55 protein-coding genes and 2 riboswitches (2 of these 57 cut by a window edge) are annotated in these 57,671 nt (G+C 41.3%); of the genes, 5 read left to right on the forward strand and 50 right to left on the reverse strand.

Going from position 1 to position 57,671, the window contains the following annotated elements:
* The 23 genes from putP to QFZ28_RS20230 all read right to left on the reverse strand — a co-directional run.
* On the reverse strand, nucleotides 1–1,313 hold the 5' portion of the coding sequence (gene putP, locus QFZ28_RS20120; protein WP_307196294.1) for a sodium/proline symporter PutP. Its footprint begins 151 nt before the window's first position; the window shows 1,313 of its 1,464 coding nt (coding positions 1–1,313); its start codon is at nucleotides 1,311–1,313; its stop codon lies beyond the left edge, outside the window.
* 123 nt (nucleotides 1,314–1,436) lie between these two features.
* Nucleotides 1,437–3,005, reverse strand: coding sequence for an L-glutamate gamma-semialdehyde dehydrogenase (gene pruA, locus QFZ28_RS20125; protein ID WP_307196295.1), 1,569 nt, complete (start codon nucleotides 3,003–3,005; stop codon nucleotides 1,437–1,439).
* 28 nt (nucleotides 3,006–3,033) lie between these two features.
* On the reverse strand, nucleotides 3,034–3,948 hold the full coding sequence (locus QFZ28_RS20130; RefSeq protein WP_307196296.1) for a proline dehydrogenase: 915 nt from the start codon (nucleotides 3,946–3,948) through the stop codon (nucleotides 3,034–3,036).
* A 463-nt stretch (nucleotides 3,949–4,411) separates the two neighbouring features.
* Nucleotides 4,412–5,299 (reverse strand): GHMP family kinase ATP-binding protein, encoded by an 888-nt coding sequence (locus QFZ28_RS20135; protein ID WP_307196297.1) that lies wholly within the window; start codon nucleotides 5,297–5,299, stop codon nucleotides 4,412–4,414.
* Nucleotides 5,300–5,311: 12 nt separating this feature from the next.
* Nucleotides 5,312–5,503: a hypothetical protein gene (locus tag QFZ28_RS20140; protein ID WP_307196298.1), complete on the reverse strand. Its 192-nt coding sequence runs from the start codon at nucleotides 5,501–5,503 to the stop codon at nucleotides 5,312–5,314.
* Nucleotides 5,503–6,060, reverse strand: a complete 558-nt coding sequence (cobO, locus tag QFZ28_RS20145; RefSeq protein WP_307196299.1) for a cob(I)yrinic acid a,c-diamide adenosyltransferase — start codon at nucleotides 6,058–6,060, stop codon at nucleotides 5,503–5,505. The genes QFZ28_RS20140 and cobO overlap by 1 nt, the downstream gene beginning before the upstream one ends.
* Before the next feature lie 15 nt (nucleotides 6,061–6,075).
* Nucleotides 6,076–6,645, reverse strand: a complete 570-nt coding sequence (locus tag QFZ28_RS20150; protein WP_307196300.1) for a nitroreductase family protein — start codon at nucleotides 6,643–6,645, stop codon at nucleotides 6,076–6,078.
* A gap of 1 nt (nucleotide 6,646) precedes the next feature.
* Nucleotides 6,647–7,432: a uroporphyrinogen-III C-methyltransferase gene (gene cobA, locus QFZ28_RS20155; protein WP_307196301.1), complete on the reverse strand. Its 786-nt coding sequence runs from the start codon at nucleotides 7,430–7,432 to the stop codon at nucleotides 6,647–6,649.
* Nucleotides 7,433–7,434: 2 nt separating this feature from the next.
* Entirely contained in the window at nucleotides 7,435–8,490 is a 1,056-nt protein-coding gene (gene cobT / locus QFZ28_RS20160; RefSeq protein ID WP_307196302.1) for a nicotinate-nucleotide--dimethylbenzimidazole phosphoribosyltransferase, read from the reverse strand.
* Nucleotides 8,487–10,004 carry a cobyric acid synthase gene (locus QFZ28_RS20165; RefSeq protein WP_307196303.1) on the reverse strand — a complete coding sequence of 506 codons (1,518 nt, stop codon included), beginning with the start codon at nucleotides 10,002–10,004 and terminating at the stop codon, nucleotides 8,487–8,489. Before QFZ28_RS20165 ends, cobT begins: the two co-directional genes overlap by 4 nt.
* Entirely contained in the window at nucleotides 9,997–11,367 is a 1,371-nt protein-coding gene (locus QFZ28_RS20170; protein ID WP_307196304.1) for a cobyrinate a,c-diamide synthase, read from the reverse strand. Before QFZ28_RS20170 ends, QFZ28_RS20165 begins: the two co-directional genes overlap by 8 nt.
* A gap of 18 nt (nucleotides 11,368–11,385) precedes the next feature.
* A complete protein-coding gene (locus tag QFZ28_RS20175) occupies nucleotides 11,386–12,507 on the reverse strand; it encodes a cobalt-precorrin 5A hydrolase (protein WP_307197082.1) in 1,122 nt (373 codons plus the stop codon).
* Nucleotides 12,507–13,280, reverse strand: a complete 774-nt coding sequence (gene cobM, locus QFZ28_RS20180; RefSeq protein ID WP_307196305.1) for a precorrin-4 C(11)-methyltransferase — start codon at nucleotides 13,278–13,280, stop codon at nucleotides 12,507–12,509. Before cobM ends, QFZ28_RS20175 begins: the two co-directional genes overlap by 1 nt.
* Entirely contained in the window at nucleotides 13,277–13,978 is a 702-nt protein-coding gene (gene cobI / locus QFZ28_RS20185) for a precorrin-2 C(20)-methyltransferase (protein WP_307196306.1), read from the reverse strand. Before cobI ends, cobM begins: the two co-directional genes overlap by 4 nt.
* A gap of 2 nt (nucleotides 13,979–13,980) precedes the next feature.
* A complete protein-coding gene (cbiE, locus tag QFZ28_RS20190; RefSeq protein ID WP_307196307.1) occupies nucleotides 13,981–15,186 on the reverse strand; it encodes a precorrin-6y C5,15-methyltransferase (decarboxylating) subunit CbiE in 1,206 nt (401 codons plus the stop codon).
* The gene (locus tag QFZ28_RS20195) at nucleotides 15,173–16,276 is read right to left on the reverse strand and encodes a cobalt-precorrin-5B (C(1))-methyltransferase (RefSeq protein WP_307196308.1); all 1,104 of its coding nucleotides are present in this window, start codon (nucleotides 16,274–16,276) and stop codon (nucleotides 15,173–15,175) included. Before QFZ28_RS20195 ends, cbiE begins: the two co-directional genes overlap by 14 nt.
* A gap of 4 nt (nucleotides 16,277–16,280) precedes the next feature.
* Nucleotides 16,281–16,928, reverse strand: coding sequence for a precorrin-8X methylmutase (locus QFZ28_RS20200; protein WP_307196309.1), 648 nt, complete (start codon nucleotides 16,926–16,928; stop codon nucleotides 16,281–16,283).
* A gap of 22 nt (nucleotides 16,929–16,950) precedes the next feature.
* Entirely contained in the window at nucleotides 16,951–17,739 is a 789-nt protein-coding gene (gene cobK, locus QFZ28_RS20205) for a precorrin-6A reductase (protein ID WP_307196310.1), read from the reverse strand.
* On the reverse strand, nucleotides 17,736–18,662 hold the full coding sequence (locus QFZ28_RS20210; RefSeq protein ID WP_307196311.1) for a sirohydrochlorin chelatase: 927 nt from the start codon (nucleotides 18,660–18,662) through the stop codon (nucleotides 17,736–17,738). The genes cobK and QFZ28_RS20210 overlap by 4 nt, the downstream gene beginning before the upstream one ends.
* A 40-nt stretch (nucleotides 18,663–18,702) precedes the next feature.
* Nucleotides 18,703–20,328: a precorrin-3B C(17)-methyltransferase gene (gene cobJ, locus QFZ28_RS20215; RefSeq protein ID WP_307196312.1), complete on the reverse strand. Its 1,626-nt coding sequence runs from the start codon at nucleotides 20,326–20,328 to the stop codon at nucleotides 18,703–18,705.
* 1 nt (nucleotide 20,329) lies between these two features.
* Entirely contained in the window at nucleotides 20,330–21,043 is a 714-nt protein-coding gene (locus tag QFZ28_RS20220) for a HoxN/HupN/NixA family nickel/cobalt transporter (RefSeq protein WP_307196313.1), read from the reverse strand.
* A 2-nt stretch (nucleotides 21,044–21,045) separates the two neighbouring features.
* Complete coding sequence (locus tag QFZ28_RS20225; protein ID WP_307196314.1) at nucleotides 21,046–21,429, reverse strand: (2Fe-2S) ferredoxin domain-containing protein; 384 nt, start codon at nucleotides 21,427–21,429, stop codon at nucleotides 21,046–21,048.
* A gap of 128 nt (nucleotides 21,430–21,557) precedes the next feature.
* Nucleotides 21,558–21,744, reverse strand: a riboswitch (cobalamin riboswitch).
* 198 nt (nucleotides 21,745–21,942) lie between these two features.
* A riboswitch (cobalamin riboswitch) is annotated at nucleotides 21,943–22,139 on the reverse strand.
* A 111-nt stretch (nucleotides 22,140–22,250) separates the two neighbouring features.
* Nucleotides 22,251–23,057 (reverse strand): helix-turn-helix domain-containing protein, encoded by an 807-nt coding sequence (locus QFZ28_RS20230; RefSeq protein WP_307196315.1) that lies wholly within the window; start codon nucleotides 23,055–23,057, stop codon nucleotides 22,251–22,253.
* Between the two features lie 129 nt (nucleotides 23,058–23,186).
* On the opposite strand from QFZ28_RS20230, the gene QFZ28_RS20235 reads away from it, so the two are divergent.
* The 4 genes from QFZ28_RS20235 (at nucleotide 23,187) to QFZ28_RS20250 (ending at nucleotide 26,779) form a co-directional block, all read left to right on the forward strand.
* Complete coding sequence (locus QFZ28_RS20235) at nucleotides 23,187–24,347, forward strand: Gfo/Idh/MocA family protein (protein WP_307196316.1); 1,161 nt, start codon at nucleotides 23,187–23,189, stop codon at nucleotides 24,345–24,347.
* A gap of 24 nt (nucleotides 24,348–24,371) precedes the next feature.
* Entirely contained in the window at nucleotides 24,372–25,109 is a 738-nt protein-coding gene (locus tag QFZ28_RS20240; protein WP_307196317.1) for a ThuA domain-containing protein, read from the forward strand.
* A 48-nt stretch (nucleotides 25,110–25,157) separates the two neighbouring features.
* Nucleotides 25,158–26,249 (forward strand): Gfo/Idh/MocA family protein, encoded by a 1,092-nt coding sequence (locus QFZ28_RS20245; protein WP_307196318.1) that lies wholly within the window; start codon nucleotides 25,158–25,160, stop codon nucleotides 26,247–26,249.
* A gap of 395 nt (nucleotides 26,250–26,644) precedes the next feature.
* Nucleotides 26,645–26,779, forward strand: a complete 135-nt coding sequence (locus tag QFZ28_RS20250) for a hypothetical protein (protein ID WP_307196319.1) — start codon at nucleotides 26,645–26,647, stop codon at nucleotides 26,777–26,779.
* Nucleotides 26,780–26,857: 78 nt separating this feature from the next.
* On the opposite strand, the gene QFZ28_RS20255 is transcribed toward QFZ28_RS20250, so the two are convergent.
* The 4 genes from QFZ28_RS20255 to QFZ28_RS20270 form a co-directional block, all read right to left on the reverse strand.
* On the reverse strand, nucleotides 26,858–27,226 hold the full coding sequence (locus tag QFZ28_RS20255) for a hypothetical protein (RefSeq protein ID WP_307196320.1): 369 nt from the start codon (nucleotides 27,224–27,226) through the stop codon (nucleotides 26,858–26,860).
* Nucleotides 27,227–27,412: 186 nt separating this feature from the next.
* On the reverse strand, nucleotides 27,413–28,198 hold the full coding sequence (locus QFZ28_RS20260; RefSeq protein ID WP_307197083.1) for a CAP domain-containing protein: 786 nt from the start codon (nucleotides 28,196–28,198) through the stop codon (nucleotides 27,413–27,415).
* Between the two features lie 803 nt (nucleotides 28,199–29,001).
* A complete protein-coding gene (locus QFZ28_RS20265; RefSeq protein ID WP_307196321.1) occupies nucleotides 29,002–30,786 on the reverse strand; it encodes an ABC transporter ATP-binding protein in 1,785 nt (594 codons plus the stop codon).
* Nucleotides 30,787–30,792: 6 nt separating this feature from the next.
* Nucleotides 30,793–32,535 carry an ABC transporter ATP-binding protein gene (locus QFZ28_RS20270; protein ID WP_307196322.1) on the reverse strand — a complete coding sequence of 581 codons (1,743 nt, stop codon included), beginning with the start codon at nucleotides 32,533–32,535 and terminating at the stop codon, nucleotides 30,793–30,795.
* A 267-nt stretch (nucleotides 32,536–32,802) separates the two neighbouring features.
* Here QFZ28_RS20270 and QFZ28_RS20275 point away from each other — a divergent pair, with 267 nt between their 5' ends.
* Nucleotides 32,803–33,189, forward strand: a complete 387-nt coding sequence (locus QFZ28_RS20275) for a DUF1398 family protein (protein WP_307196323.1) — start codon at nucleotides 32,803–32,805, stop codon at nucleotides 33,187–33,189.
* A gap of 200 nt (nucleotides 33,190–33,389) precedes the next feature.
* Here QFZ28_RS20275 and QFZ28_RS20280 read toward each other — a convergent pair whose 3' ends face one another.
* From QFZ28_RS20280 to QFZ28_RS20390, 23 genes are all read right to left on the reverse strand, one after another.
* Nucleotides 33,390–34,265 carry a fumarylacetoacetate hydrolase family protein gene (locus QFZ28_RS20280; RefSeq protein WP_307196324.1) on the reverse strand — a complete coding sequence of 292 codons (876 nt, stop codon included), beginning with the start codon at nucleotides 34,263–34,265 and terminating at the stop codon, nucleotides 33,390–33,392.
* Nucleotides 34,266–34,475: 210 nt separating this feature from the next.
* On the reverse strand, nucleotides 34,476–35,456 hold the full coding sequence (locus QFZ28_RS20285; RefSeq protein ID WP_307196325.1) for an electron transfer flavoprotein subunit alpha/FixB family protein: 981 nt from the start codon (nucleotides 35,454–35,456) through the stop codon (nucleotides 34,476–34,478).
* Between the two features lie 13 nt (nucleotides 35,457–35,469).
* Entirely contained in the window at nucleotides 35,470–36,264 is a 795-nt protein-coding gene (locus QFZ28_RS20290; protein ID WP_307196326.1) for an electron transfer flavoprotein subunit beta/FixA family protein, read from the reverse strand.
* Between the two features lie 186 nt (nucleotides 36,265–36,450).
* Nucleotides 36,451–37,302: an aspartate/glutamate racemase family protein gene (locus QFZ28_RS20295; protein WP_307196327.1), complete on the reverse strand. Its 852-nt coding sequence runs from the start codon at nucleotides 37,300–37,302 to the stop codon at nucleotides 36,451–36,453.
* Between the two features lie 347 nt (nucleotides 37,303–37,649).
* Entirely contained in the window at nucleotides 37,650–39,026 is a 1,377-nt protein-coding gene (locus QFZ28_RS20300) for an FAD-dependent oxidoreductase (RefSeq protein WP_307196328.1), read from the reverse strand.
* A 6-nt stretch (nucleotides 39,027–39,032) separates the two neighbouring features.
* Entirely contained in the window at nucleotides 39,033–39,479 is a 447-nt protein-coding gene (locus QFZ28_RS20305) for a GlcG/HbpS family heme-binding protein (protein ID WP_306072802.1), read from the reverse strand.
* A gap of 31 nt (nucleotides 39,480–39,510) precedes the next feature.
* The gene (locus QFZ28_RS20310) at nucleotides 39,511–40,239 is read right to left on the reverse strand and encodes an SDR family NAD(P)-dependent oxidoreductase (RefSeq protein WP_307196329.1); all 729 of its coding nucleotides are present in this window, start codon (nucleotides 40,237–40,239) and stop codon (nucleotides 39,511–39,513) included.
* A 17-nt stretch (nucleotides 40,240–40,256) separates the two neighbouring features.
* Nucleotides 40,257–41,678 carry an FAD-binding protein gene (locus QFZ28_RS20315; RefSeq protein WP_307196330.1) on the reverse strand — a complete coding sequence of 474 codons (1,422 nt, stop codon included), beginning with the start codon at nucleotides 41,676–41,678 and terminating at the stop codon, nucleotides 40,257–40,259.
* A gap of 13 nt (nucleotides 41,679–41,691) precedes the next feature.
* Complete coding sequence (locus tag QFZ28_RS20320; protein WP_307196331.1) at nucleotides 41,692–42,561, reverse strand: isocitrate lyase/PEP mutase family protein; 870 nt, start codon at nucleotides 42,559–42,561, stop codon at nucleotides 41,692–41,694.
* On the reverse strand, nucleotides 42,558–43,394 hold the full coding sequence (locus tag QFZ28_RS20325; RefSeq protein ID WP_307196332.1) for an FAD synthetase family protein: 837 nt from the start codon (nucleotides 43,392–43,394) through the stop codon (nucleotides 42,558–42,560). Before QFZ28_RS20325 ends, QFZ28_RS20320 begins: the two co-directional genes overlap by 4 nt.
* A 51-nt stretch (nucleotides 43,395–43,445) precedes the next feature.
* Nucleotides 43,446–44,642, reverse strand: a complete 1,197-nt coding sequence (locus QFZ28_RS20330) for an acyl-CoA dehydrogenase family protein (RefSeq protein ID WP_307196333.1) — start codon at nucleotides 44,640–44,642, stop codon at nucleotides 43,446–43,448.
* 188 nt (nucleotides 44,643–44,830) lie between these two features.
* A complete protein-coding gene (gene tcuA, locus QFZ28_RS20335) occupies nucleotides 44,831–46,381 on the reverse strand; it encodes an FAD-dependent tricarballylate dehydrogenase TcuA (protein WP_307197084.1) in 1,551 nt (516 codons plus the stop codon).
* Nucleotides 46,382–46,404: 23 nt separating this feature from the next.
* Nucleotides 46,405–47,358 carry a VOC family protein gene (locus QFZ28_RS20340; RefSeq protein WP_307196334.1) on the reverse strand — a complete coding sequence of 318 codons (954 nt, stop codon included), beginning with the start codon at nucleotides 47,356–47,358 and terminating at the stop codon, nucleotides 46,405–46,407.
* A 22-nt stretch (nucleotides 47,359–47,380) separates the two neighbouring features.
* The gene (locus QFZ28_RS20345; protein ID WP_307196335.1) at nucleotides 47,381–48,220 is read right to left on the reverse strand and encodes an alpha/beta fold hydrolase; all 840 of its coding nucleotides are present in this window, start codon (nucleotides 48,218–48,220) and stop codon (nucleotides 47,381–47,383) included.
* Between the two features lie 305 nt (nucleotides 48,221–48,525).
* Nucleotides 48,526–49,848 carry an MFS transporter gene (locus QFZ28_RS20350; protein WP_307196336.1) on the reverse strand — a complete coding sequence of 441 codons (1,323 nt, stop codon included), beginning with the start codon at nucleotides 49,846–49,848 and terminating at the stop codon, nucleotides 48,526–48,528.
* Nucleotides 49,849–50,044: 196 nt separating this feature from the next.
* The gene (locus QFZ28_RS20355) at nucleotides 50,045–51,898 is read right to left on the reverse strand and encodes a V4R domain-containing protein (protein WP_307196337.1); all 1,854 of its coding nucleotides are present in this window, start codon (nucleotides 51,896–51,898) and stop codon (nucleotides 50,045–50,047) included.
* 120 nt (nucleotides 51,899–52,018) lie between these two features.
* Nucleotides 52,019–52,795, reverse strand: a complete 777-nt coding sequence (locus QFZ28_RS20360) for a 2-keto-4-pentenoate hydratase (protein ID WP_307196338.1) — start codon at nucleotides 52,793–52,795, stop codon at nucleotides 52,019–52,021.
* A gap of 31 nt (nucleotides 52,796–52,826) precedes the next feature.
* Nucleotides 52,827–53,300: a flavin reductase family protein gene (locus tag QFZ28_RS20365; RefSeq protein ID WP_307196339.1), complete on the reverse strand. Its 474-nt coding sequence runs from the start codon at nucleotides 53,298–53,300 to the stop codon at nucleotides 52,827–52,829.
* Between the two features lie 42 nt (nucleotides 53,301–53,342).
* Entirely contained in the window at nucleotides 53,343–54,296 is a 954-nt protein-coding gene (locus QFZ28_RS20370) for a VOC family protein (RefSeq protein ID WP_307196340.1), read from the reverse strand.
* Between the two features lie 65 nt (nucleotides 54,297–54,361).
* The gene (locus tag QFZ28_RS20375; RefSeq protein ID WP_307196341.1) at nucleotides 54,362–55,555 is read right to left on the reverse strand and encodes an acyl-CoA dehydrogenase family protein; all 1,194 of its coding nucleotides are present in this window, start codon (nucleotides 55,553–55,555) and stop codon (nucleotides 54,362–54,364) included.
* Nucleotides 55,556–55,591: 36 nt separating this feature from the next.
* A complete protein-coding gene (locus QFZ28_RS20380; RefSeq protein ID WP_307196342.1) occupies nucleotides 55,592–56,248 on the reverse strand; it encodes a GntR family transcriptional regulator in 657 nt (218 codons plus the stop codon).
* A gap of 133 nt (nucleotides 56,249–56,381) precedes the next feature.
* Nucleotides 56,382–57,230: an alpha/beta fold hydrolase gene (locus tag QFZ28_RS20385; RefSeq protein ID WP_307196343.1), complete on the reverse strand. Its 849-nt coding sequence runs from the start codon at nucleotides 57,228–57,230 to the stop codon at nucleotides 56,382–56,384.
* A 217-nt stretch (nucleotides 57,231–57,447) separates the two neighbouring features.
* Nucleotides 57,448–57,671 carry the 3' portion of an anaerobic sulfatase maturase gene (locus tag QFZ28_RS20390; RefSeq protein WP_307196344.1) on the reverse strand. Its footprint extends 1,033 nt past the window's final position, so only the last 224 of its 1,257 coding nucleotides appear in the window; its start codon lies off the right edge, out of view; the stop codon is at nucleotides 57,448–57,450.

Here is a 57,671-nt window from a genome sequence, read left to right on the forward strand (position 1 = left end):
CAAATAATAACGGTAACAGCCCCGCCAATAATTCCTGCGAGCGCACCCCATCTATTCATCCGCTTCCAATAAAGACTCAGGAGAATTACTGGCCCAAAAGCAGCTCCAAAACCTGCCCAGGCATATCCGACCAGTGATAAAATCGTCCCATTTTTATCAAATGCAATGACAACAGAGATAACTGAAACAACAAGAACCGAAAGCCTGCTTATCAACATTAGTTCCTTATCTGTAGCTTTTTTTCTAAAAAATGTCTTATAAACATCTTCCGTCAACGAGCTTGCCGTAACAAGCAGCTGAGAAGAAATGGTACTCATAACCGCAGCCAATAAGGCAGCAAGCAAAAATCCAGTAATAATCGGATGAAATAAAACCTCACTTAGCTTAATAAAAATTGTCTCTGGATCCGATAAGCTAAGTCCCTGTTTGGAATAAAAGGCCAAGCCGATAAATCCAGTAAACATTGCGCCGCCAACGGAAAAAATCATCCAACCCATTCCAATCCGTCTTGCTTTTTTTATTTCTTTAACAGATGAAATAGCCATAAAGCGGACAATAATATGCGGCTGTCCAAAGTAGCCTAATCCCCAAGCCATTAAGGAAATAATCCCTAACAAAGTGGTTCCTTTAAAAATATCAAATAGATTAGGATTAATTCCCTTAATTTCACTAAAAGCCGGTCCTAGTCCACCCACTTCCATGATGGTCACAGCGGGAACAAGAATAAGAGCGGTAACCATTATCAAACCTTGGACAAAATCAGTCCAACTTACCGCTAGAAATCCTCCGAATAATGTATAACCAATTACAACAGCCGCGATAATCCAAAGTCCTACCTGGTAATTAAGATTAAACGTTGTTTCAAAAAGAACCCCTCCCGATACCATTCCGGAAGAAACGTAGAAAGTAAAGAAAACAATAATGACAAGTCCTGAAGTTAAACGAAGCATGGACGATTGATCGCCAAAGCGATTTTCCAAGAAAGCGGGAATGGTCATCGAATTGTTGGCGTTTTCTGTATAGATTCTTAATCTTGGTGCTACATAAAGCCAGTTAAAATAGGCACCAATGGTTAACCCTATGGCAATCCATGATGCACTTAGTCCTTGAGAAAACATTGCACCTGGAAGACCCATAAGGAGCCATCCGCTCATATCAGATGCCCCTGCACTTAGTGCAGTAACTGCTGCTCCAAGCCCTCTTCCACCAATCATATAATCTGATAGATTGGATGTCCGCTTGTAAGCAAAGTATCCAATTAGCAACATACCAGCCATATAAATACCAATAGAAAAAAGTATTTGTGTATTCAAACCTCATCCCCCGTTCTGTTCTCTGGCTAAAAAAATAGTAAAAAAGCGCTTACAACAATTATTATTTTTATTTTAAAGCTCTAGGAAATCCCCCGTGAAGGGATTTCCTAGCTTTTCTTTTTATTATAATTTTCTAGATTTCAGCTTAGCTTGAGTAAACAACAGTAAATAGTCGTATCCGCCCGCTTTTGAATCAGTACCAGACATATTAAATCCTCCAAATGGATGGACACCAACTAAAGCACCTGTACACTTTTTATTAATATAAAGGTTTCCACAATGCATATTTTCAAGCGCATAGTCAATTCGCTCTGTGTCCTTTGAATGATAGGCACCTGTCAATCCATAGTCAGTATCATTATAAATCTCAATTGCTTCCTTCCAGTCAGAGGCTTTAGCAAGGGCCAGAACCGGACCAAAGATTTCCTCCTGCATGATGCGTGCTTTCGGTTCAACATCAGCAAATACAGTTGGTTCAATATAGAAGCCGTTCCCATTTGCTTTCGATCCACCAGTCAGTAATCTGCCTTCTGTTTTGCCAATTTCAATATAGCTCATGATTTTATCCACTGACTTTTGGTCGATAACTGGACCAATGGCATGGTTCTCCTCTGGAATGCCAACCGTTAGATTCTTGGTTAACTCTGTCACTTTTTCAACCACTTCGTCATAAACAGATTCGACGATAATGGCTCTAGAGCCGGCAGAACATTTTTGCCCTTGGAAACCAAAAGCGGAAGCAACGATTGCTGCTGCTGCTGCATCCAAGTCAGCTGTTTCATCGACAACTACACCATCTTTACCGCCCATCTCCGCAATAACACGCTTTAACCACAATTGTCCTCGCTGTACTTTTGAGGCTCTTTCGTAAATTCGGCAACCTACTGCACGTGATCCTGTAAAAGAAATAAAACGAGTTTTAGGATGCTCTACTAAATATTCACCAACGTCGATTCCATCTCCAGGGATAAAGTTTAGCACTCCTGAAGGAAGGCCGACCTCTTCCATCAATTCTACAAACTTTGCTGCAATGACTGGTGTAGCGTCAGCTGGCTTCAAAATAACCGTATTCCCTGAAACAATCGCTGCTACTGTTGTCCCTGCCATAATCGCTAATGGGAAGTTGAACGGAGAAATGACAATCCCTACACCAAGAGGTATATAGGAAATTTGATTGTCTTCTCCCTCAATTTTTGTAAGCGGCTGATGAACACTTGTTTCACTAAGGCGAATCATTTCTCTTGCATAAAATTCAAGAAAATCAATGGCTTCTGCTGTATCTGCATCTGCTTCTGCCCAGTTCTTTCCTGATTCATACACTAGGTAAGAAGAAAACTCATGCTTTCGCTGTCTCATTAAATCTGCAGCTTTGAACAAATACTCTGCACGCTCAGCAGGTGCAACCTTTTTCCAAGTTTCAAAAGTTTTCAAAGCTTCTTGCATTGCTTTTTCTGCTAATTCTTTGTTTCCTTTACTAACAAAACCCACTACTTCATCTACATTTCCTGGGTTAATGGAAATCGTTTGGTCCTCAGTGTATAGTTTTTCACTGCCAATCACCAATGGGTACTTCTTTCCAAGCTCTTTTTTGACTTTCGCAAGTGCCGAATACATGGCTTGCTTATTTTCTTCAATCGAAAAATTCGTGAAAGGTTCATTTTTGAAAGAGGCTATTTTTGTTGCAGTTGTCATATTATTACTCTCCTTTTATGTAAAATTGTTATTTTAGTAGATTTTTTAACACGAACCAGACATTAGCTGGTCTTTCGGCTAACCGTCTCATAAAATAGCCAAACCAGTCGACTCCGTACGGAACATATACACGTACTTTAAATCCTTCTTTTACAAGCTTGTCTTGAATATCCTCACAAATGCCGTATAACATCTGGAATTCAAATTGCTCTTTTGGTATTTGATACTCACTAACAACTGATTTCGTATATTCAACCATCGTTTCATCATGGGTTGCAACGGCTGTATAATTCCCGTTCAGGAGATGCTGCTTAATAATTTTTTTGAAATTATCATCTACATCTTTTTTCTCAGGAAATGCTACAGATGGAGACTCTTTGTAAGCTCCTTTTACGAGACGCAGATTGGCTTTTTGAAGGTTCAAGTCAGCAATATCCTGCTCCGTTCTATAAAGATATGCTTGAATAACCACACCTACATTGTCATATTCCTGGCGTAACTCTCTGAAAATATCTAACGTGATTTGGCAATGCTCGTAATCTTCCATATCGATTCTGACAAAATTTTGATGAAGTTTGGCACGGTCAAGAATTTTGCGCATATTTCTCATACATACTTCCCGGCTAATATCCAGTCCTAGTGAGGTCATTTTTAGAGAAAGATTTGACTTTACCCCGGCTTCCGCAATAGCATCAAGAGTTTGGATACACATTGCTGTTGACTCTTGGGCTTCTTCCTCGGTATAAACAAATTCCCCAAGATGATCTAGGGTTACAACTTTCCCTTCACTATTTAACTTTCTTACAGCCTCAATAGCTGTCTTAATCGTTTCTCCTGCTACAAATCGTCCGGCACCAAAACGCAATCCGTATTTCTTTGCAAGTTTATTGGCTGAGGTATTTTTCCCTAGTGATTGAAACATATTTCTCATCAGTAATTCCAAAACAATTCCTCCCCCTTTTCAATATAAACACTATTGTTTACCATTTAACGCCTTTACACAATTTTATAACATTTTTAACAAAACTGTCTATATATTTTAAAAATAAACAATATTGTTAAATATAAAGAATGAATATAACCTTTTTTAAACACCATTTATACACTTTTGTTAAATTGTTTTTTGAGTTTTTCACAATAACAATCTACCTCCCGGACGTAAAAAAGCCTTGATTTCTCAAGGCTTTTATTTTCTTATATGAGTTGAAAAATACCATTCCGAAAAAAGAATGCTAAAAAAAGGAATATAAATTTTATCTCCGCAGGATAGAGCAACAGTTTTCTAAACTGTAGGTCGGAGGTTCGAATCCTCTTCGGGACGTCACTTATTCATCTTTATATTGAATAACGAATTTTATTTCTAGATTATTTCTATTATTTTTAAACTAAAAGAATCCAATACTCCCTTATTGGATTAAATTAAATACTATATTTTCATCGCTATCATATTGAAAAAGTTTTATATTTGAACCCATGAAAGGGGTCGATAATTCCCTTGATATACGTGAAACTACCTTATGGCAATCCGGGATATTTCGATCTAATAAAATTCCCGCGACTGTTCCACTATGGGCAACTACTATTCCTCCCTTATAGCTATCCGCTAATTTTTCAAAATGATGAAAACCAGATTTCGGCAATATTTTTTGATTTACCCGGGCACTAATCGTAGCTGCCCTGCAAATACAAGCTAAATTTCGTTCCTTAAAGCCTGTTTTCACCAGATTATAGGCTTTCAAAAATTGCTTTTGATCCTCTCGACTAAAAAATTTTAGAATTTGATTAAATTCGATGGTATCGATTGTACCTCCGAAGTCGATCCCAACAAGGATAAAGGGAGGTAATTCCCCAAAGTTTTCGATCAGCTTGCCATGTATATAATCATAGGCGACAACTTCTTCATACATCACCCCATCCGTGGGCTCAATCTGTACGGCAATATCTGAGATTAGTTTATTTGTAAGTGGAAGACAATAACTGTCAGAAATGGCTCGTAATACTGCAACGATGTCAGCAGAGCTGCTAGCAAGCCCTTTGCCGGCTGGGATATTGGAGTGTATCTCAAGAAGTCCTCCTCCCTTAATGTCAAATTGTTTAAGTAACAATTCTCCTGCTTTCTTGACTTTTGGCTTTGAATCTACAACTCTTATTTCGGATATGGCCGGGTCTGGAATAAATTTAATCTCGCTTCTTAAACTTGGGATGGGCAAGGTGATTAAAAACGGGCGGTCATTGATGATCCCTTGTACTAGTTCCCCAAACGTTCCTTGGCAGCTTCCTTTACCTAGTTTCATAATAGTAAGCTCCTAAGCTCTTGAAATAATAAGGAGGTGAGTACAAAACAAAATGACACAGATGGTCGAGGTGATTTTCATAACCTTTATGGTTCTTGAGATATCATCGGCTTCAAGCTGCCGCAACGGTTCTCCAACAAATAGCGGTGAAATAATCGCATCAACAATATTTTCCGCCACCCTGTACTTTTCAATATATGCCATTAAAACTCAATTCCCTTCACGGCAGGAATTCCTTCATTATAGTAATGCTTCACAGGTTTCATTTCGGTTACTAAATCAGCGCAATCGATGATTTCCTCCTTTGCAGATCGTCCGGTAATTATAAGATGTAACCCTTTTGGGCGGTGCTGGATCAAGTCCAGGACTTCCTTCAAGGGAAGAACATCCTCTATCGGAAATTTTTCAATCGCCAGGGCATTATTCAATTCATCTAAAATCACGACATCATAGCCGCCGAAAAGTACCTTTTCTTTCGTAAAAGCCCATGCTGTTTGTAAGGCTGTGCGGTGTTCCTCCGGTGTTTTGGTCCAGGTAAAGCCTACTCCGGTTTGAACGATTTCAATACCTAACTTTTCAAACATGATTTTTTCCCCATAGGTTCTTTCAGGGGATTTAATGAATTGAATCATTAGGATACGTTTCCCCCGTCCGGCGGCACGAATGGCGAGCCCCAATGCCGCAGTTGTTTTCCCTTTTCCATCACCGGTATAAACTAATGTAAGGCCGCGTTTAGCTTTGTTTACTATCAATTCTTCCATATAATTACCACCTCGTTACAACCAGATTGTTTTTTCTTCAAATGATGTGCGGACATGCGCTTTAGCTTTTTTTAAGGCCTCATCATCCGGATAGCCAATAAATAGGTTACCGATGATTTTCTTGTTTTCTGGTGCTCCGATAAACTCATACATCCGATTATCTCGGACAAGTCCGACTCCCCTTGTCCGCCATACGAGCCCTAAACCCAATTCCTTTGCGGCAAGCCACATGGAATGGATCGCACAGCATACTGCGTATTCGTTATCGATAGAGGCCTCTTCATCCCCTGGTACGATGTCGGCTGTGACGACAATATGGACAGGTGTGGTTTTCAGTACCTTTAAGGAGCTTTCGATCAAATGGGGCTTTGTTGGAAAGCGCTCCTGCAGGTAATCGTAGGCCATTGCCTCGTAGCGCTTCTTGGCTTTCCCTTTTATCACAAAGAATCCCCATGGTTCCCTCATCCGATCATTTGGCGCCCATGTTGCTGCTTCTAATAAGGTTTTAATTTTTTCATCTTCGACCTCTCGCTCTGCATAATCTCGAATCGCTCTTCGATTTTTAATCTCCGCTATAATCGACACCTTACTCCCCCCCAATACCGACTTCTTGTTTTTCTTCTCCTTCTTGAAACCATTGTAATTTCTCCCGTACCCCGACGACATCACCAACAAGGACAATCGCCGGATGGGTGATACCAGCCTCAAGAGCCCGTTTTTCGATATCTTTTAAGTTCCCGGTAACCGTCTTCTGCCGGGCTGTTGTGCCCCATTGGATGATCGCTGCTTTCGTATGAGGATTTTTTCCATGCTCTATTAACCTAGTACATATATAGTTTAAATTCCCAATCCCCATATAAAAGGCAATCGTATCAATCCCTTGAGCAAGGGCTGACCAATTCAATTGATCCAGTCCTTTTTCCTCCCGTCCATGGCCCGTTACAATGGCGAAGGAGGAAGCATAATCTCGGTGTGTAACGGGAATTCCTGCATAGGCAGGCGCAGCGATACCTGATGTGATCCCTGGAACGATTTCGTAACGGATCCCATTTGCCGCGAGTACTTCCGCTTCTTCGCCTACACGGCCGAAGATACATGGGTCGCCCCCTTTTAATCTCGTAACGATTTTTCCTTCGGTTGCTTTTTCAATTAAAAGCTCATGAATTTGTTCCTGAATGATGTGATGCTTACCTGGCTGTTTGCCGCAAAAAATCAGTTCTGCTTCCACTTTTGCATATTTTAGCAGTTCGTTATTCACTAAACGATCATATAAAATGACATCCGCTTGTTGGATGCACTCCATCCCATACACGGTAATCAGCTTGGGATCACCTGGTCCGGCACCGACAAGGTACACTTTTCCTTTTGTCATGATTAGACTCCTTTACGCTGCTCTTTTGAAATGCCTGCCGATGCAAACGTGGCCATTTCTTTAAGCATTAATGTCGCCGACTGTAAAATAGGAAAAGCCACCGCTGCCCCGCTTCCTTCACCTAAACGCAAATCCAGATCAAGAAGCGGCTTCTTTCCTAATAATTGAAGGGCTATTCCATGTCCCGGTTCCACGGAACGATGACCGACGATCATATAATCGCTGGCTGTTTGGCAAATACCCTTTGCCAATAACGCTGAAATCGTGCAAATAAACCCGTCGATTATAATCGGAATCCGGTTCGCAGCTGCCGCCAACATGGCACCAGTCATACCGGCAATTTCCAAGCCGCCTATTTTGGCTAGGATATCAATCGGATCCTTGGGGTCCGGCTTTCTTTCCTTAAGTGCTCGTACAATGACATTTTGTTTATGAGTTAATTTTTCTTCCGCAATCCCTGTTCCCTGCCCGACGAGCGTACCGACCTCTAGACCACTTAACACGGCTACAATTGCACTGCTTGGAGTCGTATTGCCGATCCCCATTTCACCAAGAATTAGGCATTTGCTGCCCTGCCCAATCATTTGTTCAGCTCGTTCATAGCCAACAGCGATCGCTTTTTCTACTTCTTGCCTTGTCATGGCATCCTGCTTGCAAAAATTACTGGTTCCATACCGAATCTTCCGTTTCACGACACCATCAGCCTCAATATCGGCTGCCACACCGATATCAACTACTTCAAACATCGCCCCAATTTGTCTGCTAAAGACATTAATCGCCGCACCGTTGTTTAAAAAATTCATCACCATTTGCACTGTAACTTCTTGTGGGAAAGCGGATACCCCTTCTTCGACCACTCCATGATCAGCGGCAAACACAATAACACCAGCTGGTGACACGGCAGGAAAGGCTTCGGACGTCATTTCCGCCAGTTGTATCGCCAATTCTTCTAATCTTCCCAAACTGCCTGGGGGCTTGGTTAAGGTATCGATATACTTGCGTACCTGTTGCCCCATTTCTACATTCAGAGGCTGAATTGCGGTTTTAACATTATTCATTGGTAATCCCCCTTTTTTTGAAATTCTTTCATTTTTTGTTTAATCAACTCAAGTTTTACGTTCGCCCTTACATGATCCGCTAACAGATCAAACGCTTCTTCCCGCAATTGGTTAAATGATACACGCTGATCAATTGGTTCTAAGCCTTTTGTTTGGCGAATCTGATTCAGCAGCTCCTTACGGAATTCGTCATTATGAAAAATCCCATGAAAATAGGTGCCAATGATTCTTTCATCGGCCGTTTTACAGCCATCTGATCGGCCTTGTGTTTTAATAAGCCCGCGGGATTCACTGGTCGTCTCTGTTTCTCCCATATGAATCTCATAACCTGACACGTTGAAATGTTTACCATAAAGGTGTAAGAGCCCGTTTGATAAAACAGTCGTTTTGTCTTTTGTAATGGTCGTCCGGAGGGGCAGAAAGCCAAGACCTTCGATTTCCTGATGGAGTGATTCTATCGCAAACGGGTCTTCTATTTTTTCGCCAAGCATTTGATAGCCGCCGCAGATTCCGAATAGCACGGATTGTTTTTTATTCTTTAATTCCTCTATTTTCTGAGCGATACCGCTTTTCCTTAAAAAGAGCAAATCTTCGATGGTATTCTTGCTTCCCGGGAGGATCACTAAGTCTGGACTATGTAATTGATCCGCTCTTGTAATAAAACGGACATGGCAATCAGGTTCGGCAAAAATAGGATCGACATCGGTGAAATTGGAGATTTTCGGATATTGAATCACTGCAATATCCAGTTCTTTTTCGGTATTTCGGACGGAGGTATATTGATTTAATATCACCGAATCCTCGGCATCAATATTTAAATTCTCCAAATATGGAATCACCCCGAGAACGGGTTTTCCTGTATATTTCTCAAACCACGTTAATCCAGATTCTAGCAGCCGGATATCACCTCGAAATTTATTGATGATGACGCCAATAACGCGGTCACGGTCTTCAGGCTCCATGAGCTGAAGCGTTCCTACTAAACTGGCAAAAACTCCGCCTTTTTCAATATCCCCAATTAAAATCACAGGCGCCCCCGCCATTCTTGCGACCCGCATATTGACCATTTCCCTGTCATTCAGATTAATCTCGGCCGGACTCCCCGCCCCTTCAATGACAATCCGTTCATAATTTTCTGACAGCACAGAAAGCGATTCTCGAATGAGCTCCAGGCCCGTTTCAAAGAATTCCCTTCGATACGCGCTGGCTTCCATGTTTTTGTACGGTTTTCCATGGACCACAATTTGGGATTGGTTATCCCGGTTCGGCTTAAGCAGAATTGGATTCATATCAGTTGTCGCCTGAATCCCTGCCGCTTCGGCCTGGACCCCCTGGGCTCTTCCTATCTCTTTTCCGTCTACAGTAATATAGGAGTTTAAGGCCATATTTTGTGATTTAAAGGGAACTGTTTTATATCCATCCTGGGCGAAAATCCTGCAAAATGCCGTCACGACGACACTTTTGCCAACATCCGAATTAGTACCTTGGAACATTAATGGAAGAGCCTTAGCCATTTTGTTTGAACTCCTTACATTTCTTAATCCAATTTTCGACGAGCCCAGGGCACGAGCCAAAATGAAAATGGGTATAACCTGCGATTAAACTGCCATTTTGATAGCCCTCTTGTTTAAGCCCTCGCATCCCTTTTGTTTGGTAGGCAGGCTGAAATTCTGTTCGCGGCTGAAAGGTAGAATAATGGAATTCATGCCCTCTCGCTATCAGATCTCCCTCTAACAGAAAATTTTCTTCCTCTGCTGTGATTTCACGGTATCCTAAGGCAGCCAGCTTTTTCTGCATTTTCACCTTTCCGGGAATAATCCCGACCATTTCGAAGTTCTTTTCATGTGTTGTTTCAATTGATTCCGTTAAATACATAAACCCGCCGCATTCCGCCAGGGTTGGCATCCCTTTTTCAATCGCGGAGCGAATGGAGTTTTTTACCTCTGAATTTTCGGCCAGCTCTTGGGCAAATTCTTCTGGAAAGCCCCCTCCAATATATAGGCCATCCACCTGTTCTGGCAGCGTTTCGCCCTTTAAAGGCGAAAACTCAACCAGCTGGGCTCCGGCAGCCTCCAGCATTTCAAGGTTTTCCTGGTAATAAAAATTAAAGGCCGCATCTCTTGCCACAGCCAATCGTACGGCTGCCTGTTGACTGCTCTTAAACTGCGATTCTTTTACCTCTAAATATGGAGCCTTCGCCAGTTCATATAGAGAATCCACATTTACCGTTTCCAGGACTAAATTGCCAAGCTGGTCAAAAAACGGGTCTAATTCCCCGCGTTCAACAGAGGGAATCAACCCTAAATGGCGTTCTGGAATGGTTAGCTCCTCGTCTCTTTTCAAATAACCGAGGACAGGAATTCCGCACTCTTGTTCAATCGCTGTTTGGACAATTTTAAAATGTCCCTCGCTGCCAACCCGGTTGGCGATAACTCCGACAATATTTACTTCCTTGAGAAACTCCTGAAATCCCTTGACAATGGCAGCAGCGCTTCTGGCCATACTGGCACAATTGACCACGAGGATTACCGGGCTTTCCGTAATAAGACTGATTTCTGCTGTGGAGCCGGTATTGTTCATAGGATTTTTTCCGTCATAAAATCCCATGACGCCTTCGATAATGGAAATATCTGCGCCTTGACTCCCGCGGATGACAATCTCTTTGACCATCTCATGGTTTAGCATCCAACTGTCAATGTTTCTGGAAACTCTGCCAGTTACAGCCGTATGGTAGGTCGGGTCAATATAATCTGGACCGCATTTAAATCCCTGAACGGTATATCCCTTTTTCCTTAGCGCAGACATCAACCCAATCGTCAAGGTTGTTTTTCCGACACCGCTTCCTGTTCCTGCAATCACAAGTCTACGACTTGACATCCCATTCCTCCTCCTGCATTAGTAGGGAATGACCGCTACTGAAATGGTCACATTACCTGATTTCTTTTTCGTTAACGCTAACGTTTCCGCTCCGCTGTACAATAAGGCGGCCGGCTCACTGACACCGTATGCACCAGTAAATTTAAAGACCGTTTCTGATGGGTCCTCAATTTTTATGGAATTTAGTTCCTCCGGTGTGTAGCAGATAAATTCCCAGCGGTTTTTATTCTTCACTTCTATTAACCCAGCTTCGTCTTTTTTTAGATCAATGGTGCAGATAGCCTTGACACTTTTTTTAGAAACGTTTAGTTCCGCCAGCGTTTCGTCGATCACTGCTTCGATTTCTTTAGAAGTGGTTCCTCGGTTGCAGCCCATGCCAAGGACAATGACCTTTGGCCGATATAAGACACCATTTTGTAAAATCTGCTGTTCCTCTTCCGATAAATTTCGATGTGTCACGACAAGAGCGGCATCCGGCTTTTCTGCCAGTGCTTCTAGAATCGATCGGTAGGACTTAATATTTTCCGGCAGTGGGCGGCCATACAGCCACCATTCTTTTTCGCCTGATTCTTGTACAATAGCAATCTTTTCTTCGTTCACGACCGAAGCGCTCACTGGGGTCAGCTTTTCTGCAGAGTCCCAGATCCAGCCAAACCGTTTCCCGAACAGATCAACGGCAATGGTTTCCTGGACATCCGAAGCGGTCGTAATGATTGGACGGGCCTTTAGCGCTGCCGCTACTTCCTTCGTTAGTTCATTGGCACCGCCGATATGTCCTGAAAGCACGCTGATCACATGTTCTCCCTTATCGTCGATCACGACGACACCTGGGTCTGTCTTTTTATCCTTTAACAGCGGGGCAATCATCCGGACAACTGCTCCTAAAGAAATAATAATAATGAGTCCCTTGTAGACTTCAAAAAGAGAAGGCAGAAGGAGGCGGACGCTTCCAGTGAATAATTGAATGTCCTTCTCCCCCTCATCCCCTTTTTCAAATTTGCTCATATAGTAGACATCAGCATTTTGAAACGATTGTCCCAGCTTTCGGGCAAGTTCCACTCCATGCTTTGTAATCGCAACAACGGCATAGTCACCCTTCTGCTGAATGACAGCCTTTTGTGCCTCCTGAAGCTCAATAATCAAGTTTCCACCCCCCGGCGGAATCCGTGTGTAAAGGTTTTGTCATACAGCTTCGATCGATAGTTTTGATCGTGGATGTTTTCATCAAGTGCCCAACCAGCCAAAATCATTGCTTGTTTGCGAATGCCGTTTACCCGCATATCTTCGTCCAAGCGTTCAAGTGTGGTCCGGACAATTTTTTGATCCGGCCAGGATGCTTTATAGACGACGGCAACAGGGGTATCCTTGCTCCAGCCTGCCTCGGTGAATTCCTTGACCAGCTTTTTCGTTAACGTCGCACTTAAGAAGAGCGCAATCGTGCAATGGTGTTTGGCTAAATCGGCGAGCTTTTCAAATTCCGGCACTGGGGTTCTGCCCTCTGCTCTAGTCAGAATAACCGTTTGAGTTAAATCAGGAATCGTCAGCTCGGCTTGTGCAGCAGCTGCTGCTGCGAACACAGAGCTAACTCCCGGCACAATCTCCACTTCAATGTCCTTCTTTTTCAAAAGAACGATTTGCTCCATAATCGCCCCATAAACAGCCGGGTCTCCAGTATGGATACGAACAACCTTTTTTCCTTCCTTGATGCGGTCAGCCATGATGTCTACCATCTCTTCTAGGTGCATGCCGGCGGTCTTCAGCACTTCCGCCGATGACTTCGCTTTGGCAATTAATTCTTCATTGACAAGAGAATCCGCATATAGGACCACGTCTGCCTCCTGAAGATGTTGAAGGCCTTTTACCGTGATTAAATCAGGATCTCCGGGACCCGCACCGATGATATATAGCTTCATTTCCTCACCACCATTAACGTTAAGTATTCAAGCTCCACTCCTTCAAGCTCGTCCGCCGGCCAAATAATCTCCTCTTCCGAAGTGACCTTCGTTACGACTGAAGCCTTGTGAAGCAAATCTAAATCACGTAAAACCTCCAGCATTAAATCGATGACTTTGGCAACTTTAATAAAAATGACACAGTCATTCTCTACGATTACTTTTTTCATTGTTTCATAATCATCGCGCGCCGGAACAATCGCCACATGATCATCACCGTCTGCCAAAGGTATCCCAAGCCTCGAGGCCGCTCCATTGATGGAAGAGATTCCCGGGACGACCTCAATCGGAACCTGCGGATGCTTCTCCTTCATCAGACGCATCATATGAATAAAAGTGCTATATAGCATGGGATCTCCTTCGGTAACAAAGGCAACATCCTTCCCCTCCTTCAGCTTCTCCCAGACACTTGCTACAGTTTCCGTCCATTTTCTTTCCAAGGCGACCGGATCCTTAGTCATCGGAAAGACCAGACCCAGCATTTCCTTTTCGTTCGGCTGAAAATAGACTTCAATAATTCGGTGGGCATAGCTTTTGCTGCCCTTTTGTTTCTTCGGATACGCAATTACCGGTGATTCCTTTAATTTCCGAAACGCCTTTACCGTTATGAGCTCCGGATCCCCCGGGCCAACCCCTAAGCCGTATAATGTTCCTAACATCCTTACTCCCCTTCCTGACGCCAAGCTTCTATTATGTAAATCGGATTTAATGCGTCGAATCTTGTAAGATTCAAAATCGGCTTGCTTCTTGAAATTTGCGCAAGTGTAATATTTGTCTGAAATCCACATTCTTTAAACGCCGTCATGGCTTCTGATAGATTTTCGATGGTAACGGCATTTAAGACGATGCGTCCTCCATCCTTCAGGCGGGTGCAGCAGTTATCCAAAATCTCCTCCATCCCGCCAGCAGTCCCGCCTATGAATACCGCGTCTGGATCCGGGAAGGTATCTAATCCCTCTGGGGCTTTTCCGTGAAGAATTGTTGCATCGACACGGAATTTGGCTAAATTTTGTTTGCAGTTTTCCAGGTCAGGTTCGTTCTTTTCGATAGCAAAAACTTGTCCTTCCCGAGCTATTTTTGCTGCTTCAATTGCAACCGAACCGGTACATGTCCCGATATCCCAAATGATACTGTCTTCCTTTAACCGAAGTGCACTGATGCTTAAGGTGCGAATTTCTTTTTTTGTAATCAGCCCTTTATCGGGTTTCCGCTGAAAAAACTCCTCATCATTAATGCCAATGGACCACCGCGGGTTTTCACCTGTTTTTTTGAGGATGACAACATTGAGCGGTGAAAACTCAGCCTCCTTCATTTCATCCAGACTGAACCAGCGGCAGCGTTCGTTTTCACTCCCCAGGTTTTCTGCCACAAACGCTCTGTATTCGCTCATTCCAAACGAGAGCAGATACTGTGCAATTTTGTTTGGAGAATTCTCCGTATCGGTTAAAATTGCAATTTTCTCTCTGCCATCGATTCGCTGCGCTAGGCCTTTCATGCTCCTGCCGTGAACACTGCTAAAATAAGCGTCCTGCCATCTTTCTTTCATTCTGGCAAAAGCAAGCTGGACAGAGCTTAGATGTGGATATATTTCCAAATCGATTTTAGAAGATAAATAGCTTCCTATTCCATAAAACAAAGGGTCTCCAGATGCCAAAATGACAACGTTTCTCGTCTCCGCCTCCAATCGCTTCACTAGGGAAGAAAGGCCGCTCTCAATGACAATTTTTTCACCGTTGTATTCAGGAAAAAAAGTAAGCTGACGCCTTCCTCCTATTAATACATCACTTTCATTAATCCACTTTTCATATAGGGGAAGCAGGCTTATTTTTCCTTCGTCCCCAATCCCAATCATTTTAATAGCTGCCACTATTTCGCACCGCCTTTCCTAAAAATTCACCCTTCAATGTATAAAGAGTCGTATCTACATCGATTCCGCCATCCACTTCCTTTAAGGCGGCAAGGCAGCAATTATTACTTAGCTGTTCAAAAAAGGAGAGATAGCCACGAGTTGCCATCATGTCCCCAACTTGTGAAGCTGTATTTGCATGTCTAATCTCCTCAACAAGGGCGGCATCCGCACCGGCACGGTTTGCAACGTCAGCTAAAAAGTCAAAATCAACCGAAGCGCTTTTCGAGTGAACCATCATAATCCCCATTGCAACCTTTGAGAACTTACCCATCATTCCGACCATTGAAACTCTTTTTGCCCCCTGTTTCTTGCATTGTTTAAGGGTAAAACCGACAAAGTCGCCCATCTCGATAAAGGCTTCCTCAGGAAGTTCCGGGAACTGCTTTATGGCATATTTTTCACTTCGTCCGCCCGTCGTAATGACAATGTGCTCACAACCGCTTGCCCGGGCGACACTGATGGCCTGAATAATACTGGCCTTATAGGCTGCTGTTGAAAAAGGGACGACAATTCCGCGGGTACCTAGTATCGAAATTCCGCCAATAATCCCTAAGCGTCCGTTGAGCGTTTTTTTGGCAATCTCTTCGCCGTCTGGCACTGAAATGACAATTTTGATTCCTTTCGTAATTCCAAATTCTTTTAAAACCTCTTCTGCCGTCTCACGAATCATTTTCCGAGGAACGGGATTAATGGCCGCCTCCCCAACGGGAACGGGCAAGCCATCCTTTGTAACCCGGCCAACACCGACACCCCCATCCAGCAAAACGCCTGGCTCATCCGACCACGCCACGGTAGAACAGATTAAGGCACCGTGGGTGGCATCCGGGTCATCACCCGCGTCTTTTATCGTACTGGCGGTTACCATTTGATCCGTAATCTCACAGTTTTCGATATGAAAGGTTGCAAAACGCTTTACTGGCAAGTAAATGGTCGCCTCGGTTTGCGGTTCTCCGGTAATCAAGGCTATAAGCGCCGCCTTTGTGGTTGCCGTTGCACAGGATCCTGTCGTATATCCTTCCCGGAGCTTTCCTTTTGGTACTTCCTGCATACGGTTATCCCCGGTCGGCAAGAATGGAAATGGCGTTTAATGCAGCAACGGTAACCGTACTGCCGCCTTTCCGGCCAATATTGGTGATGAACGGTACATCCAGCTTGGCTAATTCTTCTTTTGATTCAGCTGCGGAAACAAACCCAACCGGCAGCCCGATGACTAGCCCTGGCTTGGTTTCCCCTTCTTTAATGAGACGGATGAGTTCCAGTAAGGCAGTTGGGGCATTTCCGATCGCAAAGATCCCGCCGTCCGCTTCTTTTATCGCTTTTCTCATTGAGATGATGGCTCTTGTCGTATTTAATCGTTTGGCTTCCATCATGACATCCGGGTCGGAAATATACACCTTGATTTCTCCCCCATACTTTTCAATTCGGGTTTTATTAGCTCCGCTTTGGATCATTTGAACATCCGCTACCACTTTTTTCCCGCTTCGAATCGCCCGGATTCCGGACTGGATGGCGTCTGGATGAAAAAGGACGCTTTTCCCTAATTCAAAATCTGCCGATGCATGAATGATACGTTGGACAATCGGATATTGTTCCTCGGTAAATGGGTGCTCTCCAATTTCATCATTAATCATTTGAAAACTTATTCCTTCAATCTGTTCCGGCTGAACCGTCAGCGGTTTAAATTCAGTACGAAAATCCATATCTATCACTCCTTGATAAAATTTATTGTTGAGTAGAAGTTAATGGTGAACCGACCTTGTTATGTATTTCTTGGATGACATCAGAAAAATTATCATAGACGGTTCCATAATTCATTTTTGGACGGCCAATCATAATGACCTCAATCCCAAGTTCCTTTGCTGCCTCGACCTTTTCATCAACAGAGCCGACCTTCCCACTCTCCTTTGTCACCATTACGGTCACGCCATATTGCTTATAAAGTGCTTGGTCAAACTCTTTTGAAAACGGACCTTGCATCGCGATAATATTTTTTTGCGAGAGCCCCAGCTGCTCGCATTTTTCCATATTGTCCACACGCGGCAGCATCCGGGCGATTAAACGAATGTCTGGGTCGCCTAATAATTTTTCTGTGAATATCTGGATAGTTTTACTGCCTGTTGTCAGCAGCACAACTCCTTTTTTGGCAGCGGCCATCTCAGCTGCTTGCTCGTAGCTTTCGACGACTTGCAGCTTCCCATATTGGAAGGTTTGTGACTTGCGCTCGTAGCGGATATAGGGAACCCCCGCTGTTTTGGCAGCATTCATCGCATTTTTCGAAGCTTCTTCGGCAAAAGGATGACTTGCATCGACAATAGCTTGAATCCCATTTGTTTCAATCAACCGTACCATTTCTTCATCCGTTAATCTTCCAACTCGGACCGTAATACCTGTCTCCATAAATTCACCCGCGGCATTTTCGGTCACCACTGTGGCAAGGAGACTAAAGCCCTTTTTCTTTATTTCTAAAGCAAGGGCTCTTGCATCGCTTGTTCCGGCTAAAACTAAAATCATTCTGCCTCTCCTACCTTTTGCACCTCATGCTCATGGTGATGGTGATCTCCGTGATCATGATGATGGTGGTCATGGTGGTCGTGGTCGTGATCATGGTCATGGTGATGATGATGATGGATATGCTCCATTACATTCAGACGATATTGGCAGGTATCACAGTTCATCTTTACTTCTTCACCAAGCGCTTCTTCCACTCGATCGATTAAAATCGTCTGCAGTTTAGGATGATAGCCAAAGTAACCGGCCAATTTAAACTCAAGGGCAGGATATTGATGTTGAAAGGTAACCATCATCTCTTCCAACCTTTTAATCAGAATGCCTGTGAACAAAAAGTAAGGCAGGATAATGACTTTCTTTGCTCCAAGCTTTAAACAGCGCTCAATTCCTTCATTCACCAGGGGATTGGTAACCCCCATAAATGCAGGTTCAACGATTTTATAGTTCGTTTTTTCCCATAGTAATCTTGCAATCTTGTATAAATCACTATTCGCATCGGGGTCGCTTCCGCCTCGTCCCAGCAAAAGAACGGCAGTATCTTCACCTAGGTGCTCCAAATTTTCTCCGACTTCCGTTAATCTAGTTTTTAGAATTTCAAATGTTTCCTCATGAATGCCAATCGGTCGGCCGTAAGTATACCGGACAAACGGATATTTTTTCTTTGCCTCATCAATGGCAGCTGGGATATGAATTTTTGAATGTCCAGCTTGCAGAAGCATAATTGGAATCACAACAATATGGTCGGCCCCCTTCTCGACACATATATCAATTCCATGGTTTACATTAGGTCTTTCAAATTCTAAAAAGCAAGTCTCAACCAGAATGCTTTCCTCCCACGTACTTTTCATTGCTTCAATGAACTCACGTACTTGATTATTTCCCTCTAGATCTCTGCTTCCATGTCCTACAAAAAGTATTGCTTTCATCATTTTTCCTCCCCTTTGTTTGTTTGTACCGCTCTCCCCTTTACTCCCCACATGCTGCAGCTTCAATTTTTATTTTCGGTGTAATATCTTGGTGGACGAAACCTTGAACCTGCTTGACCCGTTTAAAAAACTTATAGAAACGTTCATTAGGATACGCCTTCTGTTTGTATTCCTGAACGATCCGCTCTACTACCCCAACAATTTGATCAGGTGTTATCCCTTCCGCTACAATTTGACCAGGATGGGCACTTCTGCCGGCTGTCTTCGCTCCTAAAAATAAATCAAATCCCCCTTTGCGGTAGACAATGCCAATATCCTCTTTTACAGCTCCGTAGCAGGCCATGCCGCAGCCGTTCACGCCAAGCTTCAATTCCTTCGGAAGTTCCATCCCGCCAAGCCTTTCCTGCAATTCCTCGACATAAGGAATCGAATCTTTTTTTTCACCGTCACAAAAATCACAGGCTTTGACGGTTAAAACATCCCCGACCGGAGCAACCAAGAAGCTGGCTGCTGCTAACTTTTCCACAATCTCATTAGGGTTTGAGGTTAAAATTTGAAGCTTAATATAATGGTCCTGTGTATACTCCATTACTCCTTCTTCCCCGACAATTTCCGAAAGAGTCATCATCTGTTTCGCTGTAAATTTTTTATTTGCCACTCCAGGGCTGACGGCTAGCTCAAATATCGATTGAATGTCTTGCTTGACCATTAAATCCTGAGAAACCCCTTGGTTTTCACCAACTATCATTTGTAGAGCTTCCTCTGCCAGTTCTCTTGGAGATTCTTTTACTGAAATGGCAGTGACTGTTCTATTTTTTAACGGTTTTACATCATCCCTTTGCTCGAGTGCCCACGGCTCGGCTTCCTTTTGTAAACGCTGATGCGGCCTTAACGGCTGGACCGTTTGATTTAATGTATACTTCCGTTGATATCCACGAGGCGTAATCATTAAACCATCGTATAAAAATGTGGAAGAATTTCCGATAATAACCGTTGTTAACATTCCAATCTCATGATCGAGCATGTCTATTAGATTGGTCATGACTACGGTTTGGCGGTCGCGATACGCACTTTTTACAAGGCCTACCGGTGTTTCTGGGGAACGATATTTTAATAGAATTGTTTGTGCTTCTTCAATTTGTCTCGTTCTTCTCCCACTCTTTGGATTGTAAAGGGCAATCACAAAATCAGCCTCGGCGGCTGCAGTAATTCGTTTTTCAATTAAACTCCACGGTGTTAAATGGTCACTTAAACTAATGGTACAGGCATCATGCATGATTGGGGCTCCTAATAAGGAAGCACAGGAGTTAATTGCCGAGATTCCAGGAATGACTTCCACTTCTACTCCCGTATCTTTTTTCCAACCTTTCTCGATCAACACCTCATAAACAAGACCTGCCATACCGTAAACACCGGCATCACCACTGGAAATAACCGCCACCTTTTTTCCCTGTTCCGCTTGTCTTACTGCTTCTTGAGCACGACTCACCTCTTCTGTCATGCCCGTACTAATGATTTCCTGTGTTGTTAGTAATCCTTCAATTAATTCGACATAGGTTTTATAGCCGATGATGATGTCGCTTTCTTGGATAGCTTCTCTTGCCCTTTCTGTAATATGTTGAAAACTGCCGGGACCAAAGCCGATAATCAATAGCTTACCCTTCATCTCATGCTCCCCCTTTCCATAATTCCGACAACATGGAGATCCCCAGTGCCAAACTATACATCCCTGTAATTAAGCCTAGCACCATGTAAATCCGTTTTTTCAATTTTGCTTTTAGGAAACCCCATGATAGGCAAAACGTGATACAGATTGTTGATATTAATAATCCTAGAACGAAAAGGAGCAATTGAATCGTTGCTGCCGCAACATTATTTAATCCTACAGCATTCGTAAGAAGGGCAATTTGTGTTGGGCTTTCTACACCAACACCGTGAATAATACCGATTACTAATGCACTGATCACTCCCAGTTTTACTGAGGATACATTTTTCTGGATAATATCCAGTTTCATTCTTGCCAATAATTTGGCAATCCCCTCATAGACAATTTTAAATCGGCTTTTATATTCGTACTCCTTTCGTTGTTGAAAGAGCGAATATAAAATGAAACCACCTAAGATAATCAACGTTAGACTTACAAGGATTTCCATGAAATCACGTGTTGTGTTAGGCAGCTCTAAACCGATAAAAATTGATAAAAGACCAACGATCAGGACAATCAAACCATGCCCGATCGCGTACAAAATTCCAAGCGATACCTGTTTTCTTTTTTGTGGTTCACTTCCTACCATATCGGCAATGGCTGCTACATGGTCTCCATCGATTCCATGTCTCATTCCAATCATCACGGCTAAAAAAGCAAATGTAATCAATTCCATTGTTACTTACTCCTTTTTACTTCTTTTGTAATTCCTTCAATGGAATCCGTTTGGTCTGGCGGAAAAAAGCCTTCCTGATCATATTGATAAATCAAGTGATCTTTGAGGGAACATCCACCGGCCAAATGCTGCCTAACGATTTGTTGGCCTACCCCCTGTGTAACCTCCTTGTACCAAGTTCCTTCCGGATAAACAATGACTACAGGCGCATCCTTACATCTGCCATTGCAGCGAGTTCTTGTTGTATGGATTAATGATTCCAACTCCAATCCCGCAATCTCATTACGAATCTCCTGTGTTGCCTCCTCCCCTCCCTTTCGCATGCAGCTACTACCGTTACAAATCAAAACGTGATGTTTCGTTCCTGTTAAATTCCAAGTGGTCATAAGCACCCTCCCAATCTTATAAAATATAAAAAAGCACCCCTACAAAAATAGGGGTGCAGAGTAAAATTAATCCAAGAATCAATGGATCATAGTCAGTCAGCACTTCCACCTATAAGCCCGTAGGTAAATAAAGCATAGAGGGCAAGGCAGGTTTCCTGGCTCAGGTTCATCACTCCATTGCGTCTTCCCGAATTACTTCAGTGACATATGCAACGAAACTCCCCATTACAGTGGCGGGTACCGCGACGGATTTTCACCGTTCTTCCCTTTTAAGCGCAATTATCTATAATGCGCACCTTTTCCCTAATCATATGTAGTTTTGATGGACAATGTCCTGCCCTTAACCATCCTATGCCTTATTAAAGGCTCTAGAACCCTGTCTGATATTTTTATCCTAAAAACTAAAAATCCGTTCAACGAATGTTGAACGGATAAAACGAAAGCAATACAGGGTAAAAAAAAAGCTGTCCCTTTTTCGCCAACGTTTCATCCTCTCAACCCCCGAAGAAAATGGACACTTTACTAGTTAAGACAGGTCTCCTGACTCGTGTATCCTCCTACTTTAGGCCCTTCCCGTAATAATATTTTTTACAAAATTATCATTACAGTGGTTTGCCTATTTCGTCTACACTTACAGTTGCGGGGGCAGTTCCGGTCTTTCACCGGATTCCCTTTTTCAGCCGTTTGGCATCTTAACTATCATTTTGACATATTAAAAAATCTATTAAATTTTGAGAAAATAGAATGATATTCTTTCATATACTAACGTATTGAATTTAATAATTCAATAAATTTTTTAGTAACTCCCCCTAAATCTAGGCTCAAGTAATATTATTGTACGGATACAAATCAATAAACGCCTGAGGTTGCTTTTCTCGATATTGTTTTGGTGTACATAATTTTATCTTTATAAAGTTTCGATTAAAGGATCGTATGCTTTCATAACCACAAAGGAAAGCTATTTCCGTAATATTTTTTTCTGTATAGATTAAAAGATAACAAGCATAGTTTACTCTGGTTTCATTTAAAAAATCGACAAAAGACTTATTAATATGAGTATTAAAATACTTCGATAAATAGTTATAACTGTATCCTAAGGTATCAGCGATACTTTTTAAAGAAATCGATTCTGTAAAATGATCCTGAATATAGGTTAGCAACTTATGCAGCAGCCCTGGATCTTGCTTTTGGCCTTTAATTAAGCTGGTTTGCCCCATTAGCTCTGATAATAATAAATAGAAACAGGATTTTTGTTCTAGCAGGTTTGGATTATCTTTGAAAAGTGTCCTTGAAATAAGTGTATTCGCTTCCAAAGAGAGTTTAAAAATTGGATTTTCAAGTGAGCTATTTTCTATCATTTTTTGGAATGTCGGAACATAATCTGGCGAAAAAATACAAATATTTACTCGAGAATGTGATTTGGTAATAAACGAGTGAATTTCATACGGCAAGATGAGTAAGAATTGTCCAGTTTTCAGATGGTAACTTTTTTGACTAATAATGACTTCCATTTCCCCATCAACGAGGAATAATAATTCAAAACCACGATGGAGATGGCTTGGAAAATTCAAATCCAATGTATGATAGTTTGATATGTAATCAAAATGGTGTGCTTCGTATATTAGCATATTAAGAACATCCCCAAAGAGTAAATTTTGTCTAGGATTATATAAGTTTTTACTTGTTGTGTCAAACCTGCAAATGATAGATTTATCAATATTAGAGTTATCTTGATGACACACAAAAGGAGATATGCTATGGAAAAAATTAGAATCGGAATGGTCGGTTATAAATTTATGGGTAAAGCACACAGTCATGCTTACCGGGATCTTCCACTGTTTTTCCCGAACAGTGTTCATCCTGAAATGAAGGTTATTTGCGGCCGTGACCTAAACGGTGTGGCCACTGCAGCTAAGCAGTTCGGCTGGGAGGAATATACAACTGAATGGAAAAGCCTCTTAAGAAGAGATGACATCGATTTAATCGACATTAATGCACCTAGTGATGTACATAAAGAAATAACGATTGCTGCTGCTCAAGCTGGCAAACATGTTTTTTGCGAAAAACCATTAGCGCTTACATTGAAGGACTCTAGAGAAATGCTTGAGGTTGTTGAGGCTGCCGGGGTCAAGCATATGGTTGGATTTAACTATCGCTTTGCCCCTGCTGTTATGCTGGCTAAAAAGCTGATTGACGAAGGAAGACTTGGCGATATCTATCATTTCCGTGCCTGGTTTTTACAGGATTGGCTCGTGGATCCAAACTTCCCGCTTGCCTGGAGACTTCAAAAAGATATTGCAGGTTCTGGCTCACACGGAGACCTTGGGGCTCATTTAATCGACCTATCCCACTATCTGATTGGCGATATTACCGAAGTGATTGGTATGAGCGAAACGTTTATTAAAGAACGGCCAATTCCTTCTCAGATGACGGGCTTATCGGCAAAAGGCAGTGATAGTAATGAAAAGGGCGAAGTGACGGTGGATGACGCTACTCTATTCATGGCTCGTTTCGCTAACGGCGCTCTAGGAAGCTTTGAAGCTACTCGCTTTGCGGCTGGACACCGCTGTACGAATTCATTTGAAATCAATGGCAGTAAGGGCAGTGTGATATTTAATTTTGAACGCATGAATGAATTGCAAGTTTATTTCGTTGATGACCGAGATGATGTCCAAGGCTTTCGCCGCGTCTTAGCCACTGACCCCGCGCATGCTTTTGCGGAAAACTGGTGGCCGCCAGGACATACGATCGGTTATGAACATACGTTTATTCATGAGGTCGTGGAACTTATGGAGTCTTTCCGGGAAGATCGACAGCCTGTTCCAAACTTTCGTGATGGCGTAAAGTGCCAGGAAGTTTTAGAAGCGGTGGATTTATCGATTGAAAAACGTCAGTGGATTCGAATTTCTGAAGTATAAAAAATACGAAGGAGTGCTTTTACCATGAAAAAAAGTGCATTGATTGTTTGGGGCGGATGGGATGGTCATCAACCCGAACAGGTAGCAGAAATTTTCAAAGGAATCCTTGAGGAAGAAAACTTCCACGTAGAGGTTTCAAATTCGCTAGACTCTTATGCAGACAAGGAAAAGTTAAAATCCCTGGACTTAATCGTTCCTCACTGGACGATGGGTGAAATTGAAAAAAAATATGTCCTCAATATCTCTGAAGCCGTCGCCGCAGGTGTAGGTTTAGCTGGGTGCCATGGCGGGATGTGTGATTCTTTTCGAAATAATGTGGACTGGCAATTTATGACCGGGGGAAATTGGGTCGCCCACCCTGGAAATGATGGGATAGAATACATGGTCAATATCAAGCATTCCTCTAGTCCATTATTAGAGGGTATCCCTGATTTTAAAGTGGTTAGTGAACAATACTACCTTCATTACGATCCGGCGGTTGAGGTGTTAGCTACGACTCGCTTCCCGGTTTTTCACGGTCCGCACAGTCCTAATAAAGCAGTGGATATGCCTGTTGTGTGGACAAAACGCTGGGGCCTAGGAAATGTTTTTTATAGTTCATTAGGGCACCAAGCGAATATCGTCGCTATGCCTGAGGTTTCGCTGATCATGAGGCGCGGATTTTTGTGGGCTGCTGAAGGAAAGAAAAGAGCCAAAGAAATGGATGTTGCTTCTATTTATGGTAATGTACGAACTTATACCGGCATGGGTGACAGTCAATAAGAGAAAGCAAAAAGCAATCAAATCCATAAAAATAAACTGGAGGTTCCTATGAAAAAATTAAAAATCGGTATCATTGGTTGTGGAAATATTAGTTCTATTTATATGGAAAACTGTCAGAAGTTCCCTCACCTCGAGCTAATTGCCTGTGCGGACTTAGATGTATCGCGAGCACAATTACAAGCCGAAAAGTTCGGTGTCCCTAGGGCTTGTTCGGTAGAAGAGTTACTGTCTGATCCAGCGATTGAACTCGTTATTAATCTTACCATTCCTAAAGCACATGCCTCCGTTTGCATTCAGGCACTTGAAGCAGGAAAGCATGTTTATACAGAAAAACCACTCGCTGTAACACGCGAGGAAGGAAAACAAATTTTAGAAACAGCTAAGAAGCATAATCTGCTTGTTGGCAGTGCACCTGACACCTTCTTAGGCGCTGGCATTCAAACTGCTATCAATCTAATAGAACAAGGAGAAATTGGAATTCCCATTGGAGCTTCGGCCTTTATGATTTGTCGCGGTCACGAACATTGGCATCCAGACCCTGCTTTTTATTATGATATTGGCGGCGGACCGATGTTTGATATGGGGCCTTATTACCTAACAGCCTTAGTGGCACTGTTAGGACCAATTAAACGAATTTCTGGTTCTACTCGTATCAGTTATCAAGAAAGAACGGTACTTAGCACACCAAAAGCAGGTACTAAAATTGAGGTATCAACCCCTACACATATCTCAGGTGTGATCGATTTTGCATCGGGTGTAATTGGAAGTATTACCACAAGCTTCGATGCCTTTGGTGGTACATCGCTGCCCCCTATTGAAATTTATGGTAGTGAAGGAACGTTGCTTGTCCCTGATCCCAATACGTTCGGCGGCCCTGTAAAAATTAGAAAACGTGACGAAAATGAGTTTAAAGAGGTGCCTCTTGCATATGGATATTCCCAAAATAATCGAGGGCTTGGCGTTGCTGATATGGCAAGAGCCATCCTTGAAGGTGGGAAATACCGCGCAAATAGCGAATTAGCGTATCACGTTTTAGAAGCCATGCATGGCTTCCACGATTCCTCAGATAGTGGTAAACATTATATAATGGATAGTACCTGTGAGCGTCCTGAATCTGTGACTTTGGAATTACAGGCTTAGTAATTCAATTTCATTTTTTAAGGCTCTGTATTAATCATTGTTGATTTTTATGTATGGTTGAGAATTCATAGGCGGAGAATTTCCGGCTATTGTATAAGGAGGAAGCTTAGGAAGCAGATATAAGCGGAGATATTCCGGTTAACTGCTTTAAATACGACAAAATCCAAGGATTTAGATACAATAAGCGGAAAAACTCCGCTTATTTTTAAGGAAGTATCGGTATTTCCCAATTTAACCGGAAAAACTCCGCTTATTTTCCAAACACAGTAAAATCAACATTCAGTTTTAACAGTGTCTTTTTTAAAAATCTATCATATCCATAGAGAATTTTAGTTATCCTCTCGAAAACATAATTTCAAAAAAGTTGAACAAAATAATGTTTTGGAGGTGATAACATGGATGAGAATACAAAGAGTTATCCTAATGCAAGTTTAGGCGGAAAAAAGTCTAATGAAAAAGGTGAAGGTGATTCTGGCCATATGCGTTATGGTCAAGGGAACAAGGGTGAAAGCAAAGGTAACAATAAGTAGGCTATGTATCGAGATCCTGGTCCTATCCTTTTTAATATTTACAGAAGAAGCACGCCTCGGGCGTGCTTCTACTTTTAGCTATTGGCGAAAAGTCTGATTCTGGAAGCTCTGCATTGGCTGTGATTGGAACGCTGGATTTACAAACGTCTGGTGTTGAAATCCAACTGAACTTGTCTGACCTGACAGTTCCCGTTCCAGCTGATTACATTGAGCAATAACTTCCTGACATCTCTGGATAGCCAATTCATGTCCCTGGAGGCTTTGTTGAATTGTTTGAACTGCCAACCGTTCTTTTTGGATCATCTGCTCAAGCACTTGTGCATTATGCTGCTCATTTTGAAGCATTTGTTTGTATTGCTGGTTTGCCATTTGTGTTTGTTGAATTAACTGTTGTGCGAGCTGACGACATTGTTGGATATGAGTGATTGAATGTTGGCTTGTATGCATTCGTAATTCCCCCTATTATTAGGACTTTGAGACAATTAGGATTGATATTCAACCCTCTATTATAATCCGCGTTTTGTACCCTTCTCATTCGCTCAGCTAAATACCAAATAATGATGAGAATACCCTAAAATTATCTTATTAAAAAAAGAAGAAAGGAACCCACGATGGATTCCTTTCTTTGACTAATTATTTGCCAATAAACATTTGTGTCCAATGGTTGCCAGACTTTTCGTACCCTACTCCAATATGAGTAAAGTTAGTGCTTAAAATGTTCTGTCTATGCCCTGCGCTGTTCATCCATGCATTCACGACTTCTTGAGGTGTACGTTGACCTTGGGCGATATTTTCCCCAGCAGTTCTATATGTCACACCAAAGTCCCTCATCATGTCAAATGGTGAACCATATGTTGGGCTTGTATGTGAAAAATAATTGTTTTGAGCCATGTCAACTGATTTCTTTTGCGCCACTCCACTTAGTTGTGTATCGTGTTTTAAAGCCGGCAAACCGTTTTTACTGCGTTGTGCATTGGTTAAATCAATAACTTGTTGAACGTAAGCACTAACATCACCTGTTGCTGGTGCTGGTGCTGCAGGTTTCGGAGCCGGTGCTGCTGGCTTCGGTGCCGGTGCTGCTGGCTTCGGTGCTGGAGCTGCTGGTGCCGGCGCTGGTGTAGCTGGTGCCGGCGCTGGTGCAGCTGGTGCCGGCGCTGGTGCAGCTGGTGCCGGCGCTGGTGCAGCTGGTGCCGGCGCTGGTGCAGCTGGTGCCGGTGCTGTTGGACCTTGTTGTTGATTTGGTGCTTGTGCTGTCGGGCCTTGCTGTCCGTCTTGAGTTCTTCCTTGTTGACCTCCAAATTGGTACCATTGCACTGATCCGAACGGAATATACCTATACTGTGCGTGTTGAATCAATATCGCTTTTGTATGAGGGTAACTATTACTATCTAACGTTGTTCGATCAGCAGAGATATTCAACGCGTCGTTCCCGCCGTTATTGTTGCGGTTATTTTTGGTGTTTTTATTATTATTGTTATTGTTATTGTTGTTGTTCCCTACATTTACTAAATCAGGGTCTAAGCCACGATTTAAAGGATTGTAATGTATATTATTAGTGTTATTAGTGGTACGGTTGTTATTTACATTTGTTTTGTTGGTGTTTCGATTGGTACGATTATCGTTTACATTTCTTGTACGGTGGTTTCCATTGTTCGTACGATCATTATTAACATTGGTTATATAACGGTCGTTGTTCCGATTATTGGTATTACGATCCCAATCCGGATCATTATTATCTCGATTGGTATAATCCTCAGTAAGTGGACCATTATGGTCAATACCGTCATCTCTGTTATTACCAACCGTTAAGTAGGTATTGTCTCGATCTGCCCTGCTTGTACGTACTTCATCTGCTGCGTCATTATTGTTATTACACGCAGCTAAACCAAATGTTAAAACCCCTGATAGTAGTAAGCCTAAAGGCTTTTTTATCAAACTGATTACCCCCTTGCAAAAATTATTTTTTTGCCTTCTTATTTTTGATTATTTTTCAAAAAATATTGATGGAAATAAACGTGTATTTTTACATTAAAAAATCCGTATGGTATTAAACCAAACGGATTTTTTCTATTTATACGGGTAAATTAATATTAAATTTGTATATAGAAACTGTTCTTGAATTAACAACTGTGATCTTTGGTTAATTTTTTTAAAAGCATTGGTGCATATTTGTCGAACTGAAAATCAATGTAAAAGTTTAATCCGATTTTAAAAGTTGATTGTTACCCAGCGTCTAGGGAGGAATAGTGTGAGGTGTATAATTTCCAATAATACCCTCTCTGTTGGATCAATTCTTCATGTGTTCCTTCTTCTTTGATTTTTCCTTTCTCAATAAATAAAATCTTTGTTGCATTTTGAATCGTTGAAAGACGATGGGCAATGATGAAGGAAGTTCTTCCTGCAAGCAGCGCTTCGAGTCCCTTTTGTAAGGCAATTTCCGTCTCGGTATCAATTGAAGAAGTCGCCTCATCCAAAATAAGTATTTTTGGGTCGGCGAGTAATGCCCGAGCAAATGAGATCAACTGCCTTTGCCCGTTAGAAAGCACTGAGCCTCTCTCATTAACCTCCGTATTATAACCATCCCTTAACTGGCAAATAAATTGATGGGCTTGCACGGCTTTTGCTGCTTCGATCACTTCTTCGTCCGTTGCATCCAGCCTGCCGTAGCGGATATTATCCGTGATCGTTCCCGAAAAAATGAACGGATCCTGCAGCATAACTCCCATTTGTTTTCGAAGGGAAGAGATGGTTACTGTCTTGATATCCACATCATCAATTTTTATTTGGCCGCTATTAATATCGTAAAAACGACTAATTAAGCTGACAATCGTGGTTTTTCCAGATCCCGTTGGCCCAACAATGGCAATCGATTCACCCGGGTTGACCTTGAAATTGATCGAATCTAGGTTCCTTTCATTTTCTTCATAGCCAAAGACGACATTCTCGAAATCTACTTTTCCTTTTATAAGCGGAAGTTCATTTGCACCTGGTTCACTTGAGATGGTTGGTTTTTCATCCATCATTTCAAAAATACGCTCCAGATAGGCGGAGGCATTGATTATCGCATTGTAGAAATTCCCGATGTTTGCCAGCGGCATCCAAAACATCCAAATATAGCCGATAAAAGCAACTAATGCTCCGACCGTGATTCCGCCACTTCCAATCATGCTGATCCCAATGACGTAAATAAGTGAAACGGTTAGTACCGAAATGTTCTCAATGGCAGGCCACAGCAGGAACTGAATTTTGACTGCTTTTAGCCACGCACCCCGGTACCCATTAGATACCCCATAAAAGATTCTTTTATTTTCTTCCTCACGAACGAATGCCTGTGTGACTTTAATTCCATTAATGCTTTCATGAATATACGCATTCATATTCGACTGCTTATTGCTTAAATTTTGCCATGCCTTGCGCTGTGCATTTTTTATGATAAAAATAATCCCTGCAAGGACCGGGAAACCTGCCATCGCATACATGGTTAATTTCACATCAATAGCGAGCATAAAGCCGATGATGACAAATAAGCTGAATAAATCGGTAATCAAATTTATTAAGCCGTTAGATAGCAGGTCACTCAAGGAATTAACATAATTCACAACCCTGACTAAAATTTTCCCATGCGGACGACTGTCGAAAAATGAAAAAGATAGCTTTTGTAAGTGGGTAAATAAATCTTTGCGGATATTTTTGATTACACTGTGCCCAATCTGTGACATCATTCTGATTCTGTATTTCATACAGATTCCGGTAATGGTTAAGGCACCTAAATAGATGACCCCGAGTATGACCAGACCCTGAATATCCTTACTTGGAATTTCTTCGTCAATGGCCTGTTTGATGAGGTACGGTCCAATTAAATTTGCCCCGCTCGCTGCCAGCATAATGAGAACCGTCACAAAAATTTTTGTTTTATAAGGCTTTAAATAAGTAAATAATCTTTTAAGATGAATAATACTAAAGGGCGTTTCCAGCTCTTCATCTACATTAAATTTATTACGTGCCATCGTTTGTCACTTCCTTGCCATTAAATGAATATCAAAGTTCCCGTACTGATTCTGAAAGACGTTGTAATAGTAACCTCTTTTCAAAAGTAATTCTTCATGCGTGCCTCTTTCAATGATTTTTCCATCATCCATGACTAGAATTAAATCGGCATCCTTTACAGAGGAAATGCGGTGCGCAATAATGAAACACGTTTTGTTTTGTTGAATGGAGCTTAATGTTTTTTGAATTCGTTCTTCTGTCTCCATATCCACGCTTGAGGTTGTATCGTCTAAAATTAGAATGTTTGGATCCTTGAGAAGTGCCCTGGCAAGGGCAATCCGCTGTTTCTGACCTCCGGACAGACCTACGCCCCTCTCACCAACAATCGTGTCATAGCCCTCAGGCATCGAAATAATAAAATCGTGAGCCTCCGCTTTTCTTGCCGCTTCATAAACCTCTTCCAAGGTGGCAGTTGGATGTCCATAGGCAATATTCCCTTCAATCGTATCGGAAAAAAGAAAAATATCCTGCATGACCATTCCCATCGAGGACCTTAATTTGTGAATATCCCACTCCTTGACATTCATTCCACCTACACTAATATGACCGCTGGTACTATCATAAAACCGGCTGAGTAAATTAACCAAAGTGGATTTTCCTGAACCTGTTGGCCCAATGATTCCCACTGTCTGCCCAGGACTTGCGGTAAAGTTAATGCCTTCTAATACCATGCCATCTCCATAGCTAAAATAAACTTGGTTAAACTCCACTGTTCCCACACTTGATTGGGTATTTTGTTCATCTCCGTTGATGATTTGTGATTTGGTTTCTAGTAGATCTTCCACTTTTTCAGCAGACGCAATAAACCTTTGAACATCATTAATCAGCCAGCCTGCCATCCGCATGGGGTTATTCAGGGCCCAAATCAGGGAATTAAAAATGACAAGTTCTCCAATGGTAAGTGACCCGGATATCACCATGGTACCCCCGACTAAGATCATCACTACCGTTAAGACACCTGCAAGCGAATCCAGAACAGGTAAATTTTTCTCCCACACTTTTGCCGATTGGAGATTTCGATTCTTAAAAGCCTCGTTTTCGATTGAAAACTTTTCAATTTCATAGCTTTCCTTCGCAAACGCTTTTACCACCCGATTCCCACTGATATTTTCTTGTACGACTGAATTAAGCCGTGCAAACTGGTTTCTGATTTCTGTGAACGTTGGCTTAACGTCTCTGGATAATCGGAAGGCAAAAAATCCAATAATCGGTGCGATGGTTAATATCGCTAACGTTAATGGCGGATGAATCGTAAACATAAAAATAATAGCGAAAATTAAGATCGTTGCATTTTCAAAAATCATATAAATGGTCCAAGCTGTAAAATGCCGAATCGCTTCCATGTCACCTGTCATACGAGCCATAATATCACCCGTTTTGGTGCGGTTATAAAAAGAAAAATCCAATTGTAGAAGGCGATTATAGAGGTTTTCTCTCATATTAAAAATGACGCTTTGTGATATTTTTTCAAACATAATCTGATATCCATAGCGGACGGAAGTCCTGACCACTGTTATTCCTATCATGGTCGCTAACAATGACCATAACAACCCGATATTCCCGCCGAACATGACATCATCGACGATTTTCCCTGCTAGATAAGGATTTACCATATTTAGTGCAGAAACCACTAGTGCCAACAACAAACCACTATACAGCCTGATTTTATGGTTCCGTATATAACTCCATGCCCAACGCAAACTCTGCATAATCCCTCGCCTCCTTTGAAACATAAATCAATCTTATTTAGTAACTCTAATAGATATGCAATAAGAATAGTACTTTTTCTAAAAAAGCCACCAATATTTGGTACTCAGAGTATCGTTACCCTTTTCTCTTAAAACTCCACCTTCACGGGCACGATTCTCTATTTATTATCTTTCAACACCCTCATGTCATTTGGAATTACAGGTTTAGGCATAAGAGTTCGCTTTTCGGTTAAAATGATGGAAGAAACTTTCGATGGAGGAACCAACATGAATGATAATCTAACGGAAAAAGAGTTACATAAGATTATTGAAAGAAGAAGTACAGGAAAAACAAACTTCGGTGAATTTTTAGAGGAATTATCTCAAATTGGGGTGATTCAATACGATATTAATGTTGCCACGGGTGAAGCCACTTACAAGGGGGAGAACTCTGAAGTAAAAACCGATCCTCAAGTTCAATTTGTCATTTCAAATGATTTAAATAGAAACCAGGCATTACAAGCAATCGCCAGCATTGCACTTCCCTTTTTAGACTTTCTAAGAGAGCTGGCTTCAGCCGGAGTTATCACCTATAACGTAAATATTATCGAGAAAAAGGCTAAGTATGTTGGTATGAATGGTGACCAAATAGTAGAACCCTTGGAGCTATCATAGCCAAAACATAAAAAGCGTTAATTTTTTAAAATTAACGCCCCTAGTCCAAATAAATATGTTCTTTTATTTTTTCGAGAACGGTTCTGCAAAATTTATTTTGATGAGGTACGAATTTTTTCTTTCGTACATGCTCTACAAATAAGTTTTATTTCCCTCTCTGTTAGTGTAATTCATTGGGTATGAGTACCCATGTTCCATTTCTATGTTAGCTCTTGTTTTTTCAATTTATTTACTAGGCTACCAAGACCCTCAATCTCACAAACTACCTCATCACCTGGATTTAACCAGTTTTTCTCTTCCATTCCCAAAATAACGCCCTCTGGTGTACCTGTATAAATAACGTCACCTGGCTGAAGCGTCATAATTTGGGACAAATCACTGATAAGCTTAGCAGTAGAGAAAATCATATCTTCAGTGTTTGAATTTTGGCGCAGTTCACCATTCACCCAGCACTTTAGGTTCAAGTTTTGTGGATTAGGTACCTCATTTGCTGTTACGATATAAGGTCCGATTGGAGCAAATCCGTCGATTGCTTTTCCATAGAGCCATTGATGACTGCGGAATTGAAGCTCACGTACGGACAAATCATTGCCAACGGCATATCCAAACACATAATCTAAAGCCGTCTCAACAGAAACATTTTTCGCCGGTTTTCCAATTACCGCTACTAATTCGACTTCGTAATCCACTTGTTCAGCCATTTTTGGTACTGGTATTTCCTCACGATGTCCAGAAAGACTATTGGCGTATTTAGCAAAATAAATTGGTTCTTCAGGGATAGCCAAACCAGATTCTATTGCATGTTTACGGTAATTAGCTCCAACACATATGACCTTTCCCGCATTAGGAATTGCCGGTGCGTATTGAATAGTTTCTTCATTCAATTTCTCAGCGGAATTTGCAACTATTTTCGTTAACGCTTGTAATGCTTCATCCCCGCCTTTAATAACATCTAGCATAGTTTTTGGTGCAGCAATTCCTGTTTTCTCAGAAACAGCTTGGACATCAATAATTCCATCTTCTGTTTTAATACCAAGTTTTATACGTTGATTCTCATAGTAAGAAAGTACCTTCATGCCATTCACCATCCTATTAAATTAATATGGTTGCTAATATCAGTCGAAACTTTTTCATTGTCTATATAGAATAAATACTATCTGTTTTTTAAAAATTTTCCAACAATTGATATCGAATTACTAGTAAGACAAATAGGATAAAGACGTTTAAAAAAGAAAATCCCCAATGTTTTTAATTGAGGATGTCTTTCTTAGTCATGCCGAAAATGCTTAAACAAGTACCTTTTTTAGTTTTTCTGTAAGTGCTTGTATAACACTTTTGTAGTCAGCAACGACACCAATATTGGCTCGTTTAAAAATAGGAGCTTCTGGATCTGTGTTAATCGCCACAACTGTCTTGGCGTTTGTAATTCCAGCAAGATGCTGACTGGCGCCAGATATTCCAACTGCAATATAAAGGTCTGGTGCAACGATGGCACCTGTCTGACCTACCTGAAGGTTTGAAGGAACCCACCCGGCATCACATGCGGCTCGCGACGCACCGACTGTACCTCCAAGTAAATTTGCAAGAACCTGTAGTTCAGTAAAGCCTTCTGGTCCACCTAGTCCACGGCCTCCTGCAATGATGATTCGAGCATCCTCCAAACGAATATCCGATAATGCAGCTTGAATTTTTACAACCAGCTTTGTAACAATCATCTCTTCTGAAGGGGCATAATCGACTTCAACAATCTCCCCTTTATTTGTCTCATCTGGCATATTCACATCCTGGCTTTTTTGACGAATACCAACTACTACCTTCTGACGCGTAGTGGAGTATTCACCGAACGCCTTATCTCCGTAAATAGGACGAATCCAGCTTACTTTGTCACTGTGAGCAGTATAGTCGACTACTTCGGTAATAGCTGAGGCACCAGCACGTGTAGCAATTCTTCCTACTAAATCCTTACCAATCTTGTCGAAGGAAAGGATAAGGATATCGGCTCCAGACTGTTCAAAAACAGTGTGGATGCTATTAACAAACAGTTCAACATCATATTCAGCCAACAGAGGATTAGAAATGGTGTATGCGATACTTGCCCCGCTGGCAATTGCTTCCCTAGCGCCCGCCTCAGCGAAAGGTCCAAGGGTGACAGATCGAACTTCACCTCCAGTGGAACTAGCCAATCGGCTGCCGAAGGTAAGTGCTTCCTTGGCCCCTGAACTCAAGGAATCCCCCTGTTGGTTTGCAAATACAAGAATTCTCGTCATAGTTGAATTTCTCCTATATGATCTTGAGAGCCAAAAGCCGGTCAGCTAATTCGCTAGCAAGTTCCACGCCATCATCACCAGGCAAGACCTCACAAGCAACTTCCCGATTAAGGACGTAGGCACGCTCAAGCTTAACACCTGGTTGACAGCGCTCTGTATCAAGATTAAGATCTTCTGATTCTAATAGCGTGATAGGTTTACTTCTCGCCAGTCTAATATCCTTGACCTTTGGAAGTCTTGGAACGTTTGTCTCAGAGCTGATGATAGTAAATACAGAAGGAGTTGGAACACTGACAACCGCATATCCACCTTCCACTTCAACAGTAGCCTTTGCACGATTCTCTTCCACCTCAAGCTCTGAAACAAGTGTCACGCAAGGGATTCCTAGTTCCTCAGCCATAACAGGACCAACGAGACCTTCCTCTATATCACTTGCTTGGTAACCTGTAAGCACCAGTTGGGCTCCGCCTAAAGATTTAATGGTTTGTGCTAGAATATGGCCAACAGCCTGTCCGTCTAGATTCTCCCATTCTTCATCCCAAACCCTTACTGCTGCATTTGCGGTAAAAGCTAGTGCCCTGCGCAGTACCTCCTCCGATTCCTCATCTCCAAGACAAAGTGCGGTAACAGTAGCTCCAGGAACCTTGTCACGAAGTTGAATTGCTAATTCAAGTGCATTCTCTGCAAACGAGTCGAGTACCAAATCAGTGTCACTATTTTCAGGACGATTCGTGTCCGGGTCTATTTGAAAATATTTTGGTGTAATTTCAGGATCTAGAACCTGTTTAAGGCAGACAACGATATGCATATTCATTTCACCTCTCAATTGTTTACATTGAAGATTTCATTTGGTTCCCTTCAGCGAATTTTTTTGACTGCGAAGGGCACTAAAAATCTATTTTGATTCCCTTCAGCAAGCTTTTTCCTTTGCAATGGGCACCAAAAACCTACTTTGATTCCCTCTAGCAAGCTTTTTACCTCGCGAAGGGCACTATCAGTTTTTAACTCCTATCCCTTTAACAGAAAGTCCTTTATCGTCTTTAGGATTAGGAGAAGGTATAAGTCCATACATTTCTCGTAGTCTTTCCACTGCCTCAACAGGCGGCTTTGCATTATAGAATCCTCTGCGTGTCATGTAAACACCTGAGTTTTTGCGAAAATCTACGAGTGACTCGCACATCTTAATTCCTGCTGCAAAGGAGTCGACCACTGGTACATCTCCAATTCTAGAAATTCCATGGGTCGCTAAAAAGACATTCATTGGACCCTCTCCCGGAATAATTACATCCGCTCCATCTGCGATCGCTAATTCAGCTGCTTTTTTGAAAGATTCAATGATTGGCTCTGGATCATTAAATCCGGCCATAATATCATCAAAGCCCACTTCGGTCTGAACGATTGGTCCTAGCTTACCACCTAAACCGTACTTGTCAGCATTCTGCCGGAGTTGATCCGCTAATGGAGCCAAGAAATTCACAACTCCAATCCGGTCTCCAAGCATTGACGCCATGTGGAAGGAGGCTTGACCATACCCCACTACTGGAATATCCACCAACGTACGTGCTTCCAATAGTCCAACATCAGGAATGGTTGCAATGAACATGGCGTCGTACCCGGCTTTTTCAGCGGTAAGTGCGGCGCGTACAAACTGTTCGCGGTGCAGATTTTGCAAATAGGAGTGGGTAATAAAGATCCCCGGGTAATGAGAAGGATATGTCTCTTCCGACATACCATGTAAAACAACCTCTACATCCGGGCGGGCAATTCTGCTAACATGATCGATAATGGCATCCCGATAATGCGGCACCCGGTTAATAGTGGTAAGGCTTTGATGCCAAATTTTCATCTTAATGACCTCCTTTTTTCTCTGTTATAACTGCATGTTGATTTTCACTGCGTTTGAAAAATAAACGGTAAAATTCCGACTAAATTGGGAAATACCCATATTTCCTTAAAAATAAAGGAAGTTTTTCCGTTTATATTATCCAAATCTTTGGATTTTGTCTTATTTAGAGCAGTTAATCGGAATATCTCCGCTTATATCTGCCTCTTAAGTTTCCTCTATATACATTAGCCGAAAAATCTCCGCCTATGGATTCTCATACCTACACGAAAATCAACAATGAATAATAACAGGGCCTTAATACAAGAAACTTACCTTGATAGTTATCCGCCTGATATAACTTGGCCCCCTTAAACTACCGCATTCTCAGAAACCGCTGCTTTTACTGCAATCCGTCCAAAAACGGCAGCTTTCCCTAACGAACTTCCCGTCATGTACCCAGCCCCATGAAATCCACCGGTTACCTCTCCTGCTGCATACAATCCAGGAATAGATTCCCCGTAAGGGTTCACGACCTGCGCCTTGGCATTTACAGATATACCTGCATAGGTGGCAAGCATTGCAACTGTTGATTCAAATGCATAGAAAGGTGCTGTTTCAATCGCTGTTGGTTTACCGTAGTTATGTGTTAAAGACTTTCTGCCGTAATCAGGATCTTCCCCATTTTGAACGCCTTGATTATATCTAGAAATGGTATCTTCCAGTACTTCAACCGGTACATCAATACAATCTGCCAATTCTTCTAAAGTATCAGCTTTGTACAGAAGTCTGCGCTTCTTTAGCAATTCAAAGTCATAGAGCGGATCATCTAATACACCCTTATCCATTACGGTTTGATCCCATACTTGATAGCTGATCTGCTCAGGCTGATCGAATGCGGCTTTTCCTAATAGTTTATAAGAATTAGATTCATTCACGAACCTCTTTCCAAGCTGGTTAACCATAATAGCTCCTTTATAAAATGCCAATCCCTGCGACTTTAACTTCCCTGCTGCACTTGGATGAAATCCGTATGTTCCATTTAAATAGGGAAGGTCCTTCACCCATGCACCATGCTCCCAGGCCATCCGAATCCCATCACCTTGATTGCCAGCACCGCCAATTCTTAAGGCGCCTTTTAATTGCGGGGCAAACTGTCCCAGCAGCTCCTCGCTTTTAGCAAAACCGCCAGAGGCAATTAATACTCCTTTCGAAGCAGCTGCCTTTCTTTCTACCCCATCACTTTCATATAGAACCCTATCAATCCGTCCTTCTTCATTCTTTAATAGTCTTTTTGCAGGAGCATTAAAATAAACCGTCACATTGGGAAGCTGTTTCACTCTCTTGTATAAGGACTGGATTGCCTGATGAGGATCGATAATATGTCCGCGTGGAACACTATGACCACTTACCGCTTCCAAGGATCTAAACTCGATATCGTGGTTAACCAGCCATTGGTAAGTCTCGAGCTGATGTCTGCCGTATTCAGCTACAAGTGTTTGATCATTTACCCCTCCGCCAACCTCCGTCATATCAGCAAGCAGCGATTGAGTAAAATCGATAATTCCTGCTTTTTCCTGCATATCTGTTCCTGCAAATGCCATATAACCTGAGCTGAGGACTGTACTGCCGCCAAGTTCATCCTGTTTTTCCAGGAGCAGGACATCTACCCCCTGCTCCCCAGCTTCAACGGCAGCACACATGCCCGCAAGCCCGCCTCCTAGAATAATCAAATCATAGCGTTCCATTCCTTATCACTCCTCAGATTCAAAGGCTTTTAACACTTCTAAGGCGGCTTCGCATACCTGCATGTCGTGTGAATAATGACCTCCGCTTACACCAATCCCACCAATTAGTTCGTTATTGATTTTGATTGGATATCCACCGCCAAAAATGACTAATCTAGGTGTATGAACAATGCCATGTAATAATGGAGGATCGTCCTTTAATCTGTCATACCATTCATGTGTTGCACGGTTATAGGCTGCAGCAGAAAACGCCTTATTTTGAGCGATTTCAAGGCTTAGTACCGGCGCACCATCCATCGCATAAAATGCTTTTAAATTACCAGGTTTATCGACAATTGCAATACTAAAAGGAATTCCTAGTTCTTGTCCCTTTGCTAATGCTGCTTCGAGCATTTTATTGGCTAAAGCTAGGCTAATATTTTTTGATTCAATTGCTGTTGTAAAGTTTTCCAATTTCTTTCCCCTTTTCTATCAACATATTAGTTTATAAATTTACTGGTCTTCCATTCCCAAATGCCTCGATTACTGTAGCCGATACCGCTTTCATTTTTGGCAGGCATAAATCAACGATTACAGTTGCCATATCAATTGGATGTAGCCAATTATCTTTGTTCGCATCTGGTGCAATATCTTCCATCATCTTTGTATCAACTGGGCCTGGGCAAACCGCATTTACCCTGACATTGAATGGTTTTAACTCTTCTCCTAATGCTTTGGAAAATCCAATAACTGCCCATTTCGAAGTAATATAGGCACTTCTATCCGGACCGCCTTTTGTTCCCCAAATGGATGATAGATTGATAATGACACCATTTCTTTTCTCTTTCATTTGCGGTACTACTGCTTTTGCACATAAAAATACACCGCGAGTATTGATATCTTGGACAAAGTCCCACTCTTCAACTGTCGTTTCATCGAATGGCTTGAGCAGCATGACACCGGCATTATTGATTAAAATATCAATACTTCCGAGTGTTTCTACCGTTTCCTGAACAGCTTTGTTCACATCATCCTCAGAGCGTACATCACCAGCGAGAGCGATGGCTTCGCCAGCAAGCTCTTCCCTAATATAGGCAGCCACTTCCGTAGTTTCTGTTAGACTTCGAGAAAAAACAGCTACTTTTGCTCCCTGTTTTGCTAAAAGTATACATGTTTCCCGGCCAATTCCCCTGCCGCCGCCAGTTACAAATGCAACTTTATTTCTTAAATCCAAAGTTAGTCACCCCTTCTTTACACCCCAAGTTTTTTATCACTGCTAACATAAGAAGCTGCATGCTCACCAGCACGCTTACCAAACACAAGACCTCGAAGCACGGATGTACCGCCAGGATATTTTCCATAATAAAGACCAGCAGTTTCACCAGCGACATATAAACCAGGAATTACATCATCATCCTGCGATAATACACGGCCATTTGTATCAGAAGCTAAGCCTCCATTAGTGAAAACATTGGAGCAGACGATTGGGTAGGCAATAAATGGCGCCTTATCAATCGTTATCGCCCAGTTTGATTTTGGAGGATTAATGCCAACAGCCTGTTTACCGTCCTTCTTATCCCAGTGGAATTCCCCAGGCTGTACAGCAGCATTATAGGCTTCTACCGTAGCAGTCAACTGATCCGCAGGCACTCCAATTTTTACAGCTAATTCCTCAAGTGTATCGGCCTCAATCGCCGGTTTATCCGTCTCGATTGCTCTCTCATAATTCGGAATATCGTACATTTTTTGGTCACTGATCATATAGGCGATATGGTCAGGGAGATCGTAGAAGATTTTGCGGGCTACCGCTTCATATTGTTCGTCTACTGTGGAAACTCCTTCATCTACAAAACGTTTGCCATTTTTATCAACCAAAATCGCATAAGGGTAGGTCATAACTGCTGCTTCTTCCCGCTTACTTCTAGGGTCCACTGGTTCCGCATGGAAGGCATCGAACTGACCCGCTCCCTTTGCACCAATTGCCATTGCCATCCGAATACCTTCCCCTTTGTTGTAAAGGCCGCCTTCGGCTACGGTACGGATTTTATGTGCATCCCTGCCAACATACTGTGCCATCATCTCTTGATTTCCTTGGAATCCGCCAGCTGCAAGAACAACGGCGCCGACTTTCAGTTGAAGAGAATTTCCACCCTTAACCCGAACCATAAGTCCATTTATCGCACCTTCATCATCAAGGAGTAATTTCCATGCTGTTGCCTCGTAAATAATCTCAACACCAAGTCCGCCAGCACGACGTGATAATGTATCAATGATTGCCCGGCCGCCGCCGACTGGAAGCAGTCGCGGTCTTGAAGCTGTTAAAAACATCGTCGGCAGGTAATCGAATTCTACCCCTTTTTCCTCGACCCAGCGCAGAGTACTACCAGCGTTTTCTGCGAGAGTTTCTATGTACTCCCTATCGGAAAAATGGTCTGAGAACGCCATCATATCTTCTACAAAGTTGTCTGTGATTTCATCAATATTCTTCATTCGCATGTAGGACGCTGTCCACCTAGAATTTCCGCCCCGATGATCGTAATCCGTGCGTTCTAAGATTGCGATCCGTAAATTTCTTCCTATCTTCTTGGCACTCTCCGCAGCGGACAAAGCTGCCGCCGTTCCTGCCACACCGCAGCCAATTACTACAATGTCATAATCCAATTCTCTCTCCATTTTTTGGTCCTCCTTATATATTTAAATACTTCTTTTCCCAATCTTTAATTTGATTGAGTTTGAATAGAGACTGTCTTTCTTCCCACGTACAAATTAAAGGTAATAGATTTTCCTGTGAGCCTTCTTCTTTAAGAATTCTTAAGGATTCAGTAATCCCTTTAATGGCCGAGCGAAGAGCTGTATTTGCACAAAGCATGATTTTAAAACCGATTTCTTCCGCTTCTTTTAAGGAAATTAGCGGAGTTTTTCCGCCCTCTACTAAGTTAATAACCTGAGGGATTTCTTTTAGTGAACTAGTAATTTGCCGTAATTGCTCAATTGTATTTGGTGCTTCGACAAAAATAATATCAGCACCTGCTTCATAATAGGCAAAAGCCCTGTCGATAGCGTCTTCAACGCCATTCACGGCTATTGCATCAGTCCGTGCCATAATCGCGAGATTTTCATCTTTTCTTGCGTCTAAGGCAGCCTTGATTTTACCGACCATTTCTTCTTTAGATATGACTTCTTTTCCGCTAAAATGTCCGCATTTCTTTGGTGATACCTGGTCCTCCATTTGAATGGCTGCGACTCCTGCACGTTCAAACTCTTTTACCGTCCGAATCACATTGATCGCATTTCCGAACCCAGTATCTCCATCTACTACGATCGGAATATTGGTAACGTCGGCCATTCTTGCAACAATATCAACCACTTCCTTTAGAGAAGTAAGTCCCACGTCAGCCCAGCCAAGCTGTGCATTGGATATACCAGCTCCCGTTGCGTAAATCGCCTTAAAGCCCGTTTCTTCTATTAATTTCGCTGACATTGCATCATAAGCACCAGGAAGTATAAAAGAACCTGGTTCACGCAGCAGCTTTTGGAAATCTTTACATTTATTCATAGAGTTAATCCTCCAACTTTTAAAATAGGACGAGAAGAGTGAGAGTCCTCGGAAATACGCTGATGCCAAACAATCGATAGCCTCCCAAACATATATAGCGGCAGTTCTGAAACAGGTTTAAGAGATTTTTCTTCCACAATCACTTCTGTAAGCATTGATAAATTTCCGATATTAAAGGTTACAGCATACTTTCCGGGGGCAGGAAGTGTATAGTATGGATTCAGCTTGAAGGTTTGACCATCCCACATTCCTTCTACTTCATAGCAGCACCCAAGAAAATCTGGCAGTTCCTCTACATTACCTGCTGCTAATCTTTCACGTATGCTAGTAGAGCTGATTTTCTCGCCACGGCATGCCACTTTTTCCACCTTTGTCACATCAATGTTTTCACCACTGTCATTCTTCAAACGCTCTAAATTTCCGATTCCCCTAGAGCCATAAGTAAAGTCAAAACCAGCAACTGCATGGATAACCCCTAGATTGACCAGATAATCTTTAACATATTGTTCAGGTGAAAGAGCGGCAAATTCCTTAGTGAATTCAACAATATAAAACGTATCGACACCGAGCCCCCGAAGAATTTTCTCCTTAACAGAAAGGGGAATTAAATAGTCAATTTGTTTTTCCCCATTAGATAGGACAGACTTTGGATGTGGAAAGAAACTCATAACAGCTAGCTGCACACCCTTTTCTTTCGCTATCCGTAAAGCGGTTTTGATAACTTCACGGTGTCCAAAATGGAGTCCATCAAAAAAACCAAGGGCCATTACACATGCATTTGCTGTTAGCTGCCAATCTGCTAAATTATCACGGTTTATATAGATCGTTTCCATACAGTCTCCTTTCTTCTTGATTAAGATTTTTTTTGATAGTTTAGTAGCATTCTAATACCTTAGTGCATTCGATTCTAAGCCGGATAGAACGCGTCCATAATTTTCTTTTGTGATTAAAGGTGATAGCGTTCTGTGTGAATATAGCGTCCAAAAATCACGGAAAATCCTTTGCAGCGGATGACCTTCATATACATAACCAGAACCGCTTGCTAGAATTAAAATATCGAGTGCTTCCTTACTTACCTGATTGGCATAACCGATATCTGCTAGAGCCTTCACTCGTGCTGGCTTATCCATGAAATTACCGCTGGCAGCCCAAGCATCTAATTCATCGGCCACACGGTAGTAATGCATGGAAGCGGTGTCAATTTTCAACGCAGCGTCGGCAAGTAATGAATGGAGAGTAGGTGAATCAACTAAATTTTCTACACCAATATGGGCAGCTTTTCGATTTGGAAGCGTTACTTGGAAAAATTCTAATGCTGCCTTTGCCAATCCTAATCCTGGCAATGCCAGAGACAATGCTAGAGCTGGAAAAAGTGCTGTATTATATAAAGGTATATCCCTGAGATGATCTGACTTAAATTGTCCATTCAGTACTTCTGCAAATGAAACAACTCGATGATCTGGAATAAAGACGTTCGTCATTTTTACGCTATTACTTCCTGTACCCTTCAACCCCATAACATGCCAGTCATCCATAATCTCTAATTCTTCGAAAGGAAGTGTCATTAAAGCCTGATCTACAAGGTTTCCTTCATCATCTCTGATTGCCATTCCGAAGTATCCCCAAGTTGCATGAAGTGAACCTGAACAAAACATCCAAAAGCCATCTTCGATTAAATAACCACCCTCAACTTTTCGGGCAATACATTTTCTAGGTTCATAGACTCCTGCGAAAAGAACATTATCTTCATTCTCTCCGTATATTTCTTGATGCGTTTTTTCCGTAAATGATTCCGCTACCATCAGTTCACGAATGGCACATAGTGACAAGATCCAGCCTGTCGAAGCACAGCCGCGGGAAATTTCAACAATAACATCAGAATAGGTTCTCATGCTTGTTTGATAGCCGCCATAAATTTGTGGTCGAAGTAATTTGAAAAGTCCAGCTTCTTTTAGCTCATTTATGGTTGCTTCAGGAATTCGGCGGATTTCTTCCGTTTCTTTAGCTCTTTCCTTTAGCTTTGGAACAAGTGATTTGGCTTTATCTACAAGATAAGCGTCATTATAGGCTACTTTGTTCATTATAAAATCCCCTTTTCAATTTTTTTCTCTTATTCGTTTAAGATCTTATTTAAATTTTAGAAAATTTCAAAACCTTTTTAAAGAATAAAAAACTTTCAATTTTCAAACATTTTTAGATAACTTTTATTAGTTTTTAGGATATTAACTAATGGTTTTGTCCCCGAGACCAGAAAATAGTAAGGAATTTTTTACGAATTCATTAATTCCTTTGTTTTAATAAATTGTGCTGCTTTTTCCCCTGCAATTTTTCCAAATACAGATCCAGCCATCAGTCCTGCACCACCTGGGTAGTTAAAGTAAAACAAACCTCCTACTAATTCTCCAGCAGCATATAGTCCAGGAATGGAATTGGATAACACATCTTGAACCTCTGTCGTTGGGTTAATTTTTAAGCCACCAAAAGTAAAGGTAATGCCGCAGGTAACAGCATAGGCTTCAAACGGACCGTCCTCCAATGTGTTTGCCCAATTTGATTTACGTATCGCTAATCCTTCTGTACACCGGCCGTCCTTGATATTTGGATTAAACGGGATATCTTTCCGAATCGACGCATTGTACTCTCTCACAGTTTGTAAAAAATCTTGGGAGTCAACACCATCAAGTTTTTCCGCTAGTTCCTCTAGCGTATTGGCTTTTACTTTTGTTACCTGCCTACCCTTGTATTCTTCTCGTAATAGCCGAGATACCTTTTGGTCAAAAATTTGCCATGCAAATTGCCCCGGCTGCTCAAGAATTAACCTGCCATATTTTGCATAGGTGTAATTACGGAAATCAGCTCCCTCATCCACAAAGCGCTTTCCTTCTGCGTTTACCATGATTCCAAAAGGATAACTAAGCTTTTGAAAACCTTCTGTAAATTCCGGCAGATATCGATCCCCGCCCACAGAATGACAGCCCGACCAGTTACCACAGGCAAGAGCACCAATGTTTAATGCCATTTGAATACCTTCTCCGGTGTTAAAACGGCTCCCTCTAGCATGAGCCAAATCCCATTTTGGCCCTAAGTATCGCGTCCGCATTTCAGGATTTGCGTGAAAGCCTCCAGAGGCCAAGATCACGGCTTTAGCATGTACCCTTGTTGTTTTGCCATTGTGCTTAATAATCACTCCATGCACACCATTGTCATCATGAATTAGCTCAGTCGCCATGGCATTGAATAGAATTTGAACACCTAAAGAAGATGCTTCTTTATGCAGGGCTTCTACTAATCCAGGCCCCCCGCCCACGGATTCAACAATCATTCCGCCCCAGAACTTAAATTTACCGTTAATCTTAAAGGCTTGACGACCATATATAGGCACCCAGCGTACCTTATGGGACGTAAGCCATTTCATCGTTTCAAAACTTTTTCCTGTTAAAATTGAAGCTAGTTCCGGATCAGTACGGTAATTGGTGACACGGCACATATCTTCATAGAATTCTTCCTCAGAATAGACACCAAAATCTGAAGACTCAATATCTTCTGGTGAAAGGTCTGGCATGATTTCCTTTAAATCTTCGACACCATCATAAGCAAAACGGATGGAACCATGTGTATAGGTGCTGTTTCCTCCTTTTTCAGCTTCAGGTGCTTTTTCAAGTACCAGGACATTTGCGCCATTTTCCCTTGCTGAGATGGCTGCGCTCATAGCAGCATTACCTGCACCAACTATAACGACATCTGTTTCATAAATTTTGATTTCACTCATAACGTTCTGCCTCACCTTCTCAAAAATGTCTTTGAAAAAAGCTGACTCAATTACTTTTGAGTCAGCTTTCTAATTTAAGCCTCTATAGTAGGTTTGTTCAATTCTTTATCGCTGACAGATTCACCCCAATAGGTGTTACCAATTGTATGATCTTCCTCCGTCCATTCAACAGGCTCCCAATCAGGTTCAAAAATCAAATAAGAATTACTAAACAATTCAACGCGGCAGCCACTGCCTGGGTCAATAACATATAAGTATAGCGCTTGAGAAACACCGTGTTTACCAGGACCGATGAACTTAATTCCTTCTTCACTTAAAATGTCTGCTGCCCGTAAGACATCCTGCGCGTTATCAAGCCAATACGAAATGTGGTGGAGCTGGTTTGGCGTTGCTGCCTGCGGTCTTGAAATAACGGCAATGTCATGAACAAGAGGCGTTACACTCATCCAGCCGGCCATGGTTGTTTCATTGTTATATCTCACATATTCACGAAGCTTAAATCCTAATTGAGCCCCTAAGTAATCTAGGATTTCTTGGACATCCATGGATGTAGCAATGTTTACATGGTCAAATCTTCTAGGTGAGCAGCCACGGGCCCAAGACTTGTAAGTTTGATTTTTCAAGACAGAACGTCTTTTTTCGTCCGCTTTAGGCTTTTCTACATCATAATAGATTTCAAAGGAATGCTGACTTGGCAGTTTAAATCGTATTGCCCTCCCTTGACCCGTTTCTTCGCCTGCTTCAATCCATTTTACTTCCGTTCCAGCTTTTTCAAGCAGCTGGGCAAAACCTTCTACATCCTCCGGACGTTTCGTTCTCCAGCCGATATGATCTACATATCCTCTATCTCCTGCAGTTAAAGAAAGGGAGTGGTGTTCAAAATCGCCCCATGCCCGTAAATAATACGTACCATTTACCTCTTCCGTTACTTCTAACCCGATAACATCTCGGAAAAACCATAGTGATTTTTCAAGGTCTGGTGTAACGAGTGCTACATGCCCTAACTTTGCAATTTCAGGTAAAGTCATCTTTTATTCCTCCTAAATATTATTAGATTCTATCAGCAAAATAGTTCTGGATTAGGTAATTAAAGCTTTCCTGCTTTTCAATTTGGGTCCAATGTCCACATTTCCCGTATACATGCAGCTGGGCATTCGGCAAATGTGAGAGTAAATAATAGCTGGATTCTACGGAGCAAACCATGTCATCCCGACCGTGCACTAGTAAAATAGGATTTTCAATTCTTCTCAATGCTGTTGTTGGGACTGGTACAGCTGCAGTTGCAAAAATAGAATCATTGGAGATTCGAACTTCTGGCTTCATTGCTGTTTCATAACGGTAATCTGTGATAGCGTCGATAATTGGCGCCATTGCTTTTGCGTCGTATACAAACCAGCTCATAATCTGACGCAGTTTCTTTGGTGATGGATTGTCATAAAATCCTTTCGCACGAGCTAACTCTGGGCTTAATTTGGTATTTGGTGTACCTCCTGGTCCCATCAATACTACTCTGTCAAATCGCTCTGGATGTTCTAACAAAAGTTCAAGTGCAATGGAACAGCCCAACGAATTCCCAACTAAATGGGCCTTTTGAACACCCAATTCATCTAGAAGCTCCATAAGTTGATTTACCCATAAATCCATCCACCCTTGCCTATTCTTAGGCAGTGTATCTGGATGACTGCTATTGCCAAAACCCAAAAGATCTGGAGCTAAACAGTCATACGTCTCAGAACAGTCTTTCAAGGCATAACGCCAGTTTGCAAACGATGTAACACCTGGTCCGGAGCCATGTAAAAATAAAATCACTTCTGAATTGCCTTCACCAGCACGATTTAGGTATGTTTCATAGTTAGCAGTCCTAATTAATTGTTGAGTAATGTTTGTCAATTTACCATTCTCCTCCTTGAAAAAATATCAGTTTTTCTAGAAAATCACCCACGGGTGAAATCCCTTACATTTTTTTAACTTGACATTTAAACATAGTAAAGTTTATCTATAACTGAAATTTTAGAAAATTTAGCCCTTTATTTCTAGAATAAAAACTATTTGATTATTAATCATTTTTTAGTAGATTTTTGTTGGATTATTGAAAGATTTAACAAAAAATATTAGCTAATTGAGTGTTGTTTCCATAAAAAAAGCCCAAAGAGGGCTCAAATAATTATGGAAGTTCGTTTTTTACTTCGTTCAAATCAATTAGGGATCTCTACTGCTCCAGTATCGACTAAGTCTTTCTGGTCATTCTTCGCTAATCTTAAGGTAAATAGAGTAACCAGACTGACAAGTAAGCACCCCGCAATGATAAACATCGCTTGTTTAAAATCGAAAATACCCATTAACATTGGGCCCATGAAACCGCCAAGTGAAGAAAGTGTACTCACTAATGCAATCCCAGCTGGTGCGGTTGATTCAGAAAAGAAAAAGGTGATATAGGCATAGAAAGTTCCGGATATTCCATAAAGTCCTGCTGAAGTAATTGATAGCATTAATACCATCAGCGGTACGCTTGAAGAGTATGCACACCCTATGAACCCAATCATGGCAATTGAAACACATGCACCTAAATGCAATTTATGCCTGCCCGTTCTATCTGCATTCCACCCTGTAAAAAGTATGGATGGAATTGCGATAATTGAAGGAATCATAGCCAGCCAGCCAATTTGCATATTGGTTGTTTCAGAAGATGAAAGTGATTTAATGATCGTAGGCATCCAATACGAGAGAGCATTCACCGCAACAAATCCAGCAATATTAAATAAAGCTAATTTCCAAACTTTCGATTCCTTTAACATACCAAGATGTGATGATTTATTTAATTTTGCACTTAGTTTTCTTTCTCTAACAAGCTCATCTTCAAGCCAAGTTTTTTCCTGTTCTGTTAACCATTTGGCGTTAACAGGACGGTCTGTCAAGTAAAACAAAACCACAATACCTAATAGAACTGCAGGTATGCCCTCTAAGATAAACATCCACCGCCAGCCTGCTAATCCTCCCCAAGTCACAGTATCCATGATCCAGGTAGAAAGAGGCGCACCGATTAATGCACTTAATGGCAAGGCAACAAAAAAGAGAGCAGTTGCCTTACCCCTTTCACGGGCTCTAAACCAATACGTTAAGTAAAGAATAATCCCTGGGACAAACCCTGCTTCTGCAGCACCCAATAAAAAGCGCAAAATATATAAGTGGGTCGCAGATTGGATAAACCCAGTTAATACGACTACAATACCCCAAGTAATCATAATACGGGCAATCCAAAGCCGTGCACCAACTTTGTGTAAAATCAGGTTGCTCGGGACTTCAAAGATGAAATAACTGATAAAGAATAAACCAGACAATAATCCAAACGCTTCAGCCGTTAATGCTAAATCTGCATTCATCTCCAAAGCTGCATATCCCAAATTAACGCGATCCAAGAAAGCAACGACATAGAGAATTAAAATAAACGGCAGTATTCTTTTCATTGTTTTCTTTACAGTACTTCTTTCAACGGTATTAATAGATGTAGCTTTATTCAAATAAATCCCTCCCAGATTCTTGTATCAAAAAGAAAACCCTTACATTTGTAATGTTAGAAAATTCAAACTATATAAACTAGAGTAAAACTCATTGAACTTTCTACTATTTTCAACTAGTTTATATTGGTTTTTTGATACTTCCTATGAAAAAAAGAGCAATCTAACATGAATACTCTACCAACTTAACTCTCTATTCTTATATCTCTAGCTCCCCTAAAGCTAAGAGTGAATCTAAGATCAATAGTAACTGATAGCTTTGTGATGAGTCTCGTAGATCTTTATTAATTAGATTTTCGATCTTGTTAATCCGGTACATAAGTCCACTCATTGATAAAGACAAATCATCCATCGTTTGTTGAAGTTTACCGCCATTAGATAAAAAAACATAAAGTGTTTTCAATAATTCCTTTTGTTTGCCCTCTCCCAATTTATAAAGCGGCCCTAATTCTTGTTTAGCAATTTTTTTAATCCCGCTTACATTTTTCGAATTAATTAAGATTCCAACAATCCCCAAATCTTTAAAATGGATAATTTTTTTCTCAGTTGACATCCTCAAGCTAATAAGGGATTCATCCAAATACTCCAAAACATGTTCAATTTCCTCAGCTTTATCACTAATTCCAATTTTATAGTTGTAATATGAATGAGTCGTTTCAATATGTTTTAAGATTTTTTCCATATTTGGCAGTATATTTGAAGATTCAGGTATCAACATAATGATTTTACCTTCATATTGACCGATGAGTGCTTTATATCCCTGAATGTCTAAGTACTTAGCAATTGATTCTAAAATTTGTTCATAGTCATTGCTATCTTTTGATGTCTTGCCATTCTCTTTATAGTCAATTGCAGCAATATAGAATGGCGTTTCAAGGTCTACCCCCATATAACGGCCGCGATTGATAATTTCTTCTCTAGAGGAATACTGTCCCTTCAAAATTTGTTCTAAAAAATAGCCTTTCATCTTTTCAAGTGCTTCAAAGCTCGTCTTCTCATTTAAAAGGTATAGAGAGGCGGCATTTGCTACCCGCTCGATAAACATAATATTATTTTCGGAGCTTTTCTCTGTTTCTTTTAAATAAAGAAATGTACAATATCCAATTACTTTCTTTTGTACAATAATAGGCGTGACGAGCCGCTCTTGGTTTTCCGTTTTTAGTCTTGTTGTTTCTTTAAATAACGGAAGTGGTTTATTATTTTTTCTATTTTTTCGAATTAAGCTGTCTTTTAGCTCTTTACTCAAACTGCTATACTCGTCTTCGTCCATTCCCGCGTAAACAATTTTTTGGAAGCTTAAATCCTCGATTGAAATCGGTATTTTTAACAAACCAAATGTGGAATCGGCAATATCTTGCAAATTACTCCCGTTTGATATACTTTCTGTTAATTTTTTATGGAATTTGGAAACCTTATCGATATAGTTTCGTTGCTCTAACAATTGCTCGTAAGTATACTCTAATTCTTCAATAATATTACTTTCATGATAGAATTTTAGCTCTTCCTGAATCTCCAGTCCCCAATCCTCCTGAGGCTTCATTTCGAAACAGCATTCAGGGTCACCTTTGGCTACACAACTAATTTCCTTAACAATCAAACTCTTTTTACAAATCGTAGACATATAGCCGCTTGCATACCCCGTTAAAATATGGCATACAGGCATATCTGATTTTCCATGATGTTTAAGATGCTCCTGTGCTTCAAATGAATGAATCCACTTTCCTTTGCCACTGATTGTTTTAATATTTTCCGAATCAACCCATTCAATAAATCTTTCAGACTGGACATCTCCTATATGACCTGTACCTAAATGGAGCACGGCAGCTTGTTTAATTAGATAGTCAATCGAGGTACTTGTTAACATGGCTTCTTCCGCATTACTGACACCCAAACTCCAACCGTAACGAAGCAAAAAACCCTTAGCTCGCTTTAATCCTAAATTCTCGATTATGCCCTTACGCAATAAACCAAAGGCTCCTGCAGTGGTTAGAATTTTCTTATTTCCTTCTTCTATGTAGTTTGGTTCCAGCAGATTGCCTGAGTTAACCTTCATAATCTCACCTTTTCCCTCTAAAGATTAAGTATTAAACTGGTTTGATTCGAACTAGTACCAAAGCTTAAAATAAAGACTCCTTACATTTTTCATACAAGGAGTCATCTTTATAGCGTGTTTTTATTTCTTGAAGGCGGCAGTTACTGCTCCAATATGTTCAAATTCAGCAGTGAAGGTATCTCCATCTTCAATTGTTATTGCTTTTGAAAGTGCTCCAGAAAGAATAACTTCCCCGGCATGGAGAGAAATGCCGTAGCTTCCAAGTGCATTCGCTAACCATGCCACTGCTTGGGCAGGGTGCCCCATTACTGCTGAACCAGCTGCTGAGTCCAAAAACTCACCATTTCTTGTTACAGTCATTTTTACGGCTGCTAAATCTAAACCATCTAGTTTAGCCGTTGTACCTCCGATAATTGCACCAGCGGATGAACCATTGTCTGCAACTGTATCCTCAAATTTGATCTGCCAATCTTTTATTCGGCTATCAATAATCTCTAGAGCTGGAACCACATAGTCCGTAGCTTCAATCACATCGTTCATCGTTACACCCGGACCTTTTAAATCCTTATTCAAAACAAACGCAATTTCAAATTCAATCCTCGGCTGAATAAACTTATGAAGACTAATTGTCTCTCCCTCTCCATACATCATGCTATCAAGAAGATGTCCATAATCAGGTTCGGAAACATTAAGCATTTCCTGCATCGCTTTACTCGTCAGCCCAATCTTTTTTCCAACGACCACAGCACCTTTCGCTACCTTTTGGCGAATTTGGAAAAGCTGGATGTTGTAAGCATCCTCAACAGATATTTCTTCTGTTGAGGATGTGAATGGGGCAATCGGTTTTTTCTGATCTTCTGCTTCCATTAAAGCAGTCGCCGCTTTTTGAATATCCATTACAGCTGTCCCCTTTTCATTAAAGTGTTCATTATACCGTTACAGCTTCAGCTAAAGCACGGTACTTTCCACTATAAAAAACAAGTGGTTCAGCATCTTCTAAATGAATATCTGTTACTCTTCCAATGAATAATGTGTGATCTCCTTCAACATGTTCAGCAGATACCTCACAGGCAATCTGCGCAACCGCCCCGTTTAGTACAGGCTTCCCATCAAGCCGGTCAAATTCAACTTCGCGGTGTTCCTTTAACTGTCCAGCAAAAATCATCGAAAGTTCCTGTTGGTCAGCAGCTAAAATATTAACTGAAAACGTTTGACTTTGTTTAATTTTCTCGAGAATCCTGGCCTTTTCACCAATTGAGATTACTACTAGTTTCGGGTCAAGCGACACAGACATGAAGGCATTGGCTGTCATCCCATGTACATCTCCATCCACATCAGTAGCAATGACGGTTACCCCTGTTGCAAATTTTCCCATCGCGGTTCGAAATTGACGATCATCCATTCTAATAACCTCTCTCTTCTATAAAATTAATCTACTATACTCTTAAGCTTCAATAGTCGGATTATTCTCTGGTAACGTGTCTGTTTGATCACCCCAGAAGGTAAATCCTACATCCATCTCATCTAACGTCCACACAATTGGCTCCCAGTCTGGTTCAAAAATCAAATAGCCATTTGTGAACAATTCTAAGCGTACTCCACTTCCAGGATCGACCACATATAAGTACATTGCTTGTGAAATACCATGCTTACCTGGGCCTTTAAACTTGAGTCCATGTTCCGTTAAGATGTCTGCTGCACGCAGCAAATCTTGAGCATTATCAAGCCAGTAAGACAAATGGTGAATTTGATGTGTTGTTGGTGCGAATGGATCATGGCTTACAGCGATATCATGAACCAAAGGCGTTACACTTAACCAAGCAGCAATTAATGAGTCATCTGGAGCCTGAACGCATTCTCGCATTTTAAATCCTAATTTTTCCATCAAATAATCTGAAATCTCATTTGCCTTTAAGGATGTTAGGATATTAACATGGTCTATTCTGCGTGGTGAAACGCCTTTTGCCCATGATTTATATGTCTGGTTTTTTAACACTGAACGTTTAGATGGCTCAGCTAGTGTTTTTTCCATATCATAATAAATTTCGAAACGGTGTTCACTAGGCAATTTAAAACGAATGGCTCTTCCTTGCCCTGCTTCCACTCCTGCTTCAATCCAGTTTACTTCCGTACCAGCTTCTTCAAGCAAATGTGCAAATTGCTCTACATCTTCCGGACGCTTTGTTCTCCATGCGATATGATCAACATATGACTTTTCGCCAGCTGTTATTGATAATGTGTGATGTTCAAAGTCTCCCCATGCGCGTAAATAATGCGTGCCATTTACCTCTTCTGTTTCTTCTAATCCAATCAATTCCTTAAAAAACCAAAGTGATTTTTGAAGATCTGATGAAACTAATGCTACGTGTCCTAACTTTGCGATTTCTGGTAAACTCATGTTTTTTTCCTCCAATTAATTTTATATTTGAATCTTCAGAAAACAGAAAGCCTTTTCATTTTAAATTAGACAAAATAGGTATTTGGTTCTTGGCCGCAAAGGACTCTTCCATATGTTTCGATTAAACTTGATGGTGTAATGAAACCATGTAAATGCATGGCAAAAAAATCACGATAGACTAATTGTATAGGATTATTATGGTAGGTAAACATGGAACCCACACCAGCAACTAGAAGATCAATCGCTTCCTTACATAATTGATTCACATAGCCGAAGTCTGCCTTTACTTTTACAATTTCAGCCGTATCCATTACCTCTCCACGTTCAGCGCAACTATCAATTTTATCGACAGCACGGTATAAAAACATTTCAGCAGTATCAATTTTCAATTGTGCTTGGGCAACCTGGTGATGTGTTATTGGTGCTTCATTTTGTTTGTGATAAAAGGTATTTCCAATTCCAGCTTTCGGAAGTCTTTCCATATAGAGGTCCATGGCTGCCTGTGCAAGCCCTAATGCTGGTCCTACAATTGATAATGTAAGAGATGGCACAAAAGAAGATCTATATAATGAAACGTCTTTAAGCGGATCAATTAGGTAATGCCCTTTGCTTGCTAAGCGATCCAATGATACACGGTGCTCTGGAACAAAAACATTTTGAATTCTACAGCTATTGCTGCCGGAACCCTTCAATCCCATAACATTCCAGTCATCAAGAATCTCTATTTCCTCACGCGGTACCACCATTATGGCCATTTCCATTCCGCCATTTTCATCTGCTAATGGGAATCCGAAGTAGCACCAATCGGCATGTGGACTTCCTGAAACAAATGGCCACTGGGCTTCTTCCACAAAATATCCGCCTTCGACCTTTTTGATATTACACTTAATAGGTTTAAAGTTACCTGCTAACACAACATCTTTCCCCGCTGAATAAATCTCATTTAAGGCTTTTTCACCAAATGTGTAGGAAATCATATAATCACGAATATTACTTAGGCATACGAACCAACCGGCTGAACCATTACCACGGGAAATCTCTGTTACAACTTCTGTGAACGCTCTCATATTTGTCTGATAGCCGCCAAATATATGCGGCCGTAGTACCTTTAAGAGTCCCTCATTTTTCAAATCATCAACAATCTCTTCTGGAATTCTACTATTTTTATCAATATCTTGGCTAAACTCACGAAGTTTAGGAATTAGAGCACGTGCTCTGTCTACTAATACATTTTTCGTTTCCAACACACTTTGGTTCATAAGAAAACCTCCCGTAATATGGTTGTCATACAAAATTTAGATCTCGTTAACCACTTCCTGAGCTATACCCATTTGATATTTCTCGCTTACGCTGTCTGCAATACGGGTTAGATGTCTTTCCATTAGCTTTTTTGCTAGTTTAGCGTCCCGCTCTTTTAAGCTATAGTAAATCATCCAGTGCTCCGCCTGCGATTGCTTTCTTCGATCCTGTGAAAACAACATTGCTGGATTGCCAACATAATTCAAGTAATCCCATAACTGATTTGCAAGTGTAAAAGTGTAAGGTAACTTAGCCGCTTGATAAATGATTCGGTGAAACTCAATATTGAGAAGAGAATACTCTTCTTCAGAGATTTCTGGATTATCCATCGTAGTCAAGGTATTAAACATTTGAGAAAGTTCTTGCTCATTTAAATTTTTTATCGCATGCTCCGTCATCAATGCATCCAGGGTTGCACAGACCAATAATCGCTCTATAACTTCTTCCCTCTCAGGTCTTTTTACAAATACACCTACTTGGGGAATGATTGACAAAAATCCTTCCTCTGAAAGTTTTGTCATAGCCTTGTGTATGGGTGTGCGGCTGATATTTAAATGCTCTGAAACTTCATTAACATTAATCGCTGTATCAGGTACCCAGACTCCATCAATAATTTGTCTTTTAATATAGCGATAAGCCTGATCTATTTTCATCTCAATACACCTTCAATTCTCATTGGTTGTCGTTACCCCTATAATATTAGTAATTACTCTAAGAGTCTATCACTTTAATACTGATAGGGAGGAAGGTATCAACGGTGTATTAGTAATTAAATCAACACTATTTCTATATTTCACCGTTGAAAAAATCCGAGGTTAGTTTGATAAATCTTTCCTTTTGCTCTACTTGCGCCCAGTGTCCACAGCGCTTGAAGATATGGAGCTGCGCGTTTGGCAAGTAATCCATAACGTAAAGGCTGCTTTCAAGAGGTACAAATCGGTCTTGGTGTCCATGAATGAGTAACATTTCATTCTCCATTTGTTTTAGTGCTGAAGGAGGAACAAGCATGTCAGACAGATGTGATTTTGTGAAATTTTCCTCATAGGATCTGCGTACATCCGGTCTTAAAAACAGCTCTAACCGTTCTGAAACAATTTGCTCCAGTTTATCCTCTAGAATACTCTTATCGTATAAGAACCAGCTTAATAGATTTTTAAATGCAACCGGGTTTGGATCTTTATGGAAGTTTGCTAATTTTGCAAGTTCTGGGGTAGGTTCTTTCAAGCCGCCTCCTGCTCCCATTAAAACTACACGGTCAAACCTTTCTGGAGCGTACATAAGAAGGTGAAGTGCAACAACACCGCCCAAGGAATTTCCAACCAAATGGGCTTTTTCAACCTTTAAAGCATCCATTAGTGAAAGTACTTGGTTAACCCTAATCTGCATCCACTCTGCTCCATTTTGAGGATATTCTTCAGGATGATCTGTATTACCGAAGCCATAGAAATCTGGTGCCACAACGTGGAATTTATCTTGAAAACGAGGTAGAATTTCCTTCCAATTCGACTCCCCGCTTGCACCTGGTCCGCTGCCGTGCAGGAATATAATGGTCTCAGATGACTTATTATCGCCACCTTCATTAATAAAAGTTTGATAGTTTCCGGTTTGGATCTTCCGTTTCATTACTTCAGCCATTTTTTATTTCCCTCACTTTACAAATTAAATTCAAACGATTGATTCTTCTAACTAAAATTTTAGTTCTTGTGTTATACACCATCTATGTAGTGTAAAATTGATGAAAAAGCGCTTTCATTAACTAACTATAATTTTACCTAGTGGATTTTAATCTGTCAATCAATTCTAAAAATTTATTTAATTCAAATTTATCTGCCGGTTTTATTGTGAATATGGATCACCTTTTAACAATAAGCGGTCTTTTGATAACCTCCATAACTTCAGAGGCTGGCAAACCATTTTCAATTAGTTGAACCATTACTTTCATATATTTGTGAATATGATGGAAGTATTTTTTGTAGCCTGCGCACAAATAGTTTAACCCTGGTTCACCATCAGGAGTTATTAGGAAGCGTTGTTTTGGGCATTCTCCATTGCAGGCAAAACGAACCTCACAGCTTT

Origin of the sequence: Neobacillus niacini, assembly GCF_030817695.1 — a bacterium.
Lineage (GTDB): Bacteria > Bacillota > Bacilli > Bacillales > Cytobacillaceae > Neobacillus > Neobacillus niacini_F.

Coding starts and splice junctions, on each gene's coding strand:
- pruA (WP_307196295.1), bottom strand. CDS start 3,005: ATGACAACTGCAACAAAAATAGCCTCTTTCAAAAATGAACCTTTCACG.
- QFZ28_RS20135 (WP_307196297.1), bottom strand. CDS start 5,299: ATGAAACTAGGTAAAGGAAGCTGCCAAGGAACGTTTGGGGAACTAGTA.
- QFZ28_RS20140 (WP_307196298.1), bottom strand. CDS start 5,503: ATGGCATATATTGAAAAGTACAGGGTGGCGGAAAATATTGTTGATGCG.
- cobO (WP_307196299.1), bottom strand. CDS start 6,060: ATGGAAGAATTGATAGTAAACAAAGCTAAACGCGGCCTTACATTAGTT.
- cobA (WP_307196301.1), bottom strand. CDS start 7,432: ATGACAAAAGGAAAAGTGTACCTTGTCGGTGCCGGACCAGGTGATCCC.
- cobT (WP_307196302.1), bottom strand. CDS start 8,490: ATGAATAATGTTAAAACCGCAATTCAGCCTCTGAATGTAGAAATGGGG.
- QFZ28_RS20165 (WP_307196303.1), bottom strand. CDS start 10,004: ATGGCTAAGGCTCTTCCATTAATGTTCCAAGGTACTAATTCGGATGTT.
- QFZ28_RS20170 (WP_307196304.1), bottom strand. CDS start 11,367: ATGTCAAGTCGTAGACTTGTGATTGCAGGAACAGGAAGCGGTGTCGGA.
- cobM (WP_307196305.1), bottom strand. CDS start 13,280: ATGAAGCTATATATCATCGGTGCGGGTCCCGGAGATCCTGATTTAATC.
- cobI (WP_307196306.1), bottom strand. CDS start 13,978: ATGTTAGGAACATTATACGGCTTAGGGGTTGGCCCGGGGGATCCGGAG.
- QFZ28_RS20195 (WP_307196308.1), bottom strand. CDS start 16,276: ATGCAGGAAGTACCAAAAGGAAAGCTCCGGGAAGGATATACGACAGGA.
- QFZ28_RS20200 (WP_307196309.1), bottom strand. CDS start 16,928: ATGGATTTTCGTACTGAATTTAAACCGCTGACGGTTCAGCCGGAACAG.
- cobK (WP_307196310.1), bottom strand. CDS start 17,739: ATGATTTTAGTTTTAGCCGGAACAAGCGATGCAAGAGCCCTTGCTTTA.
- QFZ28_RS20210 (WP_307196311.1), bottom strand. CDS start 18,662: ATGAAAGCAATACTTTTTGTAGGACATGGAAGCAGAGATCTAGAGGGA.
- cobJ (WP_307196312.1), bottom strand. CDS start 20,328: ATGAAGGGTAAGCTATTGATTATCGGCTTTGGTCCCGGCAGTTTTCAA.
- QFZ28_RS20220 (WP_307196313.1), bottom strand. CDS start 21,043: ATGGAATTGATTACATTTGCTTTTTTAGCCGTGATGATTGGAATGAGA.
- QFZ28_RS20225 (WP_307196314.1), bottom strand. CDS start 21,429: ATGACCACTTGGAATTTAACAGGAACGAAACATCACGTTTTGATTTGT.
- QFZ28_RS20230 (WP_307196315.1), bottom strand. CDS start 23,057: ATGCTAATATACGAAGCACACCATTTTGATTACATATCAAACTATCAT.
- QFZ28_RS20235 (WP_307196316.1), top strand. CDS start 23,187: ATGGAAAAAATTAGAATCGGAATGGTCGGTTATAAATTTATGGGTAAA.
- QFZ28_RS20240 (WP_307196317.1), top strand. CDS start 24,372: ATGAAAAAAAGTGCATTGATTGTTTGGGGCGGATGGGATGGTCATCAA.
- QFZ28_RS20245 (WP_307196318.1), top strand. CDS start 25,158: ATGAAAAAATTAAAAATCGGTATCATTGGTTGTGGAAATATTAGTTCT.
- QFZ28_RS20250 (WP_307196319.1), top strand. CDS start 26,645: ATGGATGAGAATACAAAGAGTTATCCTAATGCAAGTTTAGGCGGAAAA.
- QFZ28_RS20255 (WP_307196320.1), bottom strand. CDS start 27,226: ATGCATACAAGCCAACATTCAATCACTCATATCCAACAATGTCGTCAG.
- QFZ28_RS20265 (WP_307196321.1), bottom strand. CDS start 30,786: ATGGCACGTAATAAATTTAATGTAGATGAAGAGCTGGAAACGCCCTTT.
- QFZ28_RS20270 (WP_307196322.1), bottom strand. CDS start 32,535: ATGCAGAGTTTGCGTTGGGCATGGAGTTATATACGGAACCATAAAATC.
- QFZ28_RS20275 (WP_307196323.1), top strand. CDS start 32,803: ATGAATGATAATCTAACGGAAAAAGAGTTACATAAGATTATTGAAAGA.
- QFZ28_RS20280 (WP_307196324.1), bottom strand. CDS start 34,265: ATGAAGGTACTTTCTTACTATGAGAATCAACGTATAAAACTTGGTATT.
- QFZ28_RS20285 (WP_307196325.1), bottom strand. CDS start 35,456: ATGACGAGAATTCTTGTATTTGCAAACCAACAGGGGGATTCCTTGAGT.
- QFZ28_RS20290 (WP_307196326.1), bottom strand. CDS start 36,264: ATGCATATCGTTGTCTGCCTTAAACAGGTTCTAGATCCTGAAATTACA.
- QFZ28_RS20295 (WP_307196327.1), bottom strand. CDS start 37,302: ATGAAAATTTGGCATCAAAGCCTTACCACTATTAACCGGGTGCCGCAT.
- QFZ28_RS20300 (WP_307196328.1), bottom strand. CDS start 39,026: ATGGAACGCTATGATTTGATTATTCTAGGAGGCGGGCTTGCGGGCATG.
- QFZ28_RS20315 (WP_307196330.1), bottom strand. CDS start 41,678: ATGGAGAGAGAATTGGATTATGACATTGTAGTAATTGGCTGCGGTGTG.
- QFZ28_RS20320 (WP_307196331.1), bottom strand. CDS start 42,561: ATGAATAAATGTAAAGATTTCCAAAAGCTGCTGCGTGAACCAGGTTCT.
- QFZ28_RS20325 (WP_307196332.1), bottom strand. CDS start 43,394: ATGGAAACGATCTATATAAACCGTGATAATTTAGCAGATTGGCAGCTA.
- QFZ28_RS20330 (WP_307196333.1), bottom strand. CDS start 44,642: ATGAACAAAGTAGCCTATAATGACGCTTATCTTGTAGATAAAGCCAAA.
- QFZ28_RS20340 (WP_307196334.1), bottom strand. CDS start 47,358: ATGACTTTACCTGAAATTGCAAAGTTAGGGCATGTAGCACTCGTTACA.
- QFZ28_RS20355 (WP_307196337.1), bottom strand. CDS start 51,898: ATGAAGGTTAACTCAGGCAATCTGCTGGAACCAAACTACATAGAAGAA.
- QFZ28_RS20360 (WP_307196338.1), bottom strand. CDS start 52,795: ATGGATATTCAAAAAGCGGCGACTGCTTTAATGGAAGCAGAAGATCAG.
- QFZ28_RS20365 (WP_307196339.1), bottom strand. CDS start 53,300: ATGGATGATCGTCAATTTCGAACCGCGATGGGAAAATTTGCAACAGGG.
- QFZ28_RS20370 (WP_307196340.1), bottom strand. CDS start 54,296: ATGAGTTTACCAGAAATCGCAAAGTTAGGACACGTAGCATTAGTTTCA.
- QFZ28_RS20375 (WP_307196341.1), bottom strand. CDS start 55,555: ATGAACCAAAGTGTGTTGGAAACGAAAAATGTATTAGTAGACAGAGCA.
- QFZ28_RS20380 (WP_307196342.1), bottom strand. CDS start 56,248: ATGAAAATAGATCAGGCTTATCGCTATATTAAAAGACAAATTATTGAT.
- QFZ28_RS20385 (WP_307196343.1), bottom strand. CDS start 57,230: ATGGCTGAAGTAATGAAACGGAAGATCCAAACCGGAAACTATCAAACT.